Source organism: Flagellimonas abyssi, assembly GCF_019457905.1.
GTDB lineage: Bacteria > Bacteroidota > Bacteroidia > Flavobacteriales > Flavobacteriaceae > Flagellimonas > Flagellimonas abyssi.
This window is the reverse complement of record NZ_JAHZSV010000005.1, coordinates 229,805-287,475: the sequence shown is the minus strand read 5'-3', so window position 1 is coordinate 287,475 and position 57,671 is coordinate 229,805. Positions and strand designations below refer to the sequence as shown.

Here is a 57,671-nt window from a genome sequence, read left to right as displayed (position 1 = left end):
CGAAATCATAATCGCCCACGGATATTCCACCAGAGATAATAAGCACATCACAAGAATTCAATGCGGTTTCGACACCAGCTTTGGTAGCCTCAAGATCATCCCGTAGCTGTATTTTTTGGTGGTGATGAAACCCGAATTGCCGCAGTGCTCCTGCAATTGCATAGCTGTTGGATTCATAGATCTGTCCCTCGGTTTTGGATTCACCCGGTTTTACCAGTTCATTTCCCGTTGTGATGATGTTGACTCGCGGTTTGGAAAAAACCTCTAGTGTTGACAACCCCAAACTGCCCATCAACGCCAAGGAGGGTGGGTTCAACATATGGCCTTTTTCAAACACCGCTTGTCCTTCGACCAACTGACCACCTTTTTTACGGATGTTTTGTCCTGCTTTGGGCTTCTCATCAAGAAACAACGTGCGCTCTTTCACGGAGGTTTTCTCCTGCATCATTACGGCAGAAGTATTTTGGGGCACTTTGGCTCCCGTAAAAATGCGAACGGCCTCGCCATCTTGCAACACAATATCCTTGGAATCACCAGCAGCCACCTCCCCTACCAGTTGATACTCTTGATAAAGCCCACCAAGGGCATATCCGTCCATCGCGGAATTGTCAAACTCGGGCACATCAAAAGGGGATGCCGTATTTGTGGCAAGGGCATGGCTCAGCGACGCTTCAAGCGGTTTTGTTTCCCTGTTTAAAGTGATTTTTTGATCTTCAATAATGCGAAGTGCTTCTTCAATCGTAACCATTAGCCCCCTATTGAAATCATTGAGCGGTTTTGCTCGTAGTGTTCGGCATCCATCTTTACATCCATTCCATCTCTGGAATGCTTTTTGGATTTTATGGCCTCCAAAATGGTGCTTTCAATCTTTTCCCCATTACGAAATGGCGTCAACAAATCGGTTTCGGAGGTGGCAAAAAGACAATTTTTCATTTTCCCATCCGCCGTCAAACGAATACGGTTGCAGTCATCACAAAACGGATTGGTAATCGTGCTCACAATGCCAAAACTGCCTTTGTGTCCCTTTACCCTAAAGTTGGTGGAAGTGCTGTGTTTTGGATTTTGCAAAGTTTCTATTTCCCCGAACTTATCGCCAACCGTCTGTAAAATTTCTTCTTTGGACACGCCCTTGCTCCAATCCCATTTATTGCCTTTGAAAGGCATAAACTCAATGAACTTGGGCGTAATCTTCTTATCCTTGGTCAAAGCGATAAAATCGTTGATTTCCTTGTCGTTCACACCTTTGATCAATACAATATTGAGCTTGATGTCCATACCCATATCCAAGGCCATGTTCAAGTTGCGCATAATGCGCTCGTAATAATCACGCTTGGTAATGAACACCGATTTCGCCTTGTCCAGCGTATCCAGACTGAAGTTGATCTTGCGAAGCCCGATTTTATCGAACAGTTCCAAGTATTTGTCGAGCACAATGCCGTTAGTGGTCAATTTTAGGGTTACGCCCAATTTGGCCAACTCTTCTACCAAATAGCCAAAATTCTTCCGAACCAAAGGTTCACCGCCCGTTAAACGCACCGTATCCACCCCCAAATCCCGAAATGTCCGTGTCATTTCAATGATTTCCTCCAGCGTCATGATGCTGGGTTTTTCCATCAGCTCAATTCCTTCTTCGGGCATGCAGTAAAAGCATCGCAGGTTGCATCTATCCGTCAACGAAATGCGGAGATAGGTATGTGGCCTACCGAAATTGTCGATTATTTGTGGTTTTTTGTCAATCATGTCTTCTTCCTTCTATCACTTTAAATGCGTGCAGCACGTGGGGGAAAATCGCATCCATCGATTCTGCAGCACCTTTGGTGGAACCCGGCAGTGCCAGAATGATTCTGCCGTCCTTGATGCCCGCGATGGAACGCGAGAACATCGCATATGGCATCCGATTTTGCCCGTAGCTACGCATTTGTTCTTCTACTCCCTTTAGTTTGATGTCCAACAAGGGCTCCAAGGTCTGTGGAGTGACATCTCGGGGTCCCACGCCCGTTCCTCCTGTGAAAATCAACAAGTCCGCAGTGGTACTGTCCACTTTTTTGATGATTTCCTCAGCTTCATCGGGAATAATGCTTTTTTGAGATACCACTCCCAAAGCCTTCAATTTCTCGATGATAGCCTCCCCTGCCCTGTCCTCGCCTTTTCCTTTGGAAATGGTATCGGAACAAACAACAACATCCGCAGTCAACCCTTCTGAATTGATTTTGAAAGAGGATTTTCCTCCTTTTTTCGATTTGAGACGAATGGTGCTGATTTCTACGTTTTTATCAATCGGTTTGAGCATATCGTACATCGTAAGTGCCACAACGCTGGCGCCGTGCATCGCCTCTACCTCCACCCCTGTTTTATAAATGGTCTTTACCGTCATCGAAATGATGATGTCCAAACCATCGATTTCATAATCGATTCCGGTATATTCGATGGGCAATGGATGGCAATCGGGCAACAGGTCCGGCGTTTTTTTGACGCCCAACAACCCGGCTGCCTTGGCCATTTCAAACACATTCCCTTTGGGAACGGCATTGTTTTCTATCGCATCAATCGTAGCCTGACTGCTCGTTTTCACGATAGCTTCCGCGGTGGCTTCCCGCAAGGTGGTCACTTTATGTGTAATGTCTACCATTTACTTGTTTACTTTCCATTGATGGGTTTCGTCCTCAAAAATCTCTTTACCGAATACGGGCGCTTTCGCCTTGATTTCCTCTACAAAAAAGTTGGTGGCCGCTATCGCAATCTTTCGGTGTGCCGATGATGTAAACACAAATAGGCATAGCTCGCCCACCTGAACCTTGCCCAAACTGTGGTAAATATGGGCACAGGTAATGTCGAACTTGGAAAAAGCCGCCTCCCGAATTTCGTGGAACACTTTTTCCGCCATTTCCTCATAGGCCGTATAATCGATGGCTGTTACGGTTTTACCGTCCACTTCGTCGGCCCTGATCTGTCCCAAAAAAATACTATGGGCGCCAATATTGGTCTTGCTTTGGTGATTGGCCACCGAATTGGCTATTTTTTCGGGAGGAATCGCTCCTTGTACAAATACTTTTTTTGGTTTCTTTTTATCCATCAATAATTGTTTCTATGCCGCCTTCCACATTTTTAAGGTTGTGAAAGCCAAATTCATTTTTAAGGATTTCTATGGCGTTTTTGCTTCGCTTTCCTGACTGGCAGAATACAAAAACTTTCTGATTGTTCGGTATTTCTTGATATCGCAATGTTAAATCGCTCAAAGGAATGTTCAGTACTTTTTTGCCTTTTGGTTTGGGCTGCTCGAACACTTCCCGAACATCGAGGTACCAGTGTTCTGCATTTTTCAAATCGCAATCAATATAAACAGGGGCTATGCCCTCCTTGCGTATTTTGTCCACTTCTTCGGGGCGCTTGTTTATTTTGATGGTCTGCTCGCTGCCACGCATCATATTTATCAACTTTAGCTTGCCTGACAATACTTCTCCCGCGCCTAAGATTATTTTAAGAACTTCAGCAGCTTGAAGGCTGCCCAAAATACCTGGCAGCACGCCCAGCACGCCTGTGGTCTCACAACTGATGTTCTCTCTCGTACTTTTCGGAAACACACAGCGATAGGTGGGCCCATCCTTATAATTGAAGACCGACAATTGTCCTTCATTTTTGTAAATGGAGGCAAAAACCCAAGGTTTGTCGGCCAATAGGCAAGAATCGTTGATGAGATACTTGGTTTCAAAGTTGTCCGTACCATCCAAGACCATATCGTATTGCTTGATAATTTTCTCGGCGTTTGCAATCGTCAACGGCTCTTCGTACACTTCAAACTGTACGTCAGAGTTCTGTTTTTCCAGACGTTCCTTGGCAACGATTGCTTTGGGTTTCCCAATATCCAACTCTTGAAAGAGGATTTGCCTATGCAGGTTGGACTTATCGACCCTATCGTGATCCATCAAACCAATGGTACCCACTCCTGCGCCGACCAGATACATTGCGGCAGGACAGCCCAATCCTCCAACACCAACAATCAACACCTTGGCATTGCGAAGCTTTTCCTGACCCTCTGGCCCAACTTCCTTGAGTTTTATTTGTCTGTCGTATCTACTCATCCTCCCGCGAACGGTGGCAACAAAGCCACTTCATCCCCATCTTTTAGGGTTGTTTTATCATCCAAATTTTGATTTACCGCAATCTGAACCGAGTCTTTATCCACAATCGAAAGTCCGTTCAGGCACTGTGTTTTTAGCTCCGAAGCGGTAAGTTGTCCTTTGAGTTCCATCACTTCTTCGGACTTTTCTGCGGCTTCGGCCACCAAACCGAAATATTTAACGGTTACTTTCATCTGTTCTTTTTTTATTTGCTTTTGAACGGTCAGATGGAATGCCCCTGAACATATCGTTTGACACATCAACTTTGATTAATGGGCATTTCATACTTCCATTTTCTTTAATTGCCGAAGGTCTTCTTCGGTATCCACATCGAATCCACCCCTTTTAAAGGTCTCCGTACAGAAATTGAAATCATCCAGTTGCAAGAGTTTTTTGGCTCCTTCGTCGCCATCCAATTGCAACAACAACGGAAATGCGGCTTTTCCAAAAATAGCCGGAACGCCAATATTTTCTCCATATTGGGAATAGGTCGCTTTTGGCTTTTTCGTTAATTGGGTATGCACCAATTTGATTAAGTTAGTACGCTCTAGAAAAGGTTGGTCGGATACCAGAAATAACACGCAATCCAATCCTGCTTCTTCCGCCAATGCAGCTTCCAAACCTATTTTGATACTGGATGCCATTCCTCGCTCCCAATCGCCGTTAACGACCACTTTAAAGCCTTTGGAATCAATTTTATCCTGAATTTTTTCTTGCTTTGCGCCCAACACTAAAATCTTGTTTTGAAAACCGAGCATACCAACTTCGTCCATCGTATGTTCCAAAAGTGTTTTTCCCTTGAATTCCACGAGCTGCTTGGGCCGTCCCAAACGAGTTGAACCTCCCGCGGCCAAAACAACCACTGCTATGTTTGCTTCTGCCTTCAAAGGTTTATTTTTTGGAATTGATTTGCTGTTGTATCGTGAATCGGTTCGGTTTTCTGCTTTAATGGTCGGGCATTTTTATTCTTCAATACACTTTGAATTTCTGCGAGAACGGACAATCCAATCTCTGCTGGTGTCTCCGCTCCGATTTCCAATCCTACGGGTGCGTGGATTTTGTTCAAATCATCTTTTGACACTTCGATGCAATCATCAGCCAACTCGTTGAGCATACGCTCATATTTTTTTAAAGGTCCAAGAATACCAATGTAAGGTATCTCGGTTTTGCCCAGCAATAGCTTCAAGACAGCCAAATCATAGTTATAATTGTGGCTCATCAGCACAAAACAGGTTCGCTGATAAATTTTGATGTTTTGTAGTGTTTCTTCGGGTTTCGTGACAATCACTTGGCAAGACCCCACAAAACGTTCTTTGTTGGCGTGGGTGGGACGTCCGTCAGTTATGATTACCTTCCAACCCAACAATGCTGCTTGTTGAGCCAGAATCTGCGCATCGTTCCCTGCTCCCACTAAAATCAATTTGACTGGTGGTCGATGCCATTGTATAAATACAAAGTGCGTTTCCGCGTTAGTTGTTAGCTCTGCAAAACAAGGTGCTTCATTACCAATAGTTTCTTTCCCTTTTAAAAATAATGCCTTCTGTAAATCTTCAGGGATTTGCTGTCCTAAAACAACCTGATTTTCATCAGACACTACAACCGTTCCTAGCTGTTTTTGGGTTTTATCCAAATCAAAAAGCACGGAAATGGCCATCGGAACTTCCTGTTCGGCAACGGTTCTCAGCAGCTCACAGGGATTCTTCGCGTCAGTATAATCCATTGGCTCAAAAAGCACCTGAATGATGCCATTGCAGCCCAATTGTGCACCGATTACTGCATCATCCTCATCACTGGTATCGTAAGTAACCAGTTTATTTTCTTGACTATCCAAGGCAAAAAGTGCTTTTCGGAGCGCATCCCCTTCCAAACAACCTCCACTGATGGCACCTGTGATATTTCCATATTCGTCCACTAACATTCGCGCGCCTGCGCGGCGATACGATGAACCATCAACGTGCACCACGGTGGCCAAAATACAGCGAATGTGCTGTGCTTTCAACTCTGAATAACGTGATATGATGACGTCCAACTCTCTCATACCAAATTGGTTTTTAGTTGGTTTACGGCTTTTTTTATTTCTGTAACGGCCTTCTCTATATCTTCGGAAGTAGTATTTCGACCTGTGCTGATCCGTAAACTGGCCAAAGCAACATCATCTTCAATTCCCATCGCTTTTAACACGTGGGATGGATTGACTTGATTGGCGGTACAGGCAGAACCTCGGGATACAGCCAAATTATTTAAATAGCGAAGTAGCTTGGTGCCATCCACTCCTTTGAAGGATACATTTGTGGTATTGGGCAAACGCGCTTCATCGTGGGAATTGATGGTTGCCCCCTCTATGGTCAAGAGTTCTTGCTCCAATTGGTTTTGAAGACTTTTAAATTTTTGCTGATTTTCTTCCAAGCTATTTTGGGAAAGTTTGCAAGCCTCTCCAAAACCAACAATGCCAGGAACGTTCAAAGTACCTGGTCGGGCTCCTTTTTCGTGGCTTCCACCAAAAAGGTGTTTGTTGATGGAAATGTTATTGTTTTTATTTAAATAAAGTGCGCCAACACCTTTGGGTCCATAAAGTTTGTGTGAAGAGAAAACAGCGATATCAATTCCCAAATCCTGTACGTCTACTGGAACTTTCCCGACGGCTTGTGTGATGTCCGACATCACGGGTACATTACTGGCATGTGCTGTTTCGGTTATTTTTTTTATCGGATGAATCAGACCTGTCTCGTTGTTGGCCAGCATTAAACACACCAAAATTGTGGAGGGCTTTATGGTATCCCCAAGCTCGTTCAAATCAATATTTCCTTGCCTGTCCACATCCAAATAGGTGACTTCAAAACCACCTGACTCCAACGCTTCCAATGTATCGAGAACCGCTTTGTGCTCCGTTTTGCAAGAAATGATATGGTTTCCCTTGCCCCTGTTCTTTTTGCAAAATCCAAACAAAGCCAAATTAGCGGCTTCTGTAGCACCCGAGGTGAAAGTGAGTTCCGTTGGTCTACAACTCACAAGCTTTGCCACCTGTTCTCGCGCCGTTTCCACAGCATCCTCGGCATACCACCCAAAAGAATGATCACTGCTGGCATTGCCAAAATGCTCGGTAAAATACGGCAGCATCGCCTCCACTACCTTTGGGTCAACAGGTGTGGTTGCATTATAATCCAAATATATTTTTCCGCTTAGTGACAAATTGCAATCGTTATATTTGCGTGTGCATAACGCAATTTAATAAGAATGAATCAGTATTCAACTATGTTTTTCAAACCATTTAGGAAATAAAATCGAAGAAAATTTTTGATGGCTACGTTATTAATCGTAATATTGCAATGAATAAATCAAACTGATGGGTCTTACCAAAACAGAAATATTTACCGATAAGCAAAACCAGATTGCACAGTATGCAAAGGTTCTGGGCCACCCTGCACGCGTTGCCATTTTACAGTATTTATACAAATTGAATGCCTGTGTTTGTGGTGACTTGGTGGGTGAAATCGGTTTGGCTCAACCTACCATTTCCCAACACTTAAAGGAATTAAAACATTTGGGGCTGATTAAGGGAAATGTTGAAGGCACCAGTGTTTGCTATTGTATTGATGCCGATAACTGGAAGAAAATGAAGACCGTTATGTCCGAGTTTTTGGACCAAGACCTCAATCAAAAAGATTGCTGCTAAAAAAATTTGAACACATTAATCGTAATATTACAATAAATAGAGATAGTTATGAAGTTAGACGATGTTAAATCAGCATTGATCCAATTGGATACCATTGCGTTTCAATTGCCCAACGGGGAGTTGGTCCCCAATCATTTTCATGTGACCGAAGTCGGTAAAATCACAAAGCATTTTATTGATTGTGGCGGTACCGTTCGCCATGAGGAAGTGGTCAACTTTCAGCTTTGGAACGCCAATGATTATGACCACAGACTTCATCCCGAAAAATTGGTGCACATTATTGAACTGTCCCAAAAAACATTGGATATCGGCAATTTTGAGGTTGAAGTGGAGTATCAGGGACAGACCATTGAGAAGTTTGCCCTCGATTTTGATGGCACCAACTTTCTGCTCACCACCAAGCAAACGGATTGTTTGGCGAAAGATAAATGCGGAGTCCCTGCGAAAAAACCAAAAGTAGAACTTTCCGAACTGCAAAGCTCAGCATGTTGCACGCCTGGTAGCGGCTGCTGTTAACCCAAATCTAGTTCTTATGTCACATTATTCAGTGTTGAACGGTTTCATTTCCAATCTGGATGCAAAATCCATCACAACGGAGAGAAAGCAAACATTGTCCCCTCTTGTGGAGTATATTCAGGGAAAGATGGCTAAAAAAGAGCCGATTCGTCTCAATTTTATCTGTACACACAACTCTCGACGGAGCCATTTATCCCAAATTTGGGCACAAACCATGGCCCATCACTTTGGGGTCGGGAACGTGAGCTGCTATTCTGGAGGAACGGAGGCCACTGCCCTATTTCCCATGGTAGCTTCAACTTTGGCGAACACTGGCTTTGAAGTGCGAATGCTTTCCGAAGGAAAAAACCCTGTGTACGGCATCAAGTTTTCGGAAAATGAACATCCTGTTATCTGTTTTTCCAAACGAATGGATGATGATTTTAACCCAAAAACAGACTTTGCAGCCATCATGACCTGTTCACAAGCCGATGAAGGTTGCCCCTTTGTGCCTGGTGCCGAGAAACGCATTCCGATCATGTACGAAGATCCAAAAGCATTTGATGACAAGCCTCAACAGGCAGAAAAATACAGCGAGCGAAGCAAGCAGATTGCCACCGAAATGTTGTATGTGTTTTCCCAAAATCAGAAGTAATGGCAAACAAGAAACTCAGTTTTTTAGATAAAAATCTTACTCTTTGGATTTTTGTGGCCATGGCCGTCGGGGTCGGAATTTGTTACTTTTTTCCAAGTTTTCCCGATTTCGTCAATTCGTTCAGTAGCGGGACCACCAACATCCCTATTGCCATCGGGTTGATTTTGATGATGTATCCTCCCTTGGCAAAGGTCAGGTATTCCTTGCTTCCAAAAGTGTTCAAAAACACCAAGATCCTGTCCATTTCCCTTGTCCTGAATTGGATTGTGGGACCAATTTTAATGTTTGTCCTTGCCATCATCTTTCTAAGGGACTACCCCGAATACATGGTAGGACTTATTTTGATTGGTTTGGCCCGCTGTATTGCCATGGTGCTTGTTTGGAACGATTTGGCCGAAGGCAGCAGTGAATATGGCGCTGGTTTAGTGGCCTTGAACAGTATTTTCCAAGTTTTTGCCTATAGTTTTTATGCGTGGTTGTTCATCACACTATTACCTCCCTATTTTGGGTTTGAAGGTGCCATTGTGGACATTTCCATTGGGACGATTGCCGAGAGCGTGGCCATTTATCTTGGCATCCCTTTTTTGATGGGGATTTTGAGTCGTCAATTCCTGGTGAAACTAAAAGGCGAAGCTTGGTACACTGAAAAGTTTATTCCCGCTATTTCTCCCATGACCTTGATTGCCCTTTTGTTTACCATTGTGATCATGTTTTCCTTAAAAGGTGAGTTGATTGTGCAAATACCCATGGATGTCTTAATTATTGCAGTTCCCTTATTGATTTATTTCGCCTTGATGTTCATTATCGGTTTCTTCACTACAAAAGCGATGGGCGCCGAGTATGACAAAACCACTTCTGTGGCCTTCACTGCGACAGGAAATAATTTTGAACTCGCCATTGCGGTTGCCATTGCAGTCTTCGGATTGAACTCAGGTCAAGCTTTTGCAGGGGTTATCGGTCCTTTGGTGGAAGTGCCCGCGTTAATTTTATTGGTCAAAGTTTCATTTTGGCTAAGAAAAAAATATTTCAATCCTAAAAAAGTAGGAGTCCAAGGTTAAATCACCATTTTAAAAATTCATGGAGTTTAGTAAATTCGACTGCACAAAAAATTTCAAACAAACTAAACTCATTATGACTAGAAGAATAGCTTTTCTTGGATTATTGGCATTACTACTGTCCTGCAATTCAAAAAAGGACGATGCCCAACGTGAACTTGGCTTGGTTTACAATGTTTTAAGGGATTTTGACATTGAGAACTATGAGATTTTTTCAATGAACCTCGATGGGTCCGACAAAAAGAACATTACAGACCTATACCCAGTGGATTGGACCTACTACTCTTATAAAGATACCTTGTATTTTATTTCGGATAGGGGTGCTTGCAAGCGCTGCTATTTTTTGTACAAGACCAATTTTGATGGGGAAAATGTGCAAAAAGTCAACAACTTGGAGCTGGCCGATAGTTGGATGAGCAGCAGAAAGGACGGCACCGAGCTTATCGTAAAGCCCAAGCTGATTACGGAATCAACCTTTTATGTTCTAAACCAAAAAGGTGAAATTATAGATCGATTGGACACAAAACTTCCTTTTGCAGCGGACCCCTTGTTTGTAAATGATGGCAAACAGGTCGTTTTTAGGGGAGGAAAAACGGTCCGTAAAGAAATCAACGGCTTCGACGAAGAGCTTTACATTATTGATGCGGATGGCAAAAACCGAAAGCAACTTACCCATTATCCCGAAAAGGATACAACAGCAGGTAAATATGAATACAGGGCGGGTGCCCCAAAACTCCATCCTACGGAAGACTTTGTTTCTTACCAAAGCAAGCAAAATGGAAAATACAGCTTATATGCCGTTAGCTTGGATGGAAGCAAAACTTGGAAACTAACGGAAAACGAGCAAAACGAAGGGTGGCACGATTGGAGTCCCGATGGCAAATTGCTGGCCATTGAACTTTTTGACGACGAACAATCGCAGTTTCATATTGGTTTAATGAATTGGGAAACGAAAGAGATGCAGATTTTGACCGATGATACTTTTAAGTTTCAACAGGCTCCTAGCTTTATCTACAAAAATTAAATTGTAGGCTCTACAAGTGCTCTTTATCGATAAAATTAATTTTTCTTGTCATTGGAGTAGGGTTTATTCCGCTCAACTTGTTTATTGGGTAGAAATCGCACAGGGATAATTATGCCCTGAAAAATTTTAAAAACCCCCATACTATGAGAACAAAGATTTTTAGCAGTTTATTTGCCGTAATGACCTTATTTTTTGTAAGCTGCTCCGATGATGAAGGAAACGGAGGAAATCCACAAGGAACAGGCACACTTTCCGTGCAACTCACTGATGCCCCTTTTCCTTATGAATTAGTTGCAGAAGCAAACGTTACCGTTTATAAAGTAGAAGCTCGTCGTGTTTCCGAGGACGACGATGATGATGCTCTTACAGTAAGCCCCTACATTACCTTGATGGAAGAAGAAATAGAAACAAACCTATTGGAACTGACCAATGGCCTGACTCTTCAATTGGCTGAAATTGAGGTTCCTGTTGGCACCTATGATCAGGTTCGCGTATACGTTAAGGGTGTAAATGTAGTTTTGACAGATGGAACTGTTTATGATCTAAAAGTCCCAAGTGGTGACTCATCTGGAATTAAAGTATTTATAGACCCAGGGATTACCGTAGTAGGCGGCCTATCTTCCGATTTGCTATTAGATTTTGATGTGAGCCGCTCATTTGTGGCGAAAGGCAATTTAGATGTAAACGGCTTCAACTTCAAACCTGTGATCAAGGCCAGTAATCTTTCCACTGCCGGTACACTTGCAGGAAATGTAAGCACTATTGAAGAAGAAACTCAAATCGGCCTATTTGGCGCACAAGTTTCCGTATTTGCAGCGGACACGCTAAACACGACTTCATTTACTGATCCAGATGGTAATTATACCATTCTAGGTCTGGAAGCCGGCACCTATGAAGTGGTTTCCGAGTTTGAGGGCTTTATTGCAAGTGATACCTTAGAAGTACAAATAAATGCTGCGAACGTTACAACCCAAGATTTTATTCTTGAAGTAGATCCAGCAGCTACCGAAGAAGAAACAACAGAAGGCGGAAATTAATATCCCCGAACACAAACAAATTAAAGAAGAAAAAGCCAGGATATATCCTGGCTTTTTTGTTAGAAATCATCTTTCTTTCATATAATTATCGACAAATTCGATTAAATCCTGTCCATGTAAGTTTTTTGCCAACACCCTACCCTCTGGGTCCAGTAAAAAATTGGCCGGAATAGTTTTTAACCGAAGTGCATCCATCAAGGGATTTTGGTCTCCCTGCAAATGTGAAGCGTGCAGCCAACGGTTGGCCCCATCTTTTTTTATGGCATTGTCCCAAGCTTTTCCGCTACTTTCCAAACCATATGCTATAATCTGAAAACCATCTGCGTTGTATTTTTCCCATAAGGGAACCAGAATCTTTCTATTTTCCAACCTACATGGCGCACACCATGATGCCCAAACATCCAATACCACCAATCTTTGATTTTCAATCAATTCCCGTAACCGTACCGCTTCACCATCTTCCATTGGAAGCAGTAAATCAGGAACAAGGTCTCCTACCAAAATGGGTAAATTTTCCTTGTCGGCCATGGAAGCCAACTCTTTTGCCCAAGGATGCTCCGGGTGCCGTTTGTTCCATTTTTCGGATTGATCGTACAGCAATTCTGCAATACGCTCATAGTTTCCTTCAGGACTGGCCCAGCGCAGGGCTACCATAGCCGGGAGGAATTCTTCCGTGCCATTTGCAAAGTCCATCAATTGCTTTTGATACTGATGGAGTTTCTTTTCCCGTTCCAATAAACCTTCATCTGAAGCTTCATTCTTTGATTGACCTTTCAAATGTTTTCGATAAGCCTCCAAACGTAAATCTCTTAATGAAAGTATTTCGCTGTTGATGGGCGAAGGCTCTTCCAACGAAAAAGAGGCTTGAAATTGGGAGATATCAGCATTCACTCTGACGCTTTTCCCTGATTCATACACAAACGGAAAGTAATTATCCGTTTCAGGATTTTCATTCAACAACTTATTCGGATACTTTTCTCCTTTACGCTGAACCACTATCTCCAACAATACCGGAGCTTTCAACTCAGGCGGTTTCTTAAACTCAAAGCTCCCAGCTTCATCAACTTGAGCCGAATCCAAAACCTTGCCAACAAAACTTTGCGCCACAGCATCAAATTTTTCGGGAATAACCAGGTATACCATAGGTTTCCAATCTTCACCACCCTCCAAATCCATGGTTCCGGATAACCATGTTTCCTTGGAGCAGGATTGCATCAAAAAAAGGAAAAGCAAAGAGAATTTCAATAGGTTTTTCATATCAGTAAAATTAACCATTTCCTTAGATGGTTTTATGACCTCAATCAACCTTAAATAAATTGAGTTCCATATCAATCCGCACATAATTATTGCCATTCAGTTATTTACAAAGATGTTTCCCGACCAAACCAATATCCAATTCAATCAATTAAAAAAATGAATACAAGATCAATTGTAAATGCACTACTGAAAATTGTCCCCGCCGTAATTTTGTTACAGACCTTATTTTTTAAGTTTTCGGCAGCCCCCGAATCCGTATACATATTTAAACAGCTAAACATGGAGCCTTGGGGAAGAATAGGCTTGGGAATAATTGAATTGATCGTAGCGATTCTGATACTTGTTCCCAAAACAACTTGGCTTGGGGCTTTGTTGGGTGTTGGAATTATGTTGGGAGCTATACTTTCACATCTCACCAAATTAGGGATAGTAGTTAGGAATGATGGTGGTTCTCTTTTTATTTTAGCTCTGGTTACCTTACTATTCTGCCTGATTTTAGCTTGGCAACGGCGTTCCAACATACCATTTGTCAAAAATTTGTTCTGAATTAAGTCCTACCCTGTTCAATACAATCATATTTTTACTTCAAATTATGAAAATGGACGAAAAAACATCCAACGAATTAACTTGGAGTGATTTTACCAAGGTAGAAATGCGGATTGGAACCATATTGGAAGCCGAAGTGTTTGAAGAAGTTAGAAACCCCGCCTATAAAATGATCATTGACTTTGGTGCTGTGGGCAAAAGAAAGACCTCTGCCCAAATCACAGATCTATACACTCCTGAAGAACTGATAGGAAAACAAGTTGTAGCTGTTGTCAACTTCCCTCCTAAGCAAATTGCCACCATGATGAGCGAATGTTTGGTTCTTGGAGGTATTGGCAAGAACAAAGAAATTACCCTGCTGCAACCGGAACGAAGTATTGAAAACGGCACCCGAATCGGATAGACAACTATTCAGCTAGTTCCCCTGTCTACTCTACGGTTTTGGATATGGAGAGAGACGCATAGACTTTGTCCAAAATTTCGGGTTTGTCCGTAAGCACTACCAACGTATCATTTGCTTCAATTATGGTGGATCCATTTGGTGTAAGGTAATTGCCATTACGCTTGATCATTGCAATAATGGCTTTCTTAGGAAAGTTCAAGTTCACGATTTTTTCTCCTGTGGCAGGACATGACCCACTGATTATTATCTCTTTCATAATTGCTTTAGGATGTTCCGACAGCAATTCATCCGTAGGAGAAAGTGGTTTGACACTCTCAGGCAGGCCCACATGCAACCATTTGGCGACTATGGACAAGGTGCTTCCCTGAATCAATACGGAGGTTATCGAAACAAAGAATACAATGTTAAAGATAATATTGGCCTTATCTATGCCCGCCAACAAGGGATATGTAGCAAATACAATAGGTACCGCCCCCCTTAATCCTACCCAAGAAATATAGAATCTCCGTCTCAATTTCATTCTAAATGGCAAAAGGGAAAACATTACCGCCAAGGGACGGGCCACAAAAATCAAGAATAGGGAGATTAATAGCCCTATTCCAATAAATGGAACAATCTGGGTCGGGAAAACCAAAAGCCCCAGTGTAAGGAACAACACTATTTGCATGAGCCAGGCCAGGCCATCAAACATTCGCATGATGGTTTTCTTATGAATCAGGTTTTGGTTGCCCAGATATACGGAACAGATGTAAATGGCCAAAAACCCGTTCCCCCCTATAAAATTGGTAGCGGAAAATGTAATGAACATCAGTGCGATGGTCAATACCGGATAGAGTCCTTCAAAGTCCAACTGTATCCTATTGATGATTATCTTACTCAATTTACCAAACAGGAAACCTGCCGCACCGCCCAATGTCATTTGTAGAAAAAACATGGGCAATACCGATAAAATATTCCTTTCAGGAAACTGGACCAAGGTCAAAAATGCAATGGTAAGCACATAGGCCATGGGGTCGTTACTTCCACTTTCCAGTTCCAAGGTTGGCCTAAGATTTTTCTTGAGGGCCAAATTCTTGCCCCTGAGTATGGAAAAAACCGCAGCTGCATCCGTGGATGATACAATGGCACCCAGTAACAGGCTCTCATATATACTAAAGTCGGTGATCAGGTACACAAAATACCCTAAACCTACCGCAGTTAGCGAAACTCCAATGGTTGAAAGCATTATACCCTCCTTTAATACAGGCTTAACCGACTGCCAGTTGGTATCTAGTCCACCAGAGAAAAGAATAAAATTCAAGGAAACAACACCAACGAACTGAGCAATCTTTGGATTGTCAAAATAAATACCTCCAATACCATCCGAGCCAGCCAACATACCAATGGTCAAGAACAACAACAATGTAGGAATACCAAAACGGTAGCTTGTTTTGCCCGCTAAAATACTGATCAAAAGGAGCACCGAACCTATTAAGATGATATTTTCAATAGTGATATTCATTTAGGCAGGCTTTCTAGTTTGAGGTAATTGTTTTTAAAATATTCAAGGAATAGCTCCTTATAGTATGGATACGTTTTCAAAAAAGCGAAGTTAACTCAATTTGTGCGATATGTGAAGATGGAAAACACTACGATTACCATCAAAATGAGCATAAGAAATATTGATTTTGAACTAATTGAGCCTAATTTATCCGAACTTGAATTAATCTGTTAAAACACAAAAAAGAACGTTTAACTGCATTTTTATGACCAAATCAGTGTTAAATACCTAAAAAATATTCGACAAAATGCACTTTTTAGTCGTTAAAAGTAAAAACCTATGAAAAATTGATAAGTATTCGCTGCCAATGTTTTTGATCTTTGTCATGTATTAACCCCCAAATCTATACATCATGACACGTTCAACTTTTTACAGCCTTATTGTTTCAGTTACAATACTAGCCGGTCAATCTACTTTTGCCCAGGCAGACGAAAAAATGATCAACGAGACTATGGATGGCAGTGTTTCCACTGTTGATGGCTACGTACCATCCATGTCCATTACCAAAGATGGTAAAACAGCCTACTTTAGCAAGGGTACTTACGAAAAGCCACTTTACGGTGTGTTTTCTAAAAAAGAATTGATTTATCACGTTTATCGTGCCGAGAAAGTCAACGGTGAATGGACCAATGTTACTCAATTGGAGGTATGTCCTAAACATTATTCCGCTAAACACCCAACGGTAACCGCTGATGGATCTCGATTGTTCTTTGCATCCAATATGAAAGGAAGCTATGGAAAATATGACATCTACGTAGCCGATATCGCTACAGACGGAACTCCAGGTGTATCCAAAAACCTTGGCCCCAAAGTAAACACCAAAGAAGATGAGCTCTACCCTAGCATTTACAACGAAACCTTGTTGTTCTTTGCTTCTGAAGGGAGAGATGGTTACGGTGGATTGGACCTTTATGCCTCACAGGTGGTAAAGAACACGCTTACCACATCCGTGAACCTTGGTGCCCACATCAACAGCAACAGTGACGACTACGCCATTCAATTGAGCCCAGAGAAAAAGATGGGGTTTGTAGTGTCCAATAGAGGTTTCAACAATACCGTATCACAATATACTGTAGCCTATGGACGTTCAAGTAAGCGGGATCAGTACAACGATGTTGCTGATGGAGGTACAGGACTCCAAACTGTTATGAACGATAATACCATCGATTACGTGGATACATCGTTCCAAGACGAAGAATAATAGAATACTGAAAAATACTTACTGAATCGGTCAATAAACCTGAAGTGTCTTGTGATGTTGTTTCATAGCCGAATTTTGAAACACTCATGACCATGATAAGAAAGACAGGGGGAAACTGACAGACTATCATAGAAAGCGGGTTGTATTATTTCAATCTGACCGATTTACACCAAGAATAGGATGCTGATGGGACGGCATCCTATTTTTTTATTTAAAATTCTGAAAAACAATTACTTAAACATATCTTCCAGCCCTCCAATCTTCTACCTTCCTGAATTTAAAGATTTCATCAAAAGTGCATTTGAACGAAAACCACTACAAAAATTCCGCTCAATAGTTAAAAAATTCTAAATTCACTATTGAAATAATACAATCCCAAATCTATTAAGTCATGAACAAAAACTACAACACTCGAAAAAAAGGCGTCCCAAAACCTCTTTTCACCTTACTTTTTTTGATGGGGTAAAAACCTCAACCAAACAGAAATTTTAGCGACCGATCCCTTTAGGGATTACACCCATTTTTGAAGTAAACTTAAATGGAACATCTATTGGTATAGTTTTTTCCAAAGGCTATACGGTTAGTTTCATTAGCGGTTTATCCCAACTTCAACAATGCGGAGAAGGACTCCCATGTCCAAAAACTTAACCTACAGAACAAATGATGTAACAGTATTAATCCCCCTAATCTTTCTTATCATGGAAAAAAAACCATTAAAAATTGCCATCATCGATAATGATGGTGCTATCGGCGGCATTTACAATCAATATTTTGAAGAAAACGAGCAGTATGAGCTTCACGGAGCCTATGGTTCCGTACATGAACTGCTGTCCAATTTTGGACGCTCCCATCCAGATATCATTATCTGCGAAGCATTACTGAACGGTATTTCGGGAATTGATGGCCTTGATTATTTTTACCGAAAAAACAAAGACCTTAAGGTATTGATGATGAGTAAAATGAACGATTTCAAACTCATCAAAGAGGCTTTTAAAAAAGGAGCGAGTGGCTACCTCATCAAACCGATAACCAAGGATAGGTTGTTCAATGCTTTGGAGGCACTGGACCAGCATGGAATTGCTTTGGAACTGGATGTAGCAAAAAAAATCATCGACTCGTTCCAGTCAAAATCTTTTGAGGCTTTTTCCAAAAAGGAGAACGAAATCATAGAGCTCCTAACCCAAGGATTCACCTATAAAATGATTGCGGACAAGCTTTTTGTCACTCCCAGCGCGGTCAATTTTCACATTCAGAACATTTATGTAAAGCTGAACGTAAACTCAAAATCAGAAGCTTTGAGAAAACTCAAAGAAATGGAAATACAGCAGTTGAACGCGGCGTAAATTGAAAATTCCAATAAACAAAAAACCCTGACCAAATGGTCAGGGTTTTTACTTTAATAAGCTATGTTTTACTTCACTTCCTCAAAGTCAACATCCTCTACGTTATCACCTTCTGAGGCTCCGTTACCAGCAGCAGCATCACCACCTGCGGTGTCTCCTGCTGCTCCTGCTGCTCCGCCCTGTGCTTCAGCTTGCGCTTTGTACATTTCTTCGGAAGCAACTTTCCACGCTTCGTTGATTTTCTCCAAAGCAGGTGTAATGACTGCTAGGTCTTTACCTTCGTAAGCCTTCTTCAATTCCTCCAAAGCTTCCTCAATCGGCTTTTTCTTGTCATCGGACAATTTATCGCCAAACTCGCTCAATTGCTTTTCTGTTTGGAAAATCATTGCATCAGCCTCATTCAACTTATCTGCGGTTTCCTTCGCTTTTTTATCTGCATCGGCATTGGCTTCCGCTTCCGCTTTCATCTTTTGGATTTCTTCTTCGGTAAGACCGGAAGAAGCCTCGATTCGGATATCCTGTGACTTGCCAGTGGCTTTGTCCGTAGCAGAAACCTTGATGATACCGTTAGCATCAATATCGAAGGTCACTTCAATTTGAGGTGTACCTCTTGGTGCTGGTGGAATACCATCCAAGTGGAACCTACCAATAGTTTTGTTATCCGCTGCCATAGGTCTTTCCCCTTGCAGTACGTGGATTTCAACCGAAGGCTGATTGTCCGCTGCGGTAGAGAACACCTGTGATTTCTTTGTTGGGATAGTTGTGTTCGCCTCAATCAATTTGGTGAATACGCTTCCCATGGTTTCGATACCCAAAGAAAGTGGGGTTACATCCAACAAGAGTACGTCTTTTACATCTCCTGTCAATACACCACCTTGGATAGCGGCACCAATGGCAACAACCTCATCTGGGTTTACACCTTTGGATGGCTTTTTACCGAAGAACTTCTCAACGGCTTCCTGTACCGCTGGGATACGGGTAGAACCACCTACCAAGATAATCTCATCAATATCGCTTTTGGACAATCCTGCAGCCTTCAATGCTTTTTCGCATGGGTCGATTGTTCTTTTCACCAAATCGGCGATCAATTGCTCAAATTTGGAACGCGATAGTGTTCTTACCAAGTGCTTTGGTCCTGAAGACGTAGCTGTTACATAGGGTAAGTTGATTTCTGTCTGTGCAGAAGAAGACAACTCGATTTTCGCCTTTTCGGCAGCTTCCCTCAAACGTTGCAATGCCATTGGGTCTTCACGAAGGTCCATATCTTCATCTTTCTTGAACTCTTCGGCCAACCAATCAATGATTTTTTGGTCAACGTCGTCACCACCCAAGTGGGTATCACCATCTGTGGCCAATACTTCAAAAACGCCATCTCCCAATTCCAAAATGGAAACATCGTGCGTACCACCACCAAAGTCAAAAACTACAATTTTCTGTTCAGTGTCTTTTTTATCAAGTCCGTATGCCAAGGATGCGGCAGTTGGCTCGTTGATGATACGTTCCACGGTAAGACCTGCGATTTCACCAGCTTCTTTGGTGGCCTGTCTTTGTGAATCGTTAAAATATGCGGGAACGGTGATGACCGCTCTGGTTACATCTTGCCCCAAGTAATCCTCTGCAGTTTTCTTCATTTTTTGAAGAATCATGGCAGACAATTCCTGTGGAGTATACAAACGACCATCCACATCTACACGTGGTGTATCGTTGTCACCTTTCACCACTTTATAAGGAACCCTAGTGGCCTCCTTGCTGGATTCTGAGTATTTGTTACCCATAAATCGCTTAATGGAATAAATTGTTTTGTGAGGATTGGTCACAGCCTGTCTTTTTGCAGGGTCTCCGACCTTGATCTCCCCACCATCAACAAATGCGATCATCGATGGAGTGGTTCGTTTACCTTCAGCATTTGGGATTACTACAGGCTCGTTACCTTCCATTACAGAGACGCAGGAGTTGGTTGTGCCTAAGTCTATACCTATAATCTTGCTCATCGTATCTAAAAGTTATATCTGTTTAAAATTCAATTTTGTTTCGCTCTTAAAATGTCAATGATTATGCCACGACATAGAATCTGACAAGGTGTCATATTATTGTCAAAACACTTAAAAACGTTGACTCCGTTGAGGATGCCATAATCAATATTGAAAAAGCCGTCCGTATATTTAAATATTCGCATTTTTATCCCGTTTAGCTTCCTATATTTGAAACTATAAATTGAGTTTATGGAGTGTATTAGTGTTTTTGATATGCTAAAGATTGGAGTGGGGCCTTCCAGCTCCCATACCCTTGGGCCATGGCGTGCCGCCGAACGTTGGATCGCAGAACTTGAAGAGCAACATGTTTTTGATGAAGTACAATCCATTAAGATATATTTGTACGGGTCGCTTTCCCTCACTGGAAAAGGACATGCAACAGATATTGCCGTAGTAATGGGGTTGTTGGGAACAGACCCTGTGACAATCGATATTGACAGTATTTCAGGAAGTATTGACAAGATCAAGACCGAGAACAAACTCTATTTGGGCGGAAAAAGAGAGATTTCTTTTAGTTTCCTCAACGATGTAGTCTTCAAAAAAGAGTTTCTTCCCTTTCACGCAAACGCAATGCAATTTGAAGCCGAACTGGTTACTGGAGAAACCATTTCCGAAACATACTATTCTATTGGCGGAGGTTTTGTGGTAAAAGAAGAGCGTATCCATGCAAAGGAGAACAAAGAAACCTTTAAAACATTTCCTCATCCCGTTAAGACTGGGGATGAATTGCTACAACATTGCAATGCACAAGATAAATCCATCTCCACCATTGTGATGGAAAATGAGCTTTCGCTAAGGACTGAACCTGAAATAGACGAGGGCATTGCCCGAATCTGGAACACCATGTTGGAAAGCATGTACGTTGGATGTCACACCGAAGGTAAGCTCCCCGGTGGATTGAACGTAAAGCGACGTGCTTTTGAGATGCACCAAAAACTTAAAGAGGATATTCCCTACTCCAATCCGCAGGAGTGGCTGGAAAGTATTCGCGATACAGAAGTCAAATTCCGTCAGATCATTAAATGGGTAAGTTGTTTTGCTCTAAGCGTCAACGAGGTAAATGCCTCCTTGGGACGAGTGGTCACGGCCCCAACCAATGGAAGCGCAGGGGTAATCCCAGCCGTATTGATGTACTATATGGTCATTGAAAACCACGATGCCAATTTTGACGACGTGAAACAGTTTTTGTTGGTAGCCAGCGAAGTGGGAAGTATTTTTAAAAAAGGAGCTACCATCTCCGCAGCCATGGGTGGGTGCCAAGCTGAAATCGGTGTATCATCCGCCATGGCCGCAGCAGGATTAACAGAGTTGATGGGCGGCACTCCTGAACAAGTATTGATTGCCGCTGAAATTGCCATGGAGCATCACCTTGGGCTCACGTGCGACCCTATTGGCGGTTTGGTACAAGTTCCCTGTATAGAACGTAACGCCATGGGAGCCATTAAAGCCATCAACGCCGCGGAATTGGCACTGGATACGGATCCAAACGAGGTAAAAGTACCTTTGGACAAAGTAGTAAATACTATGTGGGAAACGGCAAAAGATATGAGCTCCAAATACAAGGAAACCTCCGAAGGAGGACTTGCGGTAGGGGTATTCTTGAGTGATTGTTAATCCATACAACCTTCCTTGCCCCTAGTATCGATTAGATAAATAATCTTCCATTCACCGTCAAAATTAATAAGTTGAAAGGAATTAATGCCGCAATGGCTAAATTCCCCGTTCAGCCAAAATTCGTAACCCACCCAAGCGTTGGCCATGGTCCTATCTACCTGAATGGAAAAAGAAGTAAGCTTTTCCTCGAACTTCACAGTTTCTGGTATGCCCACAATGGATTTTAAAAATTTCGAGAATTCTTCGGTTTTGAAAAGTGTCTTGCCCTCTGGGTTTCTTCCCGTGGTCTGCAGCACAATTTCATCGGCCACCGTACTTTTAATAATCGTCGAATCTTGTTCATGGAAACCTTCAAAGAAAGTTTCTATAACTTGTATTACATGGGCTTCAGCTTCTTCATTCGATGGATTCGGACCTTGTGCATATCCGAACGCACCCAAAGCAAATAATACTACACAACTGAACAGTTTTCTCATTTGATTAGTTTTTTGATCAATGCCTAAATTAAACAAATCTCCTTACTTTTAGCCATCAAATAGAATTACGATGTCTACAGCTAAAAAAGAATACAAGAGAGTAACCGTAAAATCGTTGGTGGATATGAAAAAGACCGGTGAGAAAATCAGTATGCTCACCTCTTACGATTACTCCATGGCCAAAATCGTGGATGGTGCCAATGTGGACGCTATTTTAGTGGGCGATTCCGCCAGTAATGTCATGGCCGGTCATGAAACCACATTGCCCATTACCCTAGACCAAATGATCTATCATGCAAGCTCTGTTGTAAGAGCGGCCAAAAGGGCGCTTGTTGTAGTGGATATTCCCTTTGGAAGCTATCAAGGAGACTCCAAAGAAGCTTTACGCTCCGCTATACGAATCATGAAAGAAAGCGGTGCCCATGCTGTAAAGGTTGAAGGTGGCGAAGAAATCAAGATATCCATCAGCCGTATATTGGAAGCAGGCATCCCTGTGATGGGCCACCTAGGACTCACTCCACAATCTATCTATAAATTCGGCACCTATACCGTTCGTGCAAAAGAAGAAGAGGAAGCCGAAAAATTGAAGTCAGATGCCAAATTATTGGAAGAATTGGGCTGTTTTGCCATAGTGTTGGAGAAAATTCCAGCCAAATTGGCAAAAGAGGTGGCGGAAAGCGTGTCTATTCCCATTATTGGAATTGGCGCAGGCAACCATGTGGACGGTCAGGTTTTAGTGGTTCACGATATGTTGGGAATGACCCACGAGTTCCATCCTAGATTTTTAAGAAGGTACCTGAACCTCTATGATGAAATGAGCGATGCGGTATCCCAATACGTGAACGATGTAAAAAGCCAGGATTTTCCAAATGATGAGGAATCTTACTAGTACGGTTGGATTATTAGATGGTTCGATTGTTCGATTATTCTGTTTTTAGATTTTAATATGTATTTTTAAGTATCGGCCTCCTAACCAAAATCAATTGAAATGCATCGATTTAAGGATTTGGAAATATGGAGATTAAGCCGAAGGTTTTGTCCAGATGTTTATAACATTACAGCATCATTCCCAGAGACGGAGAAGTTTGGTATTTCAAATCAATTGAGAAGGGCTTCCGTATCAATTCCATCCAACATTGCAGAGGGTTGCTCAAGGAAATCCAAAAAAGATTTTTCAAGGTTTTTGGAAATTGCCATAGGTTCCATGTATGAGGTTGAGACCCAACTATTAATTTCCAACGACTTAAAATTTATTCACAAGAATGAATTGAACTATCTCTTGGATAAATTAGATTCAATAATTAAAATGACCTCAAAATTTAAGTCCACCATAAAGTGAAATCCAAGAATCCAAAAATCGAAGAATCTAATAGATCTACTCCCTCCAATCTTCAGGTTTTGTTTGAAGACAACCACTTGATTGTGATCAATAAGCGAGTTGGGGACATTGTACAAGGGGATAAAACAGGTGATGCCCCTCTAAGCGAAGTGGTAAAGCAATACCTCAAAGAGAAATATAACAAGCCTGGCAATGTATATTTGGGCGTGGTGCATCGATTGGATAGACCCACATCGGGCATTGTACTATTTTCCAAAACCTCCAAAGCATTGCCACGCCTAAATAAAATGTTTGCTCAGGGCGATACGAAAAAAGTGTATTGGGCGGTGGTAAAAAATGCCCCTCCACAAGAAAGTGGAACTTTGACACATTGGCTGGTACGCAACCCTAAGCAGAACAAATCGTACGCGCACGAAAAGGAAGTTCCCGACAGCAAAAAAGCGGTTTTGGATTATAAAATCATAAAAAAACTTGATAATTATTTTTTGTTGGAAATTGATTTGAAAACTGGTAGACATCATCAAATTAGGGCGCAGCTGGCAGCTATAGGCTGTACCATAAAAGGAGATTTAAAATATGGTGCCGACCGTAGCAACAAAGATGGAGGCATACACCTACACTCCAGAAGCTTGTTACTATTGCACCCCGTTCAAAAAGAGCCCGTGTCGTTTTTGGCGCCTCCACCAGAAGACCCTATTTGGAACGCCTGCGTTAGCGAGTAATTGCCAATGCCTTTTCCCTGATGATTTCGGAAACAGGCTTGTTCTGTAAATGGCTTTCTAACCACGAAAGAATATCCAAATACAGGAACGCCCTTTTTTCGTATGGGTGGTTTTCATATTTCTTCAACTCATTGTACAACTTTTGGAACTCTCCTTTTAAATCGGTCGGGTAGATATCCCCAAGGTTTCGCAAGAATTTGATCATTTCCTTTTGCACCTCGTGCAAATCGTTCATTTTCAGCAAGAACTTATATGTACTTTTAAGCTGAACTTCCAAATGGTAGTCCATTCCCGCCTCATAATGTGCTACTAGGCTCAATACCCTTGCAAAGCACATCAAATCTTCCCGCATCTTTAATTTTTTGTTGGAGATGATTTTTTTGAGATAAGCAATACAGTTCTTGTTATCTCCATTTCCAAAGTACAGGCAGGCAATTTTGTAGTAAAGCAACATAATGTGGTGCTCATCAATCTGTTGTCTGTGTTTTTTGATACCGTACTCGATAATGTTCACCAAGTAAATACCCTTATCAAAAGTACCTTCCAAAAAATGAAGGTTCAATTTGTTGGTGTTGATGTACAAAAAGGCAAGTGAACTTATATTGTCGTTTTTAGGAAAACCAAGGTCTTGAACTTGCTCTTCCAAGCGTTCCAAAGTTTGTCTAAACTGTGATGCATATTTCACAAAGAACAAGGACTCCAATAAATAATGGTTCCCTTTTAAAAAGAACACGGGGTTCAGCGGGATCATATGTTCGTTTTCGTAGAAAAGGTCCACCCACTTGCTTGCGTATTTGTAGGCTGACAAAAAGTCCTGAATCAAAAGACTATACCATAGATGTGCTTTGTACAGCCATAATTTTTCTCGGAAACCCAACTTTTCAATATCATATTTGGGCAAATGCTCGTCAAAGTAACTCTTTACTTTTTGAAGGTCCTCATCGCTGCGCACATATCCTACTTTCAGCATCATCCCATACAATTGCAGTGAAAGGTTGGAAAGCTTGCTCGTCATCACATTTTGTGCGGATAGTTCCTTGGCTTCAACGGCAAGTTCATCGGCCCGGTCCGGAATACTTCGGGTAATATATTGGGTTTCGATTACTTTTTCCAACTCCACGATTTCGTAGGCCACATTCTTCTCCTCATTTTCAATGGCAAAACTTTTGGCCTTCTCCAAAATCTTCAAGCTTTGTTTGTACAGCCCCTTTTGATACAGAATAGTGGCAAAATCCAGTTGTTCCCGAATCTGGATGCGAACATTTTGGTTCACGGGGTTCAAACGTAGGCTCACCAATATTTGCTTGTACAAATGCGCTTTAAGGTTGGAGAGCTGTGATTTTTTGACAATGCCGCTGTCCAAAATTTGCTTTTCATCGTACTTTCGCATCTTATCCAAGAGGTTAAAAAGTGCCAAAAACTTGGCATCCGTATTCACCCCCAATCGGCCAACATATAGTTTGAATTGGCGTTTTTCAGATTTAGAGAGTGATTTTACCAGCACAAACAAAGCATCCTGATGGGCATTTGTCATCGTAAAAAATAATATTTAAAGTGTTGTTTTTCAGCTAATTGAACACAACAAAAAGCAGTTTAACGTTGTAACACAATCCGGGCTGCCTTTCATCTTCAACCTTGCTTTACTAATTTCGTTAGTCATAGAAAAAATCAGGTTGATATCATGGGTAAAGATAAGGTAGAAATTTTTGACACAACACTAAGAGATGGAGAACAAGTTCCAGGATGTAAACTGGATACCGAACAAAAATTGATCATTGCCGAACGATTGGATGAACTCGGAGTTGATGTGATCGAGGCAGGTTTCCCCATATCCAGCCCTGGTGATTTCAAATCGGTGAACGAAATTGCAAAGTTGGTCAAAAATGCTACAGTATGTGGATTGACCCGCGCCGTTAAAAAAGATATCGAAGTGGCCGCTGAAGCCATCAAAATTGCAAAAAGACCTAGAATACATACCGGAATCGGGACTTCCGAATCCCACATCAAATACAAATTCAACTCTACTCAAGATAAGATTATTGAGCGTGCTGTTGATGCGGTAGCCTATGCCAAGACTTTTGTGGAAGATGTGGAATTCTATGCTGAAGACGCTGGACGAACCGACAACGAATTTTTAGCTCGAATTTGTGAAGCTGTCATAAAAGCTGGTGCAACCGTACTTAACATTCCTGATACAACAGGATATTGCCTTCCAGAGGAATATGGCGCTAAAATGAAATACTTAAAAGAAAATGTGACCGGTATTGATAAGGCCATTCTTTCTTGCCACTGTCACAACGATCTTGGTTTGGCCACGGCCAACTCCATTGCAGGTGTAATCAACGGTGCCAGACAAATTGAATGTACCATCAACGGTATCGGTGAGAGAGCCGGCAATACTTCTTTAGAAGAGGTTGTAATGATTATGAGACAGCATCCGCATTTAAACTTGGATACCAATATCAACAGTCAATTATTATGGGACACCAGCACCATGGTTTCCCAAAAAATGGGAATGCCAGTACAGCCCAATAAAGCCATTGTGGGGTCCAATGCATTTGCGCATAGTTCTGGAATCCACCAAGACGGTGTGATCAAACGTAGGGAAACTTACGAAATCATCGACCCTAAGGATGTCGGTGTGAGCGAATCCTCCATTGTTTTAACTGCTAGAAGTGGGCGTGCCGCCTTGGCCTACAGAGCTAAAAAGGTAGGTTACGAACTCACAAAGCTTCAATTGGACACTGTGTATGAAAACTTCTTGAAATACGCGGACGTGAAGAAGGAGATTTTGGATGAAGATATCCACGAGATTGTTGAGACCAGCAATGTCGGAATGAAAAGTTTGGCGTAACACAAGTATCATATGACATTGAAAATTGCATTGCTCCCTGGAGATGGTGTGGGCCCCGAAGTGCTGGCCCAGGCTGTAAAATGTCTGGAAGCTGTTGAAGAAACCTTTAATCAACGATTTATATTTAAAGAAGCTCTTGTTGGTGCCATCGCTATCGACAAAAAAGGAACTCCCCTACCCGATACCACCCTAAAGCTTTGCAAAGAGTCGGATGCCGTGCTTTTTGGCGCCATTGGCGACCCAAAATATGACAACGACCCAGATGCCAAAGTGCGCCCCGAACAGGGCTTGCTCCAATTACGAAAAGAACTAGGCCTTTTCGCCAATATCAGACCTGTCTTGTCACACCCAACTTTGTTGGACAAATCACCCCTAAAAAAGAAAGTGATCAACGGTACCGATTTTGTAATCTACCGTGAGCTTACAGGAGGAATATATTTTGGGGAGAAAAAATTGAACGAGGAAGGCACAAAAGCTTCCGACCTTTGTGAATATAGCGAAGCTGAAATAAGCCGTATAGCACATTTGGCCTTTAAAGCGGCTAAAGGAAGAAAAAAGAAACTTACTTTGGTGGACAAAGCGAATGTTTTGGAATCTTCCAGATTATGGCGTAAGGTTGTGACAAGAATTGGTGAAAGCTACCCCGAAGTGGCATTGAATTTTTTATTTGTGGACAATGCCGCAATGCAGATTATACTCAACCCCAGACAATTTGATGTTATTTTGACAGAGAACATGTTCGGAGACATTATTTCTGATGAGGGTAGCGTTATCGGTGGTTCCATAGGTTTGTTGGCCTCGGCATCTATAGGCGAAGAAAATGCTTTGTTCGAGCCTATACACGGCTCATACCCACAAGCAAAGGGGAATGATATTGCCAACCCGATCGCCTCCATATTATCCGCTGCAATGCTTTTGGAACACTTTGGACTTATTGAAGAAGCATGGGCCATCAAAAAAGCGGTGGACAAATCACTTAAAAAAGGAATTGTAACTCCGGATTTAAAGGAAAACAGTCAATACGGAACCAATCAAGTTGGTGATTTTATCGCACATAACATTGTAGATATTGAAGATGATACCCTTATGAACGATGAAAACATCGACTTGGGGAAATCGACCATTATATAGCTTCGCTATTTTCTCCGGTTTCCTGTGACGTTGTCAGCTCTTGAATGGTTTTATTGAACTCTTCTTTAAATTCGATAAACTTTTCACCAGTCGCCGGTCCATTAAAACCTGTGTGAATCTTCTTGACTTTTCCGAATTTATCAATATAAATGGTAGTAGGATATGACAGAATATGGTTCAACATCGGCAACTTCTCGTTGGCCTTTTGTTTATTCGAGGTCCCATATTGCGCCAATAGAATAGGATACGGCACCTCTTCTCGCGCTTTCAATCGATTTATGCCCTCGATGGCCTTTTCCTCGGTTTTGGAATACTCGAATGCTAGCCCCACAAATTGCACATCCAAATCGGGGTTGTTCTTGATAAAATCCACATAGAATCGGGTTTCGTCCAAACAATTGGTACACCATGTTCCCATAATCTGAACCAGTACCGGCTTTCCTTGGAACATTGGGTCATCCAGTCCTATCATTTGCCCTTCACTGTTCGGGAAAGTGAAATCAAATTTATCATAACCTTCACGTAAATAGGTGAGTTCGTTCGAATCGGGAAGTTCAAAAGCTTCATTTCTAGCTCCAAGAAATTCCTGTACGGAATGTTGTCCGGAATAGAACTTTCCGTCCAAAGTACTATCGGTTACTTGGGCCAAAAAAAGAAATACGTGGGAACCATCAAAAGCGGACAGTTTCATACTATCCCCTGTCACCACTCCTTCCAAATAGCGATAATCTCCTGTGTTGGTCCTAAAAGTTCCCTTTACCTCATTGCCGTTCTGCATAAAAATACCCTTGGCAGGATATTCATCCTCCGTGTTCACTTTAAAATAGGTCTCCCAGATACCTGAAATGTTCACATCAGCTGGTTTCTCCGCATCAAAACGGTCTTGTGGACCATGTACAGCCTTAAAGGGAACACTGCGTTCCTTACTTTCCTCAACAAATTTCCCTGTGATTTCGGTAGCAGTGTATCTTCCAACTATATGACCTTCAAAAATGGGCATACGAATATCGATGGAGTCACCATCAAAGGTAAACTCATCGATCTCCACTACCTCTTCGGCGTTGTATACTTTCATTACATATCCACCTTCATCGTTTTGGGAAATGGTAAACTCAAATGGTAGCATTTGCGACTCAGAAACTTCCATAGTTCCCAGCCAGTGACCAATTATAAGATCTCCTTTCCCTTCTTTTTTGCAAGAGGCCATAAGAATCAAAAGCCCCAGCATTGCCAACCTGATTCTTCTCATAAAATGAAAGATTTTACCTAAATGTAGGGAATACATTTTAAAACAGAGCATTTCTATAGGTTTATGGTTATTATTATCGTTGAATCTGTTCCCCTATTGTTATATATTTGTGCCCTCTAAAAACGGGCTATGAAGATTTCTTATAACTGGTTAAAACAATTTTTACAAATTGATTGGGACGCTCAAAAAACAGGTGAACTATTAACTGACCTCGGGCTTGAGGTTGAGGGCATATCTCAATTTGAATCAGTTAAGGGTGGATTAAAAGGTATTGTAGTAGGACAAGTGCTTACTTGTGAAAAACACCCAAATGCAGATAAGCTAAAACTAACTACAGTAGATATAGGTCAAGAGGCACCGTTGCAGATTGTTTGTGGCGCCCCCAACGTAGCCGCCGGACAAAAAGTACCTGTTGCAACTGTTGGAACCACGCTCTACACTCCAGAAGGTGAAGCTTGGGTCATCAAGAAAGGGAAAATTCGTGGTGAGGTAAGCGAGGGCATGATCTGTGCCGAAGATGAAATAGGTGTTGGTGAAAGCCACGATGGGATTATGGTTCTCAATGAGGAATTGATTCCCGGCACGCCTTGTTCCAAAGTTTTTGACATTGAAAATGACGAGGTTTTTGAAATAGGCCTTACTCCTAACCGGGCCGATGCCATGAGTCATTTTGGAGTGGCGCGTGACCTTAAGGCTGGTTTGGAGCAAAAAGAAATCCAAAAAGAACTGGTTACCCCCTCCGTAAGCAACTTTTCTATCGACAACCGCTCTTTAAAGGTCGACGTAGAGGTTTTAGAAAGCAACCTTGCTCCAAGATATTGCGGTGTAACCATAAGTAATCTAGTTGTACAGGATTCTCCGGATTGGCTAAAAAATAGGCTAAAATCCATTGGATTGGCCCCAATAAACAATGTTGTGGACGTCACCAACTATGTGCTTCACGAACTGGGCCAGCCATTGCATGCCTTTGATGCATTTAAAATAAAAGGTAACAAAGTAGAGGTAAAAACTTTGCCAAGTGGCACCAAGTTCACCACTTTGGATGGTGTTGAACGCGAATTGCACGAAGACGACCTTATGATTTGTGATGCGGGAACCCCAATGTGCATTGCTGGTGTTTTTGGAGGGCTTCACTCCGGGGTTACGGAACACACCACTTCCATATTTTTGGAGAGTGCCTACTTTGACTCTGTTTCAATTAGAAAGACAGCCAAAAGACATGGTCTTAATACTGATGCTTCGTTTCGATTTGAAAGGGGCATCGATATCAATTTGACCAAATACGCCTTGAAAAGGGCCGCATTGTTAATAAGGGAAATTGCTGGCGGATATATCACTTCGGAGATTGTTGACTTATTTCCAAAAAAACCACAGGATAGACAAGTATTCTTGACCTTCAATAAAATTCATTCATTGATTGGCCAGGAGATTCCACAGGATACCATCAAATCGATTCTTTCTTCGTTAGAAATCCGCATCAACAATGTAACCGAATCGGGGCTTGGCTTAACCATTCCTGCGTATAGGGTGGATGTAACAAGAGAGGTTGATGTTATCGAGGAAATCCTAAGGGTTTACGGCTATAACAACATTGACTTTAAGGAGAAACTGAACGCATCCATTGCCAAAACATCACGATTCGAAAACTACAGAATACAAGATTTGGTTGGAAATATGCTTGCAGCAAAAGGTTTTTATGAGATAATGACCAACAGTCTGGTCTCATCGGATATTACTTCTACAGATGATAGCGCTGTTCAGATGTTGAATCCGTTGAGCTCCGACTTATCCGTGCTAAGAACCTCCATGCTTCATTCAGGACTCCAAACGGTAAGCTATAACCACAATCGCCAAAAAACGGACCTTAAGTTGTTCGAGTTCGGAAAAACGTATCACAAAATAAACGGAGAGCATATAGAAAAACAACATTTGGCCATTTTCATCTCAGGCGACCGTAACCAAAACAGTTGGTCGGTGGCCTCTAAAAAATCAGAGTTTTTCTATCTAAAAGGTATTGTTGACAATGTTTTAGAGCGTTTAGGGTTAAGAGACATCGATACAAAGCCATTGGCCGAATCAGGTTACGCCGAAGGTATTTCTTATGTGAAGAACGACAAAGTCCTGGTATCGCTCGGTTTAGTAGGCAAGGTAGACATTAAAAAATTCGACATTAAACAGGAAGTATTTTACGCCGATTTGGATTGGGATGCCATTCTGGAATCCGTAAGCACACAAAATGTTTCTTTCAAAGAAATTCCAAAGTTCCCAGAGGTAACGCGAGATTTTGCACTACTGTTGGACGAATCGATCTCTTTCCAAAAAGTATACGATATTGCTTGGAATACAGAGAAAAAATTGCTTAAAAAAGTAAACCTGTTCGATGTGTACACTGGAAAAAACTTGCCCGAAGGCAAAAAATCCTACGCTGTAAGCTTCACGTTGATGGATGAAAAGAAAACCTTGACAGACAAACAAATCGACAAGATCATGGGCAAACTTTTGGCCCAGTATCAAAAGGAATTGGGAGCAGAACTTCGTTAAAAATTACATCTGAGCTGGAAGGATAACGCTATCTATTTCATGGACAACGCCTTCATTTTCTAGATTTAGGTCTGCAGCTGTAATCCTGGCCGTATTTCCCATGGGGTCGGTAAGCACAATATCATAGCCATCCAAGTGCGCAATAAGCTTTTTGCCCTGCACCGTTGTAAAACTGGCCATACCATTGCCCCTGCCTATTGCACGCAACATACGGGAAGCAGTAAGTTGGCCTGCAACAATATGGTAGGACAACAACGACTTTAGGGCCCTCTTATCCTCCGCTTTGATCAGCTCGGCTATTTTATTGCTGGAGAACTTTTCGAACGCAGCATCTGATGGCGCAAAAATGGTAAATGGCCCTGATTTTTGAAGCAAAGAGCCCAGTTCAGTTGCATTTACTGCTGCCAACAAAATTTTATGATTATCCATCTTGCCCGTGTACGAAAGTGCATTGGATGTGTTTTGGGCAGTGGTGTAAAATGAAAATGCCAGACAAAGGCATAGCAAGAATTTGGTTGCGGGGGTGTCCATGTGGTTGGTCAAATTATAGGCTTCTCTTAGTTTTACGATTAACTACCAAAAACGTCGATAAGATACACCTTTTTTTGCTTACTTGGTTCAATTAATTTTTATCCATAATTCCATTTAACAGAAACTTAACGCCAATGTTTTTGACAAACACATCTAATCGAAAATTCAATTCCTTAAATTTGAGTAGATTACTGAAAAATTCGCATGATTTTGAGAGGAACAAATATTGAACACAAGCTTCAAAAAAGTAAAAATAAAAGTGCGCGTAGCTTGGATATTTTGGACGAAGTACAACAAATTCTGAATAAACATTCCCACAAGGACGAACAGATATGTAAGCAATTAAGTTCAAAAAGCAACACTCGCGAAAACGACTTTAATTTTGATCTATTGGAGACAGATAAAATCTTTCATATTGAACAAATCAAAGAAATCTGTATCGATTACCGACTGCGTTTTTTGAACAGCTCTTATTTTAAAGGTGAAATTCCACAAGAAGCGATTTCCAAAATCAAACAGTTGGAAGCAGCCCATAACACCAAAATAAAAGGTTTTAAAATTATGGCCCCATCCAAATTGTTCAAATTGGAAGATAAGGATGACCCATTGCTCTTTGCCCCTATCGGAAACGATTATTATTATCTAATCCACAAGTGGGGAAACGATCTTCACCCTTTGCGAAAATTGTTTGCATGGCCTTTTAAGAACATTGCCAACTTGGGATTGGTGGTACTTCTGATCAGCTACCTTGTCACCCTTATGGTTCCTGAAGGGCTCTTTTCCAAAAAAAACACAACGGCAGAGTTTTGGATCATCTACTTTTTTATGTTCAAATGCATTGCATCCATAGTGATTTTCTATGGATTCGCCTTAGGGAAAAACTTTAACCCTGCTATTTGGAAAAGCAAGTACTTTAACGCTTAGACTGTAACGGCGTACATTTTATCACGCTGTTCTTTGATGGATTTATCGGACATATAATCATCAAAGCTCAAGTAACGGTCAATAGCTCCGTTTGGTGTCAACTCAATAATTCTATTTGCCACCGTGTTCACAAACTCATGATCGTGGGTTGTCAACAGGATAGTCCCCTTAAAGTTCTTCAAAGAGTTGTTGAAGGCCGTAATACTCTCCAAATCCAAGTGGTTGGTGGGTTCATCCAACATAAGTACGTTGGCACGGAGCATCATCATACGGCTGAGCATACAACGTACTTTTTCACCTCCCGAAAGAACTGTACACTTTTTAAGTGCTTCCTCTCCACTGAAAAGCATCTTGCCCAAGAAACCGCGAATATATACCTCTTCCCTTTCCTCTTCGGTCTTGGCCCATTGGCGCAACCAATCCACCAAGTTGATGTCTTCTTGGAAAAAATCGGAATTATCCGCTGGCAAATAGGATTGGGTCGTGGTCACCCCCCATTGGTACTTACCACTTTCAGGTTTGAGTTTATTGGCAATAATATCGTAAAATGCCGTTGTTGCACGTGAATCTTTTGATAGAATAGCCACTTTATCCCCTTTGGCCAAGTTGATGTTCACGTCTTTGAACAACAAATCCCCGTCTTCTGAAGTTGCGGATAGTTTCTCTACATTCAAAATTTGATCACCTGCCTCACGCTCTCTATCAAAAATAATGGCTGGGTATCTTCTACTCGAGGGCTTAATATCTTCGACCTTAAGTTTGTCCAACATCTTTTTACGGGAAGTGGCCTGCTTACTTTTGGCCACGTTGGCACTAAAACGCTGAATAAACTCATTGAGTTCTTTCGCCTTTTCTTCGGCCTTTTTGTTTTGCTGCGCCCTCTGACGTGCGGCCAATTGGCTACTCTCGTACCAGAAGGTATAGTTACCGGAAAACAGGTTGATTTTTCCGAAATCAATATCGGCGATGGTGGTACAAACAGCATCCAAAAAGTGTCTGTCGTGAGAAACCACGATTACCGTGTTATCATAATTTGCCAAGAAGTTCTCCAACCAGTTAATTGTATCGTAATCCAAGTCGTTGGTAGGCTCGTCCATAATCAACACATCTGGGTTGCCGAATAAGGCCTGTGCCAAAAGCACACGTACCTTGAGCTTGGAATCCAAATCGGCCATATTGGTATAATGAAGGTCTTCCGGAATACCAAGGTTGGAGAGCATGGCTGCAGCATTGCTATCGGCATTCCATCCGTTCATTTCTTCGAAAGTAACCTGAAGCTCACCTATTTTTTCGGCATTCTCATCCGTGTAGTCAGCATAAAGTGCATCTATTTCCTTTTTTATCTTAAACAGTGGCTTATTTCCCATTACCACAGTCTCCAAAACCGGGTACTCATCATAGGCGTTGTGGTTCTGTTCCAGAATGGACATACGTTTTCCCGGCTCCAAGTGCACATGGCCGGAAGTAGGGTCTATTTGTCCAGATAATATTTTGAGAAAAGTGGATTTTCCAGCGCCATTGGCCCCTATAATACCGTAACAATTCCCTTCGGTAAAGGTTACATTGACCTCATCGAACAAAACTCTTTTGCCAAACTGTACGGATAAATTCGATACTGATAACATGCAACTATCTTAAGATTTTTTGCAAAAGTAGCTAAATACAAATGGTAATTCTAATTTTCAAACGCATATTTAAACGATGGAAAATCACCGTTTAACAACTTTTAACTACCCCTTAACAAGTTTAGCTTCTTGGGTTGCTTACATTTGAAAGTCAAATAGATTGGTATCTATATATGGTAAGATTTTTACTAAGCCTCACTTTTATTTCTTCAATTGTATCGTGCTCAGATGCCCCTGAGAACAATTCCACTGTGTTTTTTGGTGGTGAAATTGTAAACCCTACAAGTGATTATGTGGTTCTTTACCACAAAGATAACTTTGTGGATTCGGTAAAGCTCGATGAAAAAAACCACTTTTCTTTTCAGCTAGACACCTTAGAAGATGGCTTGTATCACTTTGACCACACACCTGAACTTCAATATGTGTATTTGAGCAAGGGAGACAGTCTTGTTGCACGTCTTAATACGGTAGAGTTTGATGAATCACTTGTGTTTTCTGGAAAAGGAAGCGAAATCAACAACTTTCTGATTGAAATTTTTTTACAAAATGAAAGTGACGAGGAACTGATAAAAGATTATTATAGTTTAGACCCTGAGGCTTTCAGCCAAAAAATCGACTCCCTACACAAGGACAAATTGGACTTGTTGAACGAATTGAGTTCCGACGACCAATTGCCCCCAAAAGCTTTGGCCATGGGCAAGGCTTCTGTGTATTACAATACGTTTATCACAAAGGAAAAGTACCCCTTCTATCATAAAAAGAAAACAGGGGAAGAGACCATACACGATCTCAGCAACGAATTTTACAGTTATCGGAAAGAGATAGATTTCAACAATAAGGATTTAACCTATTTAAAACCTTATTTTGATTTCATGAAATGGTATATAGGCAACGTTTCGTACATGACCTGCCTGGATGACTGTTCCAGCAACAAAAAACCCGTAAGCGACCGTTTGCACTTTAACCAACACAAGCTTGCCATTGTAGATAGTATTGTTGTTGAAAAGGAATTGAGAAACAATCTTTTCCGGAATATTGCCGTAGACTACTTAAAGTGGGAACATAATCCTGATACGGAATCCGTAGCTTTTATAGATAAGTTTAAGACGCTATCCACAAATGAGGAGCATGAGCAAGAGATTGAGCTTTTATACAAGGGAATACAAAATCTTCAACCCAACAATACCATCCCGGATATTGCAGTTTTAAATTTCAATGATGAGAAAATATCATTAAAGGATTTAGTCGGTAAAAAAGAAAATACCGTTTTCTATTTCTGGACGGCAGGACAAAAAGGACACTTTAGAAATATAAGCAAGCATATTGCTGAGTTAGAAGGAAAATATCCGAATCATAACTTTTTGGGCATCAATCTAAGAACCAGTCACTCGCAGTGGAAACAACTCATGAGCGAGAACAATTTGGATAAGGAAAAGCAATTCTACGGAGAAAATTTTAAGGAGCTACAAATGGCCATGATCATTGATGGTCTTAACAAATGTGTCATTACTAAAGATTCCGTTGTGGTAGATGGCTTTGCCAATCTTTACACTTCCCTATAAATAAAAAAAGCCCCGAATCTATAATCCAGGGCCTTTTTGGTTTTATCTAAATTCCTGTATTAGGAATTTCCTTTTTTGTAATCTTCCAAAAATTTGGCCAACCCGATATCGGTCAATGGATGTTTCAATAATCCTTCAATAGAAGATAATGGGCCTGTCATAACATCGGCACCCAATTTGGCGCAGTCAATAACATGCATGGTATGACGGATAGATGCGGCCAGAATTTCAGTTTCGAACCCATAGTTGTCATAAATCAAACGGATTTCCGCAATCAAGTTAAGACCATCGGTGGAAATATCGTCCAATCTGCCCAAGAACGGAGAAACATAAGTTGCTCCAGCTTTGGCCGCCAATAGCGCCTGACCTGGTGAGAAGACCAAAGTACAGTTGGTACGAATGCCTTTATCTGAAAAATATTTCAATGCCTTTACACCATCCTTGATCATAGGGACTTTAACTACGATTTGCTCGTGCAGTTCGGCCAGCTCCTCGCCTTCTTTCACCATTCCATCAAAATCGGTGGCAACAACTTCAGCAGAAACATCGCCATCAACAATGTTGCAGATGTCCACGTAATGTTTTAAAATATTATCCTTTCCTGTAATACCCTCTTTCGCCATTAGGGAAGGGTTGGTGGTCACACCATCCAACACGCCCAATTCCTGGGCTTCCTTAATTTGATCAAGATTGGCAGTATCAATAAAAAACTTCATTTCTAAGTATTTATAATTTGTTCGCTAATACGTGTAAAATTACAACTTATAATGGTTGAGGAGTAATTTTTCGTAGACTTTGTCCGGTAAAACATTCTTTAATCTAAGGGAAAACTTTTGTAAAAACGCTCCAACTGGGTTATGCACCTTAGGTTTTTTCTGGTTGATGATCCTGTGAACCGCCTCAGCCACTTGAATGGGATCTCCACCGCTATCCACATCCTCATCAATGCCTTTTAGGGTTTGACTGTACTTCTCCTCGTAAGCAGACCCCTTGATTACCGGGGAATGGTACCTGCCCGAAGCTATGTTGGTGGCGAAGTCTCCAGGGGCAACGTTGGTTATGGTCACCCCGAAATCCTTGGTCTCCATTCGGAGCGCCTCGGTAATAAGTCCCAAAGCACCTTTGGTGGCGGAATAAAAACCTCTAAAGGGCAATCCCATATAACCAGCAATGGATGTAATATTGATGATGGTTCCACCACCCTGTTTGCGCATTTGCGGCAAAACGGCTTTCATCACGTGTACGGGGCCGTGGAAGTTGGTGTCAAAAACGTGAAGAATCTCTTCGTGCGGAGTTTCTTCTATCGGCCCGGTGATGCCCACACCTGCATTGTTGATGAGCACATCCAATCTGCTTTCCTTAGAAATAACGTGGGAAACGGCATTTTGGATGCTTTCCACATCCTTTACGTCCAATTGAACAAGTTCGAATGCCTTAAAGTCTGGGTAATTTTTTGGATTTCGCGTAGTGCCATAAACGGTAAATCCTTTTTGGGTCAAATATGTTCCGATGGATTTACCAATACCTGAAGAACCGCCGGTGATCAGCACAACTTTTTTATCCATGATCATCTGATTTTTGGGTACAAAAAAAGGCAAGCTACCTACATCGCACCGCTACGACCACATACCCTTGCTGCGTTCCCGCCCTGGGGGATTCTGCAGGAGCTGGTCGTGTAGGACTTGCCGGTTGCAAATATACGACCTTTTATATTTGTGGCAATCCCAATTGATTCTTAATTTCGGTGTTTCACGATTAACGATTTATGACACAAGCAATAAGAACAATGGGTAAATTATTTTCCATCTCAGGGGCATTGCTCTTCTTTTTAGCATGCGGAGGGAGTGCCGACCCTGCCAAACATTTTTCCATTCAATTGGAAAACAAAGCGATACAGCAAAACCAACAAGTAGGTGTTGCCCTAAAGAACAAAAAGGACATCGAAATTTCCGACCTACATTATTATATGGATGGAAAGGAACTGGCCATTGAAAATGGAAAATTGACCTTGGACCTACCTACTCTAGGCAACAAAACCTTGGTGGCCAAGTTCAAAATTGAGGACCAAACTGTAGAAGTTGAGAAGGATATGAGGTTGCTGGCCGCATCCGCGCCAGAAGTATACACCTATGAGATTGTTGATAGTTACCCCCATGATACCGGTGCCTACACCCAAGGTTTGGAATTTAATAATGGGACATTGTACGAAAGCACAGGGAAAAGAGGCGGTTCCTCCGTTAGAAAACTAAATTTTGAGACTGGCGAAATCCTTCAGCAAATCGATATGGACAACACCATATTTGGGGAGGGCATTACCATAATGAATGATAAGCTTTACCAGCTTACCTGGCAAAGCGGGATGGGTTTTGTTTACGACATATCCAATCTGGAGAAAATCAAAAACTTTACCTATGGTAAAAGCCGCGAAGGATGGGGCCTTTGCAACGATGGCAGCAAAATCTTCAAAAGCGACGGCACTGAGAAAATATGGCTTCTTGACCCAGAAACATTGGAAGAACAAGGCTATATTGAAACGGCCACCAACAAATCCATTTTTAATATGGCCAACGAGCTAGAGTACGTAAATGGTAAAATCTATGCCAATGTTTACCAAAAGGAAAGTATGATGATCATAGATGCCACATCAGGGGCCATTGAGGGCGTCATCAACTTTGGGGGGCTCAAAAACAAGGTGAACAAGGGACCGGAATGGGACGAAGGCAATTCTGTGTTGAATGGAGTGGCCTATCACCCAGAAAGAGAAACCTTTTTTGTGACTGGCAAAAACTGGGACAGGCTTTTTGAGGTCAAAATCCGTAAAAAAGAGTAATGAAGACCTATTCCCAAGTTTTTGATGTAGTCCCGAGCGATTTGGACGACCTGAACCATGTAAACAATATTCGGTATGTAGAATGGATTCAGGATATTTCCAAAAAACATTGGAAACATGTTACCTCCGAAGAAATCCAACAATCCATGATTTGGGTTGTAAGGAACCATAATATTACTTATCATAAATCGGCCGTGTTGGGAAACACCATCTTACTGAAAACTTATATCAAAAGCAACAAAGGCCCTATTTCTACGAGGGTGGTGGAAATCAAAAATAAAACTACAGGTGAACTCTTGGTAAAAGCGGCTACGGAATGGTGCTTATTGGACGCCAAAACCTTTCGTCCTAAACGCGTTCCAGAAGACATTGAGGCCCTTTTCATGGACTAAACCCCGGCCAAACCTCTGTAAGATGCTGTATTTCATCGAAATATAGCCCTATATCCTAAAATACACTTGTCAAAAATTTTGTAACCGGGACAACAAATCGTAATATAGTAGTGAACCAAACGTAAACTAAACCTATTTGTTGAACCTATTACACGCAACCTTGACCATTTTACCTTCCCTATTTTCCTAAATTCCAATACTTGTTGAAACAACCATTTTTTTACGTTCAAGCCTTCCAAAAAGATGAGGTGAAAATTTACAATTAAATCTGTTTTAACGATTTTTTAGGGAAAAGTGTAGGAAAATAGCTCGATTTAAGGGGAAACCCATAGTTTTTTTAAGGGAAAACTGCAATGAGTTTTTTTTGTGCGTTAGTAACTTGCAATCAGCAAATTGCACATGGAATACACCTACAACATAATCGACTCCGATGCGACCTCAAAGCTTCAACTACAACTCTATTTGGATGAGTACGAAGATTTGGTATGTGCAGGTGTGGACACCACGGCTTCCGCTGGACTCAATTCTATTTTAAAATATAATCCGGATTTGGTGCTCATCAACCTTGGTGAAGATGGTATGGATTACTTTCAGATGGTAACGGAACTGAACCAGTACATGCAAACGCTTCCTATTATAATAGGGTATGCAAAGACCAAGCAGTACGCTTACAATGCCATTAAGAGTGGTTTTTTTGATTATTGGATTCTACCGCACAATGAGTTTGATGTGAGAAAGACAATACTAAGATTAAGAAAACTGTATCCAAAACAAGATACTCCATCTACCATTTGCCTTAAATCTTATAAGGACTATAGGTATTTGGATACCAAAAACATCCTTTATCTTAAATCCGACAACAACACCACGGATTTCTACATGAAGGATGGTACCGTGATAAGTGCCTTTAAAACCTTGAAATCTTTCGAGGATAAACTTCCAAAGGATTTCATACGCGTGCACCAGAGCTATATTCTTAATAGTCGCTATGTTTCCCGTATCAATTACGGCAAGTCCATTTGTAGCCTAAATCAAGGAGAAGAAGAGGAACTCCCGTTTTCCAAAACTTACAAAGACAAGGTGGATCAATTGAAAGAAATGCTCTCCAAAACAGTGACAAAAGCCCTTAATTAGCAAAATTCTTGCAGATTACCGCATAATTCTAACAGACTTCCTTAGAATACTACTCCCTTTAGATATATACTTCCTTGGCTTAAAATGCCCTGTACTTTAGCTGCATAAACTTAATATTCATACCAAAACTTATCATTATGAAAAAATTACTTAGCATTTTAGCAGTGGCATTACTAACAGTTGGATTCTACTCTTGTGAAGCCGAAACAGATGTACAGGACACCGAAGCAATGTTCGAGCAATTGACAGTAGATCAAAATGCAACTGATGGTGAAGTATCTGAGCAAGATGGTCGTGGTGACAATTAATAATCATAAATGGATTGTAATACAATAACCAACTTAGTACGAAATATAGCTTTAATTCCCGTTTTGTTAATTTTGCTTTTTAATCAAAAGGACGAATCATCAATACAAAATAACTATACGTCCCTAAATAAAAACGAGAATCTAAAGCATTATCAAAGAAAGTTACTTAAATATCAGGTGCATGCCGGATTTTTAAAACACAGCATAATCAGATTAGAGCAAACTGTCAACGATAGTCGGGAACTTTAAATTGATATTGAACATACAACTCAGCCCCAAACACTAAAAATTTGGGGCTTTTTTTGTTACCTTGGATATATAAACGAACCAAATCAGTTTGAAAAACGGAATACTTATACTAATAAGCATACTTCTTTTGGGATGCTCCCAGCAACGGCCAAAAGAGAAAAATGTTACCTCTAACCCCGAGGTAAATACCATCCAAGAACTATTGAATATTGCCAAAACCTCCAAGGAATTGTCCCTCGAAGACCGCAAAGCGTATCTAAGAGATGCTGAAGCCAAGGTGTTAGCAATGTCATCCGACACCACCAAACTGGAACAGCTCTCGCAGGTTTCACTAACCTATATGAAGTTAAAGGACTCCTTGGGTTTTAGAAAATCGAATGCTGAACTCTTAAGATTATCCAAAAAAGTAAAGGCCAACAAGATATTAGGGTACTCTTATTGGGACCTTGCCTCATTCATGGAAAATGAAGGAGTCATGGACAGTGCATTTTACCATTATCGAAAAGCTTTGGAAAATTTTGAAAAGCTACCAAAGGATTCAACTTCTCAATCGCTAATGGCAAGAATGTTTTACGGTATGGCCAGGGTCCAGGATTCCTATAAGGATTATTTGGGCGGGGAAGCCAGTGCCACAGCCGCCATAGAAATCTTTGATGACCTGGGAGATGATTATCGATTATATAATGCATACAATGTGTTGGGTATTTTGGCCAATGGGTTGGGTAATAGCTCAAAGGCAATAGAGTCTTATGAAAAAGCGAAGGACTATATTGCAAAATCGAATAGAGAAAATAAAACCCAATTAATATGGAAAATCCAAAATAATATTGCCAGCACCTATCTCAATGAGGAGAATTTTGAAAAGGCCAAAGAGGCGTTCGTTGAATTACTAGCTAACCATGAATTAAAAGAGAGTTTACCGCAGACTTACGAAAAAGCAATTGGAAGTTATGCGTTTTCCCTTCTCAAAGCTGATAAGAATATCGAAAAAGCTGAAGAACTTTTAAGGGAGGCCTTTACAATGAACTCTGCAACCGGAGATCTCTATGATCAGGCTAGGCTCCATTACTACTACGCCGAAGTATTGGCCACAAAAGGAGATACCGTACAAGCCATTGCCCAGGCCAAAGAGTCCTACGCCATAGCTAGAGAAACTTATAACAACGACCGTTCGTTGGATGCGCTAAAACTATTAACGAAGCTTGATACTGCCAAAGCATCTGCCTATGCCGAAGAATACTATCAATTAAATGAAACCATAAGCGAGGAAGAACGCACCAAGAGAGACAAATTTGCACGGATACGATTGGAAACGGACGAAATTATCGAGGAAAACCAAATCCTGACCAAAGAAAAGCAGGTGTGGGTATACTCCGCTATATTACTGATTATCTTCGGTGTAGGGTTCATGCTCATGGTTTCGTTGTACGTAAACAACAATCAGTTAAAATTTAAGCAAAAGCAACAGGAAAGCAACCAAGAAATTTACAACCTCCTACTTTCTCAACAAGGTAAGTTCGAGGAAGGGAAGCAATTGGAACAAAAACGGATTTCCGAAGAACTACACGACGGGATATTGGGTGAAATGCTGGGAATACGCCTCATTTTAAGTGGACTCAACGAACGTGATGACCCAGCTTCCATACAGCAACGAGCTGGGCTTATCGAAAAACTGCAAGAGCTGGAAGAAGAAATCAGAACCATTTCGCACGAACTGAACCATGCGGCGTACAAAAAATTTCATAATTTTATTGTGTCTCTTGAAAACATGATCGTGGAGATTGAAAAATCTTCGGGCATTACGTGTTCCTTTACTTATGACCCTGAAATACATTGGGACGATTTATTGGGGGACATTAAGATCAATGCTTACAGGATTATTCAAGAATCGCTGAAAAACTGTGTAAAACATGCCAAAAGTCAACATGTTACCATATCGTTCCATGCTATGGACGATAAGTTAAAGTTGATCATTACAGATGATGGCGTTGGCTTTGATGTAAACAAAAAGAAAAAAGGAATTGGCCTTAGGAATATTGTTTCAAGGGTCAAAAAAATAAAAGGAACTCTGGATATTGACAGTAAACGGGGCCAGGGAACTTCTATTAAAATTCTAATCCCCGCAAAATATACGGATGTAAAAACACCTGAAGAACATAAATTAATAAATGCTTAGTTCCCCAGATACAATAATAGAACCTACCATGAAAACATTGAGAATACTGGCCATAGACGACCACGAAATGACTATGCTCGGGTATAAATTTATACTGGAGAGCATTAATTTTGACGGCTATAACATTATTGTGGATACGGCGACTTCCTATCATGCGGGCAAAAAGCTCATAGAGGATTCAGTGAGTACCTTTCAGTATGATATTTTGTTCTTGGATGTACAATTGTTCGCCCCGAACGAAGATCAACCCTACACAGGTGAAGATTTGGGGATTTTGGCGCGTAAGATTGTGCCCAGTAGCAAAATCGTTTTCATGTCTTCTTTTAGTGACAATTTCAGAATCAATAGTATCTTAAAATCAGTTGACCCGGACGGGTATTTGGTAAAGACTGATATTGACCCCAAAACACTTGAAGATGCGGTCAAGACCATAATGTTGGACCCACCGTATTATTCTTCAAAAGCTCTTGGTGCCATTAGAAAGAAAATGGCCAATGATATAGAAATCGATGAGAAGGATAAACAAATTCTTTATCATTTATCCAAAGGAACCAAGAACAAAGACCTTGAGAAGTTTATCAGGCTTTCCCCCTCTTCCATTGAAAACAGAAAACGCCATTTAAAGACCCTATTCGGAACAGAGAACGAAAATGATCTGGCCCTTATATTGGCTGCAAAAAACAGAGGTTTTATTTAGTGATCACTGTCCAAAAAATTGGCCTCAACTCGATTCTGTGGTTCGTTTTCAATATTTTTTTCAAAAAAATCTTACAAACAAGGGGAAAACCCTAGAATTTTTAAGGATAATCTGTAATCCCATGCAAAAGATTCATCCTAACTTTATGTTGAAAGAATATAAGAATTCAATCAACACCACATGTCATCTTCAAATAGATCAAAAAAAAATTATAAGTACGCTGGTCCAAAAACCTATGAGGCCACAGATGGACTGGACGATTTTCTTAGAGTTCTAGAAAAGTATTTTTTTGCGACCGCAAAAGTAAAGTGCAAACACGATTCCCTAAACAATAGAACGGACCTTATTATAGATTTGTTTCACAATTTTGGAATTGCCGAATGCTTAAGGCATTTCAACAATGGCGATTGGGGCGGGTATAACTTTGCCGAGGAAAGCCGTTCCAACATTTCTTCCTCTCTTAACAAAGCACTTCAAGTGCTTAACCAAAAGAGTGCCTATCCAACTGATATTATGGAGCTTTCGATGCATTTTAAAGATACTTCAATAATCATTTCGAGATTGTACAGACATAGTATTCCCGAGCATGCAAGCAATATATTGACATTAGTTGGCAAACACTTTGTTTATTTTACCAAAGGATTGACTGAAATGCCTTATGAAATTTTTGTGCCGGTTTTTGAGGACACATCCATAGAAGACGACCCTTTCAAGGTGAATATAGAGACCAGCTATGATAATTACTGGGGGCTATATTTTGATAAAGGGAACCAAGAGCACGAAGCCTTGATCTATTCTCTCCAACAAAAGAAATTTTACGAGGAAAGCATATTCCTCTTCGAATAATATTCCACTAGCAAATACTAAGCACTGAACAAAGGTCGCGATTTCATCAAGTCGTTGACCTTTTGTTTTATTTCAGCTACCTTCTTCTCATTCCCTGCATCGGTGATGATCTCATCAATAAAGCCCACAACCGTCTCCATATCCGCCTCCTTGAGACCTCTAGTGGTAATGGCTGAAGTACCAAAACGGATTCCAGAGGTGATGAACGGTGATTTATCATCAAAAGGCACCATATTCTTGTTCGCAGTAATGTCGGCTTTTACCAATACCTCTTCCGCTTCTTTACCAGAAATATCTTTGTTCCGTAGGTCTATCAGCATCATATGATTGTCCGTACCTCCGGAAATTACTTTGTAATCCCTGTCCATAAAAGCTTTGGCCATGGCAGCAGCGTTCTTTTTCACTTGAACCATGTAGTGCAAATAGTCATCGGTAAGTGCTTCGCCAAAGGCAATGGCCTTGGCAGCGATGATGTGCTCCAAAGGTCCTCCTTGATTCCCTGGGAACACAGCCAAATCCAACAAAGCTGACATTTTTCTCAAGTTTCCATTCTTTAGTTTGATGCCGAATGGATTATCAAAATTCTCTCCCATCAAAATAAGACCGCCACGTGGGCCACGTAGGGTTTTATGGGTAGTTGTGGTAACAATATGGCAATGTGGAATGGGATCGTTCAAAATACCTTTGGCTATCAAACCAGCCGGATGCGAAATATCGGCCAACAAAATAGCACCGACACTATCTGCAATCTCACGGAATCGTTTAAAGTCCATATCCCTTGAATAGGCCGAAGCACCGGCAATGATCAATTTGGGCTTTTCCTTGTCCGCAATCTCCTGAATTTTGTCGTAGTTCAACATGCCGGTCTCCTCATCAACCCCATAAAAAACCGGATTGTACAATTTCCCGGAGAAATTTACGGGTGAACCGTGGGTCAAATGCCCTCCATGGGACAAATCAAAACCTAAAATTTTATCTCCTGCATTCAGACAGGCATGGTAAACAGATGCATTGGCCTGTGAACCCGAGTGGGGCTGTACATTAGCATAAGCTGCCCCAAAAAGTTCCTTGGCACGATCAATGGCCAATTGTTCCACTTGGTCAACAACTTCGCAACCGCCATAATAGCGCTTTCCGGGATATCCTTCGGCATATTTGTTCGTAAGCACGGAGCCTGCAGCCTCCATTACTTGCGGACTTACAAAGTTTTCGGAAGCTATTAGTTCAATACCCTCCAACTGTCTTTCCTTTTCTTGTGCTATAAGTTCAAAAATCTTCTGGTCTCGTTGCATGTTGCCCATTGTTTAATTAAGGGCGTAAAATTACGAATTGAAAGGGGATTTCCATCTATAAAAATAAGGTTGAGATGTAATTTTATTAAACGGCAATTAACAATTCTGTGAAAAAATCAAATCCTGTACAGCCCTCCATTTAAAAGGGTTTTTATTGAAGATATACTACAATATCACCTTTTTCGTTAATAGGATGAGGATTTTTGGCACAGCTATTGAATTCCCCCTAAACAACCATAAAGTTGACCAATATGAAAAAACTTTTACTCTTAACCACAATTATAGTTTTAAGCGCTTGCAGTGGCGTAAAGAAAACACAAGAGGCCTTGAATACGGGGAATTATTCCACCGCCATGAACAAGGCCATTAAGAATTTGGCCGAGAACAAAACCAAGAAAGGGCATCAGGAATACATTATCCTTTTGGAAGAAGCATTTGCCAAAAATGCCGCTAGGGAACAGCAGGAAATTGCTTTTCTTCAAAATGATGGGAACCCGGCCAACTTGGAGACTATCTACAACAAATATTTACAATTAAAACAGATTCAACAGCGCATCAGGCCACTATTGCCGTTGTATATTGAAGATGAAGGCAGAACGGCCGAGTTCAATTTTGTGGACTACGACAACAGCATTTTGAACACTAAGGATGATTTTTCCGAACATCTGTACCAAAACGCCTCCAATCTGTTGGCTTCCGCAAAATACAAGGCAGATTACAGAACAGCCTACGAAGATTTAAAATATTTGCAGGAAATAAATCCAGGCTACAGGGAAACTGTATCCAAAATGGATGAAGCCTATAACAAGGGACTCGAATTTGTAAGGGTGGATATTGCTAATCAAACACAGCAGATCATTCCAGAACGTTTGGAATCCGAACTTTTGGATTTTAATGCCTTTGGAATCGACAACTTCTGGTTGCAATACCATACCACTCCTTTGGCCAATGTAAAATATGATTATGCGATGAATCTTGATTTTATGGAAATCAATGTATCGCCAGAGCGTATCAATGAGACACAAGTCATCAAAGAAAGACAAATCAAAGATGGCTGGGAATATCTTTTAGACCGCGAAGGCAACGTCGTAAAAGATAGCTTGGGGAACAAGATAAAAATTGACAAGATGCGCACGGTAACCTGTAAATTGTTTCAGTTTACACAAACTAAAACCGCACAAATCGGTGCAAAGGTTAGTTTCACGGATTTACGGAACGGGCAGGTAATCAACTCCTATCCCCTATCTAGTGAGTTCTTTTTCGAGCATATTTTCGCCAATTACCAAGGTGACAAAAGAGCTTTGGAGGACGATTTAATGTTGTACCTGAACGCAAGGGAAGTACCTTTCCCTTCCAACGAACAAATGGTCTACGATGCAGGTGAGGACCTTAAACTACGGCTCAAGAGCATCATCTCAAAATATCAGTTCAACTAAAAGATTGTGTCACATCGAGCTCAGTCGGGATGTTTTAAGTTCTCGACTGCGCTCGAACTGACATGAACTTCTTCTTTTTTATAAATACTTCATAAAGTCCATTTCCGAAATGGCCCCGTGCGAGGTATGAAAAACCACCTCCCCGTTTTTGACCACCAATAATTGGGGTGACTCGTGCCTAACTTCAAATTTATCGGCTATGGTGTTGGACACATCCCTGTGGTCCTGTATCGTTAAAAAATAGAGGTCCACATCCGTATCCATATCAAAAGAATCGGTGAACATCCCCAAAACCATCCTACTGATTCCACAAGTGCTGGAATGCTTATAGATGACTTGGGATTTGTTTTTTGATTTTTCCACGATTTCCTCCAATTGGGCAACGGATTCCAATGTAATCCAAGGCAATGCTTTCTTTTCCTTTTTCTCTTTCTTTCCGAAGACGCTGTCAAATATTCCCATAATACAAATTTACAGGATAAGTCGGGAGCGACCAAAAAGCTTACAACTGACGAAATGTCTCGCTATTGCTGATTTTTCAAGACATTTTGACCGTAATCATGTATTGGTAGGATTGTTGACATTCCTTTACAAAAACAACAGCAATGAACTTTAATAATTTTACCATAAAATCACAAGAAGCCATTCAGAGGGCCCAGCAATTGGCCCAAGAATTTGGGCATCAACAAATAGAAAACGAACACTTGTTCAAGGCTATCGCCGAGGTCGATGAAAACGTGTTGCCTTTCATTTTGAAAAAATTGAACGTCAATACCAATCTCATCAACCAAATATTGGACAAGGAACTCCAGAGCTTTTCAAAAGTATCGGGAGGGGAAATCATGCTTTCCAGAGAAGCTGGAAAAACCGTCAACGAAGCAAGCATCGTGGCCAAAAACATGGGCGATGAATACGTTTCCGTTGAACACCTATTATTGGCCATTTTCAAATCCAAAAGTAAAGTCGCCCAAATCCTAAAGGATCAGGGAGTGACCGAAAAAGATTTGAAAGCAGCCATTGAAGAACTACGCAAGGGCGGTAAGGTGACATCACAAAGCGCGGAGGAAACTTATAATTCACTGGACAAATATGCGAACAACCTCAACCAAATGGCCGATAGTGGCAAATTGGACCCCGTAATCGGACGGGACGAGGAAATCCGTAGGGTTTTGCAGATTTTATCCAGACGCACCAAGAACAACCCCATGTTGGTAGGTGAGCCCGGTGTGGGTAAAACAGCCATTGCCGAAGGCTTGGCACATCGAATCATTCAAGGGGATGTACCCGAAAACCTGAAAGATAAAGTCATTTATTCCCTGGATATGGGTGCGCTTATTGCGGGTGCCAAATATAAAGGAGAGTTCGAGGAACGCTTGAAAGCCGTAATCAAAGAGGTAACCTCATCGGACGGGAACATTGTGCTCTTTATTGATGAGATCCACACCTTGGTGGGTGCAGGTGGCGGACAAGGCGCGATGGATGCCGCAAACATCCTGAAGCCTGCTTTGGCGCGTGGCGAATTGCGGGCCATTGGCGCCACTACGTTGGACGAGTATCAAAAGTATTTTGAAAAGGATAAAGCCTTGGAGCGTAGGTTCCAGAAAGTGATGGTGGACGAGCCCGATACCGAGAGTGCCATTTCCATCCTTAGGGGAATCAAGGAAAAATATGAGGCACACCACAAGGTCCGTATCAAGGACGAAGCTGTAATCGGTGCCGTGGAGTTATCACAACGCTACATTACCAATAGGTTTTTGCCGGATAAGGCCATAGACCTTATGGATGAGGCAGCTTCCAAACTTCGTATGGAAATCAACTCCAAACCCGAGGAATTGGATGTGCTCGACCGTAAAATAATGCAATTGGAGATTGAGTTGGAGGCCATCAAAAGGGAAAACGATACGTCTAAATTGAAAACCTTGAATTTGGATCTCGCCAACCTTAAGGAAGAACGAAACGAAATCTTTGCCAAATGGGAAAGCGAAAAAACCGTGGTGGACAACATCCAAAAAACAAAAGAGGATATTGAAAACTATAAGATTGAGGCCGAACGTGCCGAACGAAACGGCGATTACGGAAAAGTGGCCGAATTGCGCTACGGCAAAATAAAGGAGGCCCAAGAACGATTGGAAAAACTCCAAGATGAGTTGGCGGAACAGCAAACTGCGGGCACCTTGATCAAAGAGGAAGTCACTTATGAGGACATTGCCGAAGTAGTTGCCAAGTGGACGGGCATTCCAGTGAACAAGATGATGCAGAGCGAACGCGAAAAACTCCTGAAACTGGAAGATGTACTGCACAAACGGGTAGTTGGTCAAGATGAGGCGATTATCGCGGTATCCGATGCCATACGAAGAAGCAGAGCGGGATTGCAGGACGCCAAAAAGCCCATCGGTTCGTTTCTATTCTTGGGTACAACCGGTGTAGGTAAGACCGAGCTGGCCAAAACCTTGGCCGCCTATCTGTTCGATGATGAAAACGCCATCACAAGGATAGATATGAGCGAATACCAAGAGCGCCACTCCGTGAGCCGATTGGTAGGTGCGCCTCCAGGGTATGTGGGTTATGATGAGGGAGGTCAGTTGACCGAAGCCGTGAGAAGGAAACCCTATTCCGTCATCTTGTTGGATGAGATTGAAAAAGCACACCCCGATACCTTCAACATCTTATTGCAAGTATTGGATGAAGGAAGGTTGACCGATAACAAAGGTCGCGTAGCCGATTTCAAGAACTCCATCATTATAATGACGAGTAATATGGGAAGCCACATCATTCAGGAGAAGTTTGAAGATGCCGTAGATGTGGAAAGTGCTTCCGAGGCAGCAAGGGTAGAAGTGCTGGGATTGCTTCGTAAGACCATCAGACCCGAGTTTTTGAACCGTATTGATGACATCATCATGTTTGCTCCATTGAGCAAATCGGACATCAAGGATATTGTGGGATTGCAATTGGAAAACTTGAAGAAAATGTTGGCCAAGCAAAACATTACCCTCGATGCTACCCAAGAAGCGATAGACTACTTGGCAGCAAAAGGTTTCGACCCTCAATACGGCGCTCGACCTGTAAAACGATTGATTCAGAAAGAGGTCTTGAACAACCTTTCCAAAGAGTTGTTGTCAGGAAAAATAACCTCCGACAGCATAGTGCTCTTGGATTCCTTTGACGATCAGTTGGTGTTCAGAAATCAAGATGAATTGGTAGAATAATTCTCCAAATAAATTTCAGTCATGAAATCCCCTCCCCTGACTTCTCGGGAGGGGATTTTTATTTATATCATATTTTACTGTCAAAATTTTAGAAATCTACAACTTTTGAATGCCATTACATTTAAATCCTTATTTTAGCTCAAAACCATATCCTAAATATGCCACTGATCATTGCCGTCCTAGGTATTTTACTGCTCTTCTTGCTTATCGCAAAATTTAAACTCAATGCTTTTCTGTCCTTCATTATCGTATGCCTGTTTGTAGGCATTTTTCAAGGAATGGAACTGGCAAATTTGGTACAATCCATACAAAGGGGAATAGGAAACACATTGGGCTTTCTGGTTCTTATTCTGGGGCTTGGGGCCATGTTGGGGAAATTGGTGGCCGATAGCGGCGCCGCTCAACAGATCACGACGCAATTGGTCAACAAATTTGGCGTAAAACACGTGCAATGGGCCATGGTGGTCACTGGTTTTATTGTAGGTATCCCGATGTTCTACTCCGTGGGCTTTGTTATTTTGATACCCTTGGTCTTTACCGTAGCCTTTTCAACGGGATTACCCTTGCTTTATGTGGGATTGCCCATGCTTACCTCTTTATCTGTAACGCATGGCTACCTTCCTCCCCACCCCGCTCCAACGGCCATTGCTGCCATGTTCAATGCGGATATTGGCAAAACATTAATGTACGGTCTTATTGTCGCCATACCAGCAATAATAGTAGCGGGACCCTTGTTTGCCCGTACAATTAAAAAAATTGAGGCAAAACCATTAAAAGAGTTTTACAATGCCGAGCCCATACCCCAGGAACAGTTGCCATCGACCGCAACAAGTATTTTAACCGCCCTGTCCCCAATCATCTTTATCGGGGTTGGTATTGCTGCCGAGCAATTTTTGGAAGAAGGCGTACTCAGAAATATACTCACCTTTATAGGTAATCCCGTGATAGCTTTGCTGATTTCGGTACTTATTGCCATCTACTCACTTGGGCTCGTCAAAGGCAAGGAAATGAGTACCATTATGGATTCCCTGTCCACTTCCGTTTCCAGTATTACCATGATTCTATTGATCATTGCTGGAGCTGGGGCATTAAAGGAAGTTTTGATAGACAGTCAAGTAAGCGAATATATTGCCGACAGCTTAAAAGGGTCAAGCATTTCACCTTTGGTACTGGCCTGGCTCATTGCCACCGCCATACGCGTTAGTGTAGGGTCCGCCACCGTTGCAGGACTTACTGCCGCAGGTATTGTACTTCCGCTGGCTTCGGGCACGGGAACAAGCCCAGAGTTAATGGTTTTGGCCATCGGCTCGGGAAGTTTAATGCTTTCCCACGTCAACGATACGGGCTTTTGGATGTTCAAGGAATATTTTAACCTTTCAGTGAAGGAAACCCTTTCCACTTGGACCGTTATGGAAACCTTGGTCGGCGTTATGGGACTCTTGGGCGTTTTGGCCATCAACAGTATAATCTAACAATAAAACTTATGGAATCACCATCAAAAAGAATGGAGGCATTGAACCTCCAATTACCTCCTGCCCCGCCACCTGCGGGCGTGTATCGACCTGTTTTAGTGGTCGGTAATTTTTTGTACGTATCGGGTCAAGGGCCGGTTAATTTGGATGGCTCCCTAATGACGGGGCGTGCTGGAGACGATCTTGATGAGGATCAGGCCAAACTGGCGGCTCGTCAGGTGGGATTGACCATGCTATCCACGATTACGACACACTTTGGAAGCTTGGACAAAATCAAAAGAATGGTAAAAGTATTGGGCATGGTGAATTGCACTCCAGACTTTGGGAAACAACCCTACGTGATCAATGGTTTTAGTGAACTGATGGCCGATATTTTTGGAGAAGAGAACGGAATCGGATCGCGAAGTGCGGTCGGTATGATGCTTCCAGGAAATATTGCAGTAGAAATTGAAGCTATTTTTGAACTTCACCAATAAAACCCCTCATGTTTATATTTGATGCCCATCTCGACCTTTCCATGAACGCCATGGAATGGAACAGAGACCTTACCCTTCCAGTTGCCGAAATACGTGACCGTGAACAGGGAATGACGGACAAACCGGACCGAGGCAAGAATACCGTTTCCTTGCCCGCTATGCGAGAAGGCAACATTGGCCTATGCATGGCCACCCAAATTGCACGTTTTGTAAAAAAAGGCAGTCCCTTACCTGGTTGGCATTCACAGCATCAAGCTTGGGCACAAACGCAAGGGCAACTGGCTTGGTACAAAACCATGGAGGCGGCAGGTGAAATGGTCCAAATCAAAGATATTCAAGGCTTGGAATCCCACCTCAAACTCTGGAAGAGCGATGCACCAAAAAAACCTATCGGATATATTTTAAGTTTGGAAGGGGCCGACTCCATTGTAGATTTGAGCTATTTGGAAAAATCCTATGAATCAGGCCTCAGAGCTATCGGTCCAGCTCATTACGGTCCTGGGATTTATGCCCATGGCACCGATTCGGTGGGAGGAATAGGTCAAAAAGGAAAGGATTTGCTCAAAAAAGTGGAAGAGCTCAACATTATCTTGGATGCCACCCACCTTTGCGATAAAAGCTTTTGGGAGACCATGGATATCTACAATGGACCAGTTTGGGCCAGCCACAATAATTGCAGGGAATTGGTGGACCATAATCGCCAGTTTTCCGATGAACAGATCAAAGAGCTTATTAGCCGGGACGCTGTAATCGGCGTTGCATTGGATGCCTGGATGATGGTTCCCAATTGGGTACGTGGTAAATCCACCCCAAAGGAAATGAACGTGACCTTGGAAATCGCGGTGGATAATATAGATCACATATGCCAGTTGGCAGGGAATACCGACCATGTTGGTATTGGAACCGACCTCGACGGTGCCTTCGGAAAAGAACAGAGCCCATATGACCTGGACACTATTGCAGATCTTCAAAAAATTCCAGATCTATTGACGAAGAGAGGTTACACGAGCACGGATATTGAAAAAATTATGAACCAAAACTTTATTGATTTCTTAAGAAGGGTTTGGTCCAAACACTGATCAAGTTCCATTCTTTATCATTCCACCCAAAAACAAAATGGGTATTGGAAAGGTATTTTATTCCAAGAAACATGTTAAAATTCAGGGTTTTGACCGTTTAAATACCAAACAGTATTTGATTTTTTATATCTTAGATTCGACCAACAGCAACCTATTCCATGTCCAAGAAAGCAGAACGAACCACCGCTTATATTATTGAAACCGTAGCGCCTATTTTCAATAAGCACGGCTATATAGGTACAAGCATGAGCGACCTTACCGAGGCCACAGGGCTTACCAAAGGGGCCATATACGGCAATTTTGAAAATAAAGAGGCTCTGGCGCTATCGGCTTTTGAACACAATCGGAACATGTTGTTGCAAGCTATTGATGATAAACTTAGCACTGGAACCGAAGCGTTGGCCAGATTGTATTCCCTTTTGAATTTTTACAAGCAGTACGACGTTTTTACCCTTCCCATGGGTGGATGCCCACTGTTGAACGTGGGAATAGATGCCCAAGGCAACAACAAGCTTTTGGCCGCGGCCGTGAAAGAAACCATTAAGGATATTGAAGGAAAAGTTGCCCTTATCTTGGAAAATGGTGCCAAACAGAACGAAATTAAACTTCCTGTCCCCCCACTACAATTTGCAAAGCAACTGTTTACCATGGTTCAAGGTGCCGTGGCCATGAGCACCATGACACAGGACCGAAAGTATTTGGTCAATACCATTACGTATCTGGAGTTTTTGGTAAAACAGGAGCTTAAAAAGTAAAGCAACCTATCCAGCTTTTAAAATTGAAACCGTTTGTCATTCCGACAGAGTAAAGCGGCGAGGAATCTCCCATTATTGAATTTGAGAAGAGATTTCTCACCAGGTTCGAAATGATATTATACCCTAAAAATTAATTACCCTTCACCCTAAAAATCCAGGTCTTGTCCTCATACTGGCCAAAAAACTTGCTGTCGCGGGCTTTTCTGGCCTCATCCATGGTATTGTATCGTTCCAGATACACATAATTGTACTTGTTGAAGCTCCTATAAAAAGATTTCGGTTCCATACCCTTCTCCCGTAGTGTCTTCATAAAGTTGTCGAAGTACTTTTTGGTGCCGTATACATTGGCAATCAGATAAAAGCCAGGTTCCAGACCGTCTTCATTTTCAACTTCCTCGTATCTTTCATTGGGCTTCACCTCTACTGTCTGATTTTGAAGGCGCTCAATACTATCCTTCTTTCTTTGTAGTTCCATTTGCTCTTTGAGGCGTTGAACCTCTGCCAAGGAATCCTTCTCTCGTTCTATCCGTCTCCTGGCTTCAAGCTCCCTTTGTTCCTGCTCCAACCTTTGTCTCTCGACCTCTTCTTCAAGCGTATTCGATTCTTCAATCTTCTTTATCTTCGGTTTTGTTTTTCCAAAATGATAGGAGGCCAATATTTCTATGGAGGGTTCTTCCTCTACAAGAGAACCATCGGTTCCAAATTCCATCAGCCCACCAATAGAAAAGGATTTTGCGATGGTAACCCCTAAACCACCTGATGGACCGTAAAAGCTATTATAACCGCCCTGTACCCAGAATCTAGATGTGGAAAACAATCCATTCAGTCCAAATTGGGTATCGGCATTAGGCACCGTTTTGACATAGAGTACCGGGCGAATATAGCTCGCGCCAAGACCTGGGGAAAGTTCAACTGGAAAATCATTGCTCAATGTACCCGTAATGCTCTGAAAGTTGCCCACACTGCCGCTGTCGTTTCCTGAAATATTGAATCCGATGGCATTTTCAAAAGCTATCCCAGCACTGAATCTATTTACCAACAACCGCAGTCCGGGGGAAAATTGAACCTTAAGTCCCTCCAAATCCTCCAAGGCAATGGGGTCCAACTGATCATCTGGAACATATTGCTCATCCGCCACTGTTTGTTGATAGACGAATGTATTCAAGCCCGCCATTAACTTGATTCCCTCATCAAGTTCAAAGCCTTGGGAAAAATTCAAATTACCCCCTGTAAACAAAAATATACCCGTATTGTGCTGTAAAAATCCTATCGATGCCCCCGATGAAGTATTGAACTGATGCGTATAATTGGCAAAAATGGTCGTCGGGTCCCCATCGATTGTTTGCCATTGCCAACGCGTCCATACCGAAAGGGAGTTCGGATTGTTCCAATCCAAAGCATAGGTAGGATTAAATAAACCTGCATTGAACTGTGTTAACGAATGTTGTCTAAAATCAGATGGCAGAACGGGCTCTTGTGCCCAGCTTGTCATGTAAATTGCCATTATAAACAAACAAACCAAATATTTTGGCATACGAGAAAATGAAAATTAAACGTTACTTTTAGGCTAATTATCTAAAAAACACTCGTGAACTTTGAATAGAACCATGCGAACCATCAAACCTCTAATTATACTTGCATTTATATTCTTTGGAATAGTCAGCTGCAAAAAAGATACGAAAATTGGGGAAGATCCTATTATTTCCACCTTCTATTTTATTAGACATGCAGAAAAAGATAGAACCGACCCAGAAAACGCGGATCCAGAGCTCAATCAAGATGGGTTGGATAGGGCCATTCGTTGGGCCGAAGTTTTTGATGCCATTCCTTTGGACATGGTATATTCTACCAATTACGAGCGCACCTCAATGACGGCTGCTCCAACTTCTGTAAAAAAAGATATTGACATTACATACTATGATCCCAGCACATTTGATGTGGAAGAGTTCAAATTGATCAATGAAGGTAAAAATGTTTTGGTCGTTGGACATAGCAACACTACACCAATGCTTGTAAACAAAGTAATTGGAGTGGAAAAGTACGGCCCAATGGACGATTCTGACAATGCCAGTCTGTTCATCGTACGAATCATTGATGGGGTACCGACCGATATTCGTTTAAAAATGGACTAGGTTTATTCTACCACAATATTTTTGAGCTCAATTTTACTTAAGAGTTCAAGCTCACCTTCGTTGTACAACTTTCCAATGTCCAAAATAGACGCTCCTTCTTTCTTAGGTTTATAATTTTCGTAATCTACAAATCGAATACCGTTGATATAGCGTTCATTGTAAGCTTTTCTAAAGCGTTGACCACCTCCGTTCACATGAAAGTCATACGCTAAATAATCAGGTTTAAATGATTCTTTATCAAAC

Annotated in this window: 56 protein-coding genes and 1 other RNA gene (2 of these 57 running past the window's edge); 33 read left to right on the top strand and 24 right to left on the bottom strand. The window is 41.7% G+C overall.

Features of this window, described 5'->3' with window-relative positions:
* The 9 genes from K1F36_RS06375 to K1F36_RS06335 all read right to left on the bottom strand — a co-directional run.
* Positions 1-748, bottom strand: partial view of a molybdopterin molybdotransferase MoeA gene (locus K1F36_RS06375; RefSeq protein ID WP_220113056.1) — the 5' portion only. Its footprint begins 419 nt before the window's first position; only the first 748 of its 1,167 coding nucleotides appear in the window; the start codon lies at positions 746-748; its stop codon lies off the left edge, out of view.
* Positions 748-1,740: a GTP 3',8-cyclase MoaA gene (gene moaA / locus K1F36_RS06370; RefSeq protein ID WP_220113055.1), complete on the bottom strand. Its 993-nt coding sequence runs from the start codon at positions 1,738-1,740 to the stop codon at positions 748-750. The genes K1F36_RS06375 and moaA overlap by 1 nt, the downstream gene beginning before the upstream one ends.
* Positions 1,733-2,629, bottom strand: coding sequence for a bifunctional molybdenum cofactor biosynthesis protein MoaC/MoaB (gene moaCB / locus K1F36_RS06365; RefSeq protein WP_220113054.1), 897 nt, complete (start codon positions 2,627-2,629; stop codon positions 1,733-1,735). Before moaCB ends, moaA begins: the two co-directional genes overlap by 8 nt.
* Complete coding sequence (locus K1F36_RS06360) at positions 2,630-3,073, bottom strand: molybdenum cofactor biosynthesis protein MoaE (protein WP_220113053.1); 444 nt, start codon at positions 3,071-3,073, stop codon at positions 2,630-2,632.
* Positions 3,066-4,079, bottom strand: a complete 1,014-nt coding sequence (locus K1F36_RS06355; RefSeq protein WP_220113052.1) for a HesA/MoeB/ThiF family protein — start codon at positions 4,077-4,079, stop codon at positions 3,066-3,068. The genes K1F36_RS06360 and K1F36_RS06355 overlap by 8 nt, the downstream gene beginning before the upstream one ends.
* Complete coding sequence (locus K1F36_RS06350) at positions 4,076-4,312, bottom strand: MoaD/ThiS family protein (protein WP_220113051.1); 237 nt, start codon at positions 4,310-4,312, stop codon at positions 4,076-4,078. The genes K1F36_RS06355 and K1F36_RS06350 overlap by 4 nt, the downstream gene beginning before the upstream one ends.
* Positions 4,313-4,399: 87 nt before the next feature.
* Positions 4,400-5,005, bottom strand: coding sequence for a nucleotidyltransferase family protein (locus tag K1F36_RS06345; RefSeq protein WP_220113050.1), 606 nt, complete (start codon positions 5,003-5,005; stop codon positions 4,400-4,402).
* Positions 5,002-6,156, bottom strand: coding sequence for an XdhC family protein (locus K1F36_RS06340; protein ID WP_220113049.1), 1,155 nt, complete (start codon positions 6,154-6,156; stop codon positions 5,002-5,004). Before K1F36_RS06340 ends, K1F36_RS06345 begins: the two co-directional genes overlap by 4 nt.
* Complete coding sequence (locus K1F36_RS06335; RefSeq protein ID WP_258538957.1) at positions 6,153-7,283, bottom strand: cysteine desulfurase family protein; 1,131 nt, start codon at positions 7,281-7,283, stop codon at positions 6,153-6,155. Before K1F36_RS06335 ends, K1F36_RS06340 begins: the two co-directional genes overlap by 4 nt.
* 178 nt (positions 7,284-7,461) lie before the next feature.
* On the opposite strand from K1F36_RS06335, the gene K1F36_RS06330 reads away from it, so the two are divergent.
* The 6 genes from K1F36_RS06330 (at position 7,462) to K1F36_RS06305 (ending at position 12,057) form a co-directional block, all read left to right on the top strand.
* Positions 7,462-7,791 carry an ArsR/SmtB family transcription factor gene (locus tag K1F36_RS06330; RefSeq protein WP_220113047.1) on the top strand — a complete coding sequence of 110 codons (330 nt, stop codon included), beginning with the start codon at positions 7,462-7,464 and terminating at the stop codon, positions 7,789-7,791.
* A gap of 48 nt (positions 7,792-7,839) precedes the next feature.
* On the top strand, positions 7,840-8,307 hold the full coding sequence (locus K1F36_RS06325; protein WP_220113046.1) for a DUF6428 family protein: 468 nt from the start codon (positions 7,840-7,842) through the stop codon (positions 8,305-8,307).
* Between the two features lie 16 nt (positions 8,308-8,323).
* Positions 8,324-8,941 (top strand): arsenate-mycothiol transferase ArsC, encoded by a 618-nt coding sequence (locus K1F36_RS06320; protein WP_220113045.1) that lies wholly within the window; start codon positions 8,324-8,326, stop codon positions 8,939-8,941.
* Entirely contained in the window at positions 8,941-9,999 is a 1,059-nt protein-coding gene (gene arsB / locus K1F36_RS06315; RefSeq protein ID WP_220113044.1) for an ACR3 family arsenite efflux transporter, read from the top strand. The genes K1F36_RS06320 and arsB overlap by 1 nt, the downstream gene beginning before the upstream one ends.
* Before the next feature lie 73 nt (positions 10,000-10,072).
* Positions 10,073-11,020: a TolB-like translocation protein gene (locus K1F36_RS06310; RefSeq protein ID WP_220113043.1), complete on the top strand. Its 948-nt coding sequence runs from the start codon at positions 10,073-10,075 to the stop codon at positions 11,018-11,020.
* Positions 11,021-11,163: 143 nt separating this feature from the next.
* Complete coding sequence (locus tag K1F36_RS06305) at positions 11,164-12,057, top strand: DUF4382 domain-containing protein (RefSeq protein ID WP_220113042.1); 894 nt, start codon at positions 11,164-11,166, stop codon at positions 12,055-12,057.
* Positions 12,058-12,123: 66 nt separating this feature from the next.
* Here the strand turns inward: K1F36_RS06305 and K1F36_RS06300 are convergent, their stop codons facing one another.
* A complete protein-coding gene (locus tag K1F36_RS06300; RefSeq protein WP_220113041.1) occupies positions 12,124-13,314 on the bottom strand; it encodes a TlpA family protein disulfide reductase in 1,191 nt (396 codons plus the stop codon).
* A 156-nt stretch (positions 13,315-13,470) separates the two neighbouring features.
* Here K1F36_RS06300 and K1F36_RS06295 point away from each other — a divergent pair, with 156 nt between their 5' ends.
* Together K1F36_RS06295 and K1F36_RS06290 are read left to right on the top strand one after the other, a co-directional pair.
* Positions 13,471-13,860, top strand: coding sequence for a DoxX family protein (locus K1F36_RS06295; protein WP_220113040.1), 390 nt, complete (start codon positions 13,471-13,473; stop codon positions 13,858-13,860).
* 52 nt (positions 13,861-13,912) lie between these two features.
* Positions 13,913-14,263: a tRNA-binding protein gene (locus K1F36_RS06290; RefSeq protein WP_220113039.1), complete on the top strand. Its 351-nt coding sequence runs from the start codon at positions 13,913-13,915 to the stop codon at positions 14,261-14,263.
* Positions 14,264-14,288: 25 nt separating this feature from the next.
* Here K1F36_RS06290 and K1F36_RS06285 read toward each other — a convergent pair whose 3' ends face one another.
* Entirely contained in the window at positions 14,289-15,764 is a 1,476-nt protein-coding gene (locus K1F36_RS06285; RefSeq protein WP_220113038.1) for a potassium/proton antiporter, read from the bottom strand.
* 391 nt (positions 15,765-16,155) lie between these two features.
* Between K1F36_RS06285 and K1F36_RS06280 the strand changes: the two genes are divergently transcribed.
* Complete coding sequence (locus K1F36_RS06280) at positions 16,156-17,004, top strand: TolB-like translocation protein (RefSeq protein WP_220113037.1); 849 nt, start codon at positions 16,156-16,158, stop codon at positions 17,002-17,004.
* A 698-nt stretch (positions 17,005-17,702) separates the two neighbouring features.
* Positions 17,703-18,347, top strand: a complete 645-nt coding sequence (locus K1F36_RS06275) for a response regulator transcription factor (protein ID WP_220113036.1) — start codon at positions 17,703-17,705, stop codon at positions 18,345-18,347.
* Between the two features lie 68 nt (positions 18,348-18,415).
* On the opposite strand, the gene dnaK is transcribed toward K1F36_RS06275, so the two are convergent.
* Complete coding sequence (gene dnaK / locus K1F36_RS06270) at positions 18,416-20,338, bottom strand: molecular chaperone DnaK (RefSeq protein WP_220113035.1); 1,923 nt, start codon at positions 20,336-20,338, stop codon at positions 18,416-18,418.
* Positions 20,339-20,569: 231 nt separating this feature from the next.
* On the opposite strand from dnaK, the gene K1F36_RS06265 reads away from it, so the two are divergent.
* Positions 20,570-21,994, top strand: coding sequence for an L-serine ammonia-lyase (locus K1F36_RS06265; protein WP_220113034.1), 1,425 nt, complete (start codon positions 20,570-20,572; stop codon positions 21,992-21,994).
* Here K1F36_RS06265 and K1F36_RS06260 read toward each other — a convergent pair.
* Complete coding sequence (locus K1F36_RS06260) at positions 21,991-22,470, bottom strand: nuclear transport factor 2 family protein (RefSeq protein WP_220113033.1); 480 nt, start codon at positions 22,468-22,470, stop codon at positions 21,991-21,993. The genes K1F36_RS06265 and K1F36_RS06260 overlap by 4 nt on opposite strands.
* Before the next feature lie 70 nt (positions 22,471-22,540).
* On the opposite strand from K1F36_RS06260, the gene panB reads away from it, so the two are divergent.
* The 3 genes from panB to K1F36_RS06245 all read left to right on the top strand — a co-directional run bounded on the left by panB (position 22,541) and on the right by K1F36_RS06245 (position 24,531).
* On the top strand, positions 22,541-23,359 hold the full coding sequence (panB, locus tag K1F36_RS06255; RefSeq protein ID WP_220113032.1) for a 3-methyl-2-oxobutanoate hydroxymethyltransferase: 819 nt from the start codon (positions 22,541-22,543) through the stop codon (positions 23,357-23,359).
* A gap of 99 nt (positions 23,360-23,458) precedes the next feature.
* Positions 23,459-23,809 carry a four helix bundle protein gene (locus K1F36_RS06250; RefSeq protein WP_220113031.1) on the top strand — a complete coding sequence of 117 codons (351 nt, stop codon included), beginning with the start codon at positions 23,459-23,461 and terminating at the stop codon, positions 23,807-23,809.
* Positions 23,806-24,531 (top strand): RluA family pseudouridine synthase, encoded by a 726-nt coding sequence (locus tag K1F36_RS06245; protein ID WP_313790065.1) that lies wholly within the window; start codon positions 23,806-23,808, stop codon positions 24,529-24,531. Before K1F36_RS06250 ends, K1F36_RS06245 begins: the two co-directional genes overlap by 4 nt.
* Here K1F36_RS06245 and K1F36_RS06240 read toward each other — a convergent pair.
* Positions 24,521-26,065 (bottom strand): hypothetical protein, encoded by a 1,545-nt coding sequence (locus K1F36_RS06240; protein ID WP_220113030.1) that lies wholly within the window; start codon positions 26,063-26,065, stop codon positions 24,521-24,523. The two genes, K1F36_RS06245 and K1F36_RS06240, sit on opposite strands and share 11 nt — an antisense overlap.
* Positions 26,066-26,212: 147 nt before the next feature.
* Here K1F36_RS06240 and K1F36_RS06235 point away from each other — a divergent pair, with 147 nt between their 5' ends.
* Together K1F36_RS06235 and leuB are read left to right on the top strand one after the other, a co-directional pair.
* Entirely contained in the window at positions 26,213-27,385 is a 1,173-nt protein-coding gene (locus K1F36_RS06235; protein ID WP_207033244.1) for a 2-isopropylmalate synthase, read from the top strand.
* 12 nt (positions 27,386-27,397) lie between these two features.
* The gene (gene leuB / locus K1F36_RS06230; protein ID WP_220113029.1) at positions 27,398-28,516 is read left to right on the top strand and encodes a 3-isopropylmalate dehydrogenase; all 1,119 of its coding nucleotides are present in this window, start codon (positions 27,398-27,400) and stop codon (positions 28,514-28,516) included.
* Here leuB and K1F36_RS06225 read toward each other — a convergent pair.
* Positions 28,509-29,765 (bottom strand): peroxiredoxin family protein, encoded by a 1,257-nt coding sequence (locus tag K1F36_RS06225; RefSeq protein ID WP_220113028.1) that lies wholly within the window; start codon positions 29,763-29,765, stop codon positions 28,509-28,511. The genes leuB and K1F36_RS06225 overlap by 8 nt on opposite strands.
* Positions 29,766-29,894: 129 nt before the next feature.
* On the opposite strand from K1F36_RS06225, the gene pheT reads away from it, so the two are divergent.
* The gene (pheT, locus tag K1F36_RS06220) at positions 29,895-32,306 is read left to right on the top strand and encodes a phenylalanine--tRNA ligase subunit beta (protein ID WP_220113027.1); all 2,412 of its coding nucleotides are present in this window, start codon (positions 29,895-29,897) and stop codon (positions 32,304-32,306) included.
* Positions 32,307-32,309: 3 nt separating this feature from the next.
* Here pheT and K1F36_RS06215 read toward each other — a convergent pair whose 3' ends face one another.
* Positions 32,310-32,837, bottom strand: coding sequence for a fasciclin domain-containing protein (locus K1F36_RS06215; protein WP_220113026.1), 528 nt, complete (start codon positions 32,835-32,837; stop codon positions 32,310-32,312).
* Positions 32,838-33,041: 204 nt separating this feature from the next.
* Here K1F36_RS06215 and K1F36_RS06210 point away from each other — a divergent pair, with 204 nt between their 5' ends.
* Entirely contained in the window at positions 33,042-33,761 is a 720-nt protein-coding gene (locus K1F36_RS06210; RefSeq protein WP_220113025.1) for a hypothetical protein, read from the top strand.
* Here K1F36_RS06210 and K1F36_RS06205 read toward each other — a convergent pair.
* On the bottom strand, positions 33,758-35,386 hold the full coding sequence (locus K1F36_RS06205) for an ABC-F family ATP-binding cassette domain-containing protein (RefSeq protein WP_220113024.1): 1,629 nt from the start codon (positions 35,384-35,386) through the stop codon (positions 33,758-33,760). The two genes, K1F36_RS06210 and K1F36_RS06205, sit on opposite strands and share 4 nt — an antisense overlap.
* A gap of 173 nt (positions 35,387-35,559) precedes the next feature.
* Between K1F36_RS06205 and K1F36_RS06200 the strand changes: the two genes are divergently transcribed.
* Entirely contained in the window at positions 35,560-36,948 is a 1,389-nt protein-coding gene (locus K1F36_RS06200; protein WP_258538956.1) for a TlpA family protein disulfide reductase, read from the top strand.
* A 59-nt stretch (positions 36,949-37,007) separates the two neighbouring features.
* Here the strand turns inward: K1F36_RS06200 and fsa are convergent, their stop codons facing one another.
* From fsa to ffs, 3 genes are all read right to left on the bottom strand, one after another.
* The gene (gene fsa / locus K1F36_RS06195) at positions 37,008-37,664 is read right to left on the bottom strand and encodes a fructose-6-phosphate aldolase (protein WP_207033230.1); all 657 of its coding nucleotides are present in this window, start codon (positions 37,662-37,664) and stop codon (positions 37,008-37,010) included.
* 39 nt (positions 37,665-37,703) lie between these two features.
* A complete protein-coding gene (locus K1F36_RS06190; RefSeq protein ID WP_220113023.1) occupies positions 37,704-38,513 on the bottom strand; it encodes an SDR family oxidoreductase in 810 nt (269 codons plus the stop codon).
* Between the two features lie 24 nt (positions 38,514-38,537).
* An RNA gene (ffs, locus tag K1F36_RS06185) (signal recognition particle sRNA small type) lies at positions 38,538-38,636 on the bottom strand.
* A 98-nt stretch (positions 38,637-38,734) separates the two neighbouring features.
* On the opposite strand from ffs, the gene K1F36_RS06180 reads away from it, so the two are divergent.
* The 7 genes from K1F36_RS06180 to K1F36_RS06150 all read left to right on the top strand — a co-directional run bounded on the left by K1F36_RS06180 (position 38,735) and on the right by K1F36_RS06150 (position 45,580).
* Positions 38,735-39,778: a glutaminyl-peptide cyclotransferase gene (locus tag K1F36_RS06180; protein ID WP_220113022.1), complete on the top strand. Its 1,044-nt coding sequence runs from the start codon at positions 38,735-38,737 to the stop codon at positions 39,776-39,778.
* Positions 39,778-40,170 (top strand): acyl-CoA thioesterase, encoded by a 393-nt coding sequence (locus K1F36_RS06175; protein WP_220113021.1) that lies wholly within the window; start codon positions 39,778-39,780, stop codon positions 40,168-40,170. The genes K1F36_RS06180 and K1F36_RS06175 overlap by 1 nt, the downstream gene beginning before the upstream one ends.
* A 399-nt stretch (positions 40,171-40,569) precedes the next feature.
* Complete coding sequence (locus K1F36_RS06170; protein ID WP_220113020.1) at positions 40,570-41,304, top strand: LytR/AlgR family response regulator transcription factor; 735 nt, start codon at positions 40,570-40,572, stop codon at positions 41,302-41,304.
* 137 nt (positions 41,305-41,441) lie between these two features.
* Positions 41,442-41,612: a hypothetical protein gene (locus tag K1F36_RS06165; RefSeq protein ID WP_220113019.1), complete on the top strand. Its 171-nt coding sequence runs from the start codon at positions 41,442-41,444 to the stop codon at positions 41,610-41,612.
* Positions 41,613-41,949: 337 nt separating this feature from the next.
* Positions 41,950-44,037: a tetratricopeptide repeat-containing sensor histidine kinase gene (locus tag K1F36_RS06160; RefSeq protein ID WP_220113018.1), complete on the top strand. Its 2,088-nt coding sequence runs from the start codon at positions 41,950-41,952 to the stop codon at positions 44,035-44,037.
* Positions 44,038-44,065: 28 nt separating this feature from the next.
* Positions 44,066-44,734: a response regulator gene (locus K1F36_RS06155; protein ID WP_207033215.1), complete on the top strand. Its 669-nt coding sequence runs from the start codon at positions 44,066-44,068 to the stop codon at positions 44,732-44,734.
* A gap of 180 nt (positions 44,735-44,914) precedes the next feature.
* On the top strand, positions 44,915-45,580 hold the full coding sequence (locus K1F36_RS06150; protein ID WP_220113017.1) for a hypothetical protein: 666 nt from the start codon (positions 44,915-44,917) through the stop codon (positions 45,578-45,580).
* Positions 45,581-45,597: 17 nt separating this feature from the next.
* Here the strand turns inward: K1F36_RS06150 and glyA are convergent, their stop codons facing one another.
* On the bottom strand, positions 45,598-46,872 hold the full coding sequence (gene glyA, locus K1F36_RS06145) for a serine hydroxymethyltransferase (protein WP_220113016.1): 1,275 nt from the start codon (positions 46,870-46,872) through the stop codon (positions 45,598-45,600).
* 251 nt (positions 46,873-47,123) lie between these two features.
* Between glyA and K1F36_RS06140 the strand changes: the two genes are divergently transcribed.
* Positions 47,124-48,308, top strand: a complete 1,185-nt coding sequence (locus K1F36_RS06140; protein WP_220113015.1) for a hypothetical protein — start codon at positions 47,124-47,126, stop codon at positions 48,306-48,308.
* A gap of 78 nt (positions 48,309-48,386) precedes the next feature.
* Here the strand turns inward: K1F36_RS06140 and ytxJ are convergent, their stop codons facing one another.
* Complete coding sequence (ytxJ, locus tag K1F36_RS06135; RefSeq protein ID WP_220113014.1) at positions 48,387-48,770, bottom strand: bacillithiol system redox-active protein YtxJ; 384 nt, start codon at positions 48,768-48,770, stop codon at positions 48,387-48,389.
* Between the two features lie 143 nt (positions 48,771-48,913).
* Between ytxJ and clpB the strand changes: the two genes are divergently transcribed.
* The 5 genes from clpB to K1F36_RS06110 all read left to right on the top strand — a co-directional run bounded on the left by clpB (position 48,914) and on the right by K1F36_RS06110 (position 55,296).
* Positions 48,914-51,514: an ATP-dependent chaperone ClpB gene (gene clpB / locus K1F36_RS06130; RefSeq protein ID WP_220113013.1), complete on the top strand. Its 2,601-nt coding sequence runs from the start codon at positions 48,914-48,916 to the stop codon at positions 51,512-51,514.
* Positions 51,515-51,672: 158 nt separating this feature from the next.
* Positions 51,673-52,986 carry a gluconate:H+ symporter gene (locus K1F36_RS06125; protein WP_220113012.1) on the top strand — a complete coding sequence of 438 codons (1,314 nt, stop codon included), beginning with the start codon at positions 51,673-51,675 and terminating at the stop codon, positions 52,984-52,986.
* An 11-nt stretch (positions 52,987-52,997) separates the two neighbouring features.
* Positions 52,998-53,462 (top strand): RidA family protein, encoded by a 465-nt coding sequence (locus K1F36_RS06120; protein ID WP_220113011.1) that lies wholly within the window; start codon positions 52,998-53,000, stop codon positions 53,460-53,462.
* Between the two features lie 8 nt (positions 53,463-53,470).
* The gene (locus tag K1F36_RS06115) at positions 53,471-54,541 is read left to right on the top strand and encodes a dipeptidase (RefSeq protein WP_220113010.1); all 1,071 of its coding nucleotides are present in this window, start codon (positions 53,471-53,473) and stop codon (positions 54,539-54,541) included.
* A 158-nt stretch (positions 54,542-54,699) separates the two neighbouring features.
* Complete coding sequence (locus K1F36_RS06110; RefSeq protein WP_220113009.1) at positions 54,700-55,296, top strand: TetR/AcrR family transcriptional regulator; 597 nt, start codon at positions 54,700-54,702, stop codon at positions 55,294-55,296.
* A 130-nt stretch (positions 55,297-55,426) separates the two neighbouring features.
* On the opposite strand, the gene K1F36_RS06105 is transcribed toward K1F36_RS06110, so the two are convergent.
* A complete protein-coding gene (locus K1F36_RS06105) occupies positions 55,427-56,830 on the bottom strand; it encodes a PorP/SprF family type IX secretion system membrane protein (RefSeq protein WP_258538954.1) in 1,404 nt (467 codons plus the stop codon).
* Between the two features lie 73 nt (positions 56,831-56,903).
* On the opposite strand from K1F36_RS06105, the gene K1F36_RS06100 reads away from it, so the two are divergent.
* Complete coding sequence (locus K1F36_RS06100; protein WP_220113007.1) at positions 56,904-57,428, top strand: SixA phosphatase family protein; 525 nt, start codon at positions 56,904-56,906, stop codon at positions 57,426-57,428.
* 2 nt (positions 57,429-57,430) lie between these two features.
* Here the strand turns inward: K1F36_RS06100 and K1F36_RS06095 are convergent, their stop codons facing one another.
* Positions 57,431-57,671, bottom strand: partial view of a DUF6503 family protein gene (locus K1F36_RS06095; RefSeq protein ID WP_220113006.1) — the final stretch only. 497 nt of this gene lie beyond the right edge of the window; 241 of the gene's 738 nt are visible here — the last part of the coding sequence; its start codon lies off the right edge, out of view; it ends in the stop codon at positions 57,431-57,433.

Excerpts from the sequence above, each read along its gene's own strand:
- moaA (WP_220113055.1), bottom strand. The coding sequence starts at position 1,740 with ATGATTGACAAAAAACCACAAATAATCGACAATTTCGGTAGGCCACAT.
- moaCB (WP_220113054.1), bottom strand. The coding sequence starts at position 2,629 with ATGGTAGACATTACACATAAAGTGACCACCTTGCGGGAAGCCACCGCG.
- K1F36_RS06360 (WP_220113053.1), bottom strand. The coding sequence starts at position 3,073 with ATGGATAAAAAGAAACCAAAAAAAGTATTTGTACAAGGAGCGATTCCT.
- K1F36_RS06355 (WP_220113052.1), bottom strand. The coding sequence starts at position 4,079 with ATGAGTAGATACGACAGACAAATAAAACTCAAGGAAGTTGGGCCAGAG.
- K1F36_RS06350 (WP_220113051.1), bottom strand. The coding sequence starts at position 4,312 with ATGAAAGTAACCGTTAAATATTTCGGTTTGGTGGCCGAAGCCGCAGAA.
- K1F36_RS06340 (WP_220113049.1), bottom strand. The coding sequence starts at position 6,156 with ATGAGAGAGTTGGACGTCATCATATCACGTTATTCAGAGTTGAAAGCA.
- K1F36_RS06330 (WP_220113047.1), top strand. The coding sequence starts at position 7,462 with ATGGGTCTTACCAAAACAGAAATATTTACCGATAAGCAAAACCAGATT.
- K1F36_RS06325 (WP_220113046.1), top strand. The coding sequence starts at position 7,840 with ATGAAGTTAGACGATGTTAAATCAGCATTGATCCAATTGGATACCATT.
- K1F36_RS06320 (WP_220113045.1), top strand. The coding sequence starts at position 8,324 with ATGTCACATTATTCAGTGTTGAACGGTTTCATTTCCAATCTGGATGCA.
- arsB (WP_220113044.1), top strand. The coding sequence starts at position 8,941 with ATGGCAAACAAGAAACTCAGTTTTTTAGATAAAAATCTTACTCTTTGG.
- K1F36_RS06310 (WP_220113043.1), top strand. The coding sequence starts at position 10,073 with ATGACTAGAAGAATAGCTTTTCTTGGATTATTGGCATTACTACTGTCC.
- K1F36_RS06305 (WP_220113042.1), top strand. The coding sequence starts at position 11,164 with ATGAGAACAAAGATTTTTAGCAGTTTATTTGCCGTAATGACCTTATTT.
- K1F36_RS06300 (WP_220113041.1), bottom strand. The coding sequence starts at position 13,314 with ATGAAAAACCTATTGAAATTCTCTTTGCTTTTCCTTTTTTTGATGCAA.
- K1F36_RS06295 (WP_220113040.1), top strand. The coding sequence starts at position 13,471 with ATGAATACAAGATCAATTGTAAATGCACTACTGAAAATTGTCCCCGCC.
- K1F36_RS06290 (WP_220113039.1), top strand. The coding sequence starts at position 13,913 with ATGGACGAAAAAACATCCAACGAATTAACTTGGAGTGATTTTACCAAG.
- K1F36_RS06285 (WP_220113038.1), bottom strand. The coding sequence starts at position 15,764 with ATGAATATCACTATTGAAAATATCATCTTAATAGGTTCGGTGCTCCTT.
- K1F36_RS06280 (WP_220113037.1), top strand. The coding sequence starts at position 16,156 with ATGACACGTTCAACTTTTTACAGCCTTATTGTTTCAGTTACAATACTA.
- K1F36_RS06275 (WP_220113036.1), top strand. The coding sequence starts at position 17,703 with ATGGAAAAAAAACCATTAAAAATTGCCATCATCGATAATGATGGTGCT.
- dnaK (WP_220113035.1), bottom strand. The coding sequence starts at position 20,338 with ATGAGCAAGATTATAGGTATAGACTTAGGCACAACCAACTCCTGCGTC.
- K1F36_RS06265 (WP_220113034.1), top strand. The coding sequence starts at position 20,570 with ATGGAGTGTATTAGTGTTTTTGATATGCTAAAGATTGGAGTGGGGCCT.
- K1F36_RS06260 (WP_220113033.1), bottom strand. The coding sequence starts at position 22,470 with ATGAGAAAACTGTTCAGTTGTGTAGTATTATTTGCTTTGGGTGCGTTC.
- panB (WP_220113032.1), top strand. The coding sequence starts at position 22,541 with ATGTCTACAGCTAAAAAAGAATACAAGAGAGTAACCGTAAAATCGTTG.
- K1F36_RS06250 (WP_220113031.1), top strand. The coding sequence starts at position 23,459 with ATGCATCGATTTAAGGATTTGGAAATATGGAGATTAAGCCGAAGGTTT.
- K1F36_RS06240 (WP_220113030.1), bottom strand. The coding sequence starts at position 26,065 with ATGACAAATGCCCATCAGGATGCTTTGTTTGTGCTGGTAAAATCACTC.
- K1F36_RS06235 (WP_207033244.1), top strand. The coding sequence starts at position 26,213 with ATGGGTAAAGATAAGGTAGAAATTTTTGACACAACACTAAGAGATGGA.
- leuB (WP_220113029.1), top strand. The coding sequence starts at position 27,398 with ATGACATTGAAAATTGCATTGCTCCCTGGAGATGGTGTGGGCCCCGAA.
- K1F36_RS06225 (WP_220113028.1), bottom strand. The coding sequence starts at position 29,765 with ATGAGAAGAATCAGGTTGGCAATGCTGGGGCTTTTGATTCTTATGGCC.
- pheT (WP_220113027.1), top strand. The coding sequence starts at position 29,895 with ATGAAGATTTCTTATAACTGGTTAAAACAATTTTTACAAATTGATTGG.
- K1F36_RS06215 (WP_220113026.1), bottom strand. The coding sequence starts at position 32,837 with ATGGACACCCCCGCAACCAAATTCTTGCTATGCCTTTGTCTGGCATTT.
- K1F36_RS06210 (WP_220113025.1), top strand. The coding sequence starts at position 33,042 with ATGATTTTGAGAGGAACAAATATTGAACACAAGCTTCAAAAAAGTAAA.
- K1F36_RS06205 (WP_220113024.1), bottom strand. The coding sequence starts at position 35,386 with ATGTTATCAGTATCGAATTTATCCGTACAGTTTGGCAAAAGAGTTTTG.
- K1F36_RS06200 (WP_258538956.1), top strand. The coding sequence starts at position 35,560 with ATGGTAAGATTTTTACTAAGCCTCACTTTTATTTCTTCAATTGTATCG.
- fsa (WP_207033230.1), bottom strand. The coding sequence starts at position 37,664 with ATGAAGTTTTTTATTGATACTGCCAATCTTGATCAAATTAAGGAAGCC.
- K1F36_RS06190 (WP_220113023.1), bottom strand. The coding sequence starts at position 38,513 with ATGGATAAAAAAGTTGTGCTGATCACCGGCGGTTCTTCAGGTATTGGT.
- K1F36_RS06180 (WP_220113022.1), top strand. The coding sequence starts at position 38,735 with ATGGGTAAATTATTTTCCATCTCAGGGGCATTGCTCTTCTTTTTAGCA.
- K1F36_RS06175 (WP_220113021.1), top strand. The coding sequence starts at position 39,778 with ATGAAGACCTATTCCCAAGTTTTTGATGTAGTCCCGAGCGATTTGGAC.
- K1F36_RS06170 (WP_220113020.1), top strand. The coding sequence starts at position 40,570 with ATGGAATACACCTACAACATAATCGACTCCGATGCGACCTCAAAGCTT.
- K1F36_RS06165 (WP_220113019.1), top strand. The coding sequence starts at position 41,442 with ATGAAAAAATTACTTAGCATTTTAGCAGTGGCATTACTAACAGTTGGA.
- K1F36_RS06155 (WP_207033215.1), top strand. The coding sequence starts at position 44,066 with ATGAAAACATTGAGAATACTGGCCATAGACGACCACGAAATGACTATG.
- K1F36_RS06150 (WP_220113017.1), top strand. The coding sequence starts at position 44,915 with ATGTCATCTTCAAATAGATCAAAAAAAAATTATAAGTACGCTGGTCCA.
- glyA (WP_220113016.1), bottom strand. The coding sequence starts at position 46,872 with ATGCAACGAGACCAGAAGATTTTTGAACTTATAGCACAAGAAAAGGAA.
- K1F36_RS06140 (WP_220113015.1), top strand. The coding sequence starts at position 47,124 with ATGAAAAAACTTTTACTCTTAACCACAATTATAGTTTTAAGCGCTTGC.
- ytxJ (WP_220113014.1), bottom strand. The coding sequence starts at position 48,770 with ATGGGAATATTTGACAGCGTCTTCGGAAAGAAAGAGAAAAAGGAAAAG.
- clpB (WP_220113013.1), top strand. The coding sequence starts at position 48,914 with ATGAACTTTAATAATTTTACCATAAAATCACAAGAAGCCATTCAGAGG.
- K1F36_RS06125 (WP_220113012.1), top strand. The coding sequence starts at position 51,673 with ATGCCACTGATCATTGCCGTCCTAGGTATTTTACTGCTCTTCTTGCTT.
- K1F36_RS06120 (WP_220113011.1), top strand. The coding sequence starts at position 52,998 with ATGGAATCACCATCAAAAAGAATGGAGGCATTGAACCTCCAATTACCT.
- K1F36_RS06115 (WP_220113010.1), top strand. The coding sequence starts at position 53,471 with ATGTTTATATTTGATGCCCATCTCGACCTTTCCATGAACGCCATGGAA.
- K1F36_RS06110 (WP_220113009.1), top strand. The coding sequence starts at position 54,700 with ATGTCCAAGAAAGCAGAACGAACCACCGCTTATATTATTGAAACCGTA.
- K1F36_RS06105 (WP_258538954.1), bottom strand. The coding sequence starts at position 56,830 with ATGCCAAAATATTTGGTTTGTTTGTTTATAATGGCAATTTACATGACA.
- K1F36_RS06100 (WP_220113007.1), top strand. The coding sequence starts at position 56,904 with ATGCGAACCATCAAACCTCTAATTATACTTGCATTTATATTCTTTGGA.